Raw genomic sequence first — 57,671 nt, 5'->3', positions numbered from 1 at the left:
GAAAGCCGACTCTACGGATGGAGGAGTTAGGGTCTCGTCTGGAACAGAGACCGAGGCCTCGGCGATCATGTCGTGTGATCAAGCGTTCGACGCTCTGATTCGCTATCGCTCACGGCTTATCGATCATTCCATTATGGCTTCTTGACTTCGTCAAACCGCCATATCTGCATGATCTGCCTAACCAAGTCGGCGGGTCGAGCTGATCATCAGCTCTCCTATGATCTTTCCGGTCGCTTGCCTGTATGGATGCAGGTATGTCAGGTTAGCAGGACAGCAATTGCGCCAGGTAATTTTCTCTATTTATCCCGTCCAGGTGATCATGCAGAAGAGGCCACGGTTCCGCGAATACTACACCAAGGCTTGCTGATTGTGTTAAACCGCCTTGTCTCTATGAACGAGTGACGACACTCACAGAAGACTTTCTGGTCTGCGGCCAAACCGATGTCTGTGCACAACCTGTTTTGCCTGATCAAGTCGGCGGAACAGCCGATGATAAGCTGTCCGCAGAACAGGTTGCGATGGTCCGGCTGTGATCATTCAGGTGTGGGTCACCACCACCCGGTTGCGGCCGGCACTTTTGGCTTGATACATGGCATGGTCTGCTTGAATCAGGGCCTGTTCCAGGCTGTCATTGATCATCGCTACGCCAAAACTGCCAGTGATGTGCAAATCAGGGTTGGTGTTGCGGCTTTGTTCAGACAGTTGATGCCTCAGGTGTTCAGCGAAAAGTTCAGCTGCCCTGATGTCTTTGGCTTGTATCACCACCGCAAACTCTTCGCCTCCGGTTCGGCCCATGACAGCCGGCGGGGACAGTAACTGACGCATGCCCCGCGACACGTATTGTAAGACTTCGTCACCAATCTGATGGCCGTATTGGTCATTGATGTTTTTAAAGTGGTCGATGTCAGCCACGATGACCGCAAGTCGGTCACTTGATTTGTGTTGTTGCCTGATCAGTGCGTCGGCCTGTTGTTTGAAGCCACGTCTGTTAAGTAAACCAGTCAGGTAGTCAGTGATGGCCTGCCGCTTGAGTTTGCTGGCCAGGTCATCAACCAAAATCAGTAAGGTGAACAAGCCAAGTCCGGCAAAAAAAGCCGGCATGAACAGGAAGTTAACCTGAGAATATAGGTTGAGAAAATAAGCATCACGTTCGGCGCCTTGTAACAACGCCAGGGTACCACTGGTGGCCTGGACGAGGGCGTACAGCATGAACAACACGATGGCGCTGATTTCAGCGGTGCGCAGGGCTTGATCAGTGCGCCAGATTTCCCGGGCAATGGCCACCACCACCAGTGCACCCGAAGCCGGGATGAAAACCATACGCAGTCCCATGTGAGGATACAGGTAAGTGAACACCACCACCAAGCTAAGGACCAGTGCAAAATACCCCAGTATCAGGTGGGTCAGTGGCATTCTGCCGGCGCGCATCCTGAAGCCGGCCAATGCCAGTAGTTGAGTGAGCAGTGACACCGCATTGACCACCACCCAATAAAGGTTGCGGTCGGGAAAGACGTCGTTGATGGCATTGAGCACACCGTTGACGGCGGCAAACACATAGAACAATGCCCACATCAACACATAGGTCTTTTTTTCCATGATCTTCCAGGCCAGCAAAAAAACCACTGTCATCATCAAGCTGATGAGAAACTGGCTGATATTGATCAGGTCAATGTCAGATAAAGTCATGGCATGGATTGGTTGAGCGTCATTGATAATTTTTATACCATATTAATGCCCTGGATGCCATCAAAGCAGACAATGAAGGCTTGGCAATAAGTATGTGTAAATATGTATGATTTTGAGTTTTGACAGTCAGACCAGCAGTCATCTACAATTCAGGTTGGCAGTGGTACGGAGTTGGCTGCCAAATAACAAGAGACCTGACAGGAGCTATCAAAATGAGCAACAGAAAAGCCAAACCATTACCGTTAAGAATCATTTCAGCCATTTCAGCTTTTATGCTCATTGGTGCGCTGATTTATGTCAGTTTTGCCGGTTTTAATGTGGTCGCCGGTTCGATGATGGCCTCCAGTGTACTGGGTCTTGGGGTAACCAGTGTGATAGTGAGTGAAGGCCCATTGGACATGGTGTTGGGCTTTTTTGAGGCCTTATTTGATGGGGTGATGGAAGTGGTTGGCGGGATACTGGATTTTCTGTCGTCTTTGTTTGGCTGAGTGGCCGACTTGTTGGGTGTTATTTTTGATGATTAATGGCTTTACTCAATGAGCCGGACCGTTTGGTTTTTCCTGGCTTGTCTGCTTTCAACCATTGGTCAGGCCAGTGATCACCGGACTGGTGGGTGTGGCTTTGGCCAGAAAAGCTTCAGGTGAGGACAAAGCGTCCATCACTTTGGCTTTTAACTATTCAGTCGGGATGCCCGCATGTTTGGCCATTCTTTGCCAATCCTGATCGCTGACTTTCACATCTAAGGTTTTGCTATTACTCACGGTTTACTTCCTCTTCATTGCCCGGCAATGGAACAGTCGGCAGTGCTTTTGCCAGGCGAAAAAAAGGCTGCCGCCTCTGGTCTGTCTTGAACAGACAATCACAGCACAGCTTGATTGCTCATAAAAGTACTTATCAGGCCATTGAGCTTTCTTACCGATTTCATACTACCGGTAAAAGGTTTTGATATTCAATGAGTTAAATCAGCATATTTGTGGTGGATTGATTTTCTGAGAGGCTTCACATGGGATTGTTTGTCGAATCAGTAAAATATTCATCAGTCAAATTGTTGAGGAGACCCCATGCAACACCCAAATAACCCTGTGTATCCGCAAAACATCGGTGGCATTCAAAAAAAAGGCATTGGCCTGGGCGAAGACGCGATGATCCGCATCATTGCTGGCTTGTGTGCCAACCCGGAAAGCTGGCAGAAAAGCCCGGCTGAAGTGGTGCAAAAAGCCGTAGAAATACATGAGGAAATGTTCCGGCTGAAACCGTTCAGCCAGTGAAAGCTGTTCAATAACACCCGGCGGGAAAACACCAGTTGCTGTGTTATGTTGAATCCTCCGTAAATGATCAGTAAGGAAACGTGGCCATGAAGAATCGATCAGGAATTCTGTTGTTGTGTCTGTGGATGTGCACTTCAGATGTGTGTTTCCGAAGAAGCTAATTCTGAAGCCTCTTAAGAGGCCATACCCCAAGCCATTTGATATGTACCAACCTTTAATATTCAGTGAACAATCTACGGCTGGAATGGCTTTGTGAAGTTACATGATAAGTAGCTATATGGAGTGACCGCCCAGCACTTGCAGGGACCGGCCGTTGAACTCAGCCGGTATTATGTGGGTTCTGAACTGAAGTCATAATTAGAAAGCGTGACTTTTGAACCCATCTTCGCAGGTCATGAAAACATCCTCAGCAAGTAGAATGTGTCTATTAAAACCTCCAACACAGGTCCCCCGGAATCACTCCAGTCTGATTTGTTTATTTCTCCACTTAAATCGGTTGACTCGTTACCAATTATGTTGGCCCGCACCCACCTCAAATGAGGTGATAGAGTGTTAATTTATGCCGCAGTTATGAATTCAAATGAACGGTTAGGTCCAGCCTTTGAGATGTCTTTTGATGAAGACGTCCTGTCCTATGTTTTCTTGAGTAAAGACCTCAATCTGAGGCAACCAATGGGGACCCTGTATTGAATGAAGTGTTTGAGATAATTGGTGTTAACCTGGCCTGTGGAACATTTCCGGAAGGTCATGGTATAGGATATGCCAAGCCCTACACAACCATCAATAACAGCACGTCAGAAACACCGTGAACCAGCGGTCATGAATTGGTGTTATCAGGACTCTGGTGTTTGAGTAATTCCAGGGGCGTTTCAAACCGGTGATGGGCCAACCAATCATCCGGTTCGTCATCCGGGGCCAGATAGCCCCACAAGGCAATGCCGGATTGCATGCCGGCGGCGTGGGCAGCATCGATGTCTGAACGGGCATCACCCAGGTAGAGGGTGCTGCTGTGGTTCAGTGCCATGTGTCCGGCAGCCGTGAGCAATGGTTTGGGGTCGGGTTTGGCCACCCCCACTTCATCGGCACAAATCAGCACTTGTGAACGGGCAAGTTGGGTGGTGTTGGCGACGATGGGCCTGGCCAGCCAGGAGGGTTTATTGGTGACGATGCCCCAAGGGGTGTCGGTCTGATCCAGATGGCTCAACAGCTCAGCCACGCCATTGAATAAATGACTGTGGGTGTTCAGTTGTTGTTGATATATTTCCAGGTATTCCAGGCGCAGTTGTTCGAGTCGCTCAGCTGATGGATCATTAAACACTGATTTCACCAGTGCCACGGCACCTTTGGAAATGTATTGCCGGTACTCGGCAATGTTCAGCTGATGATCGATCCGGTGGTTATCGGCGAGCCTGGCCAGGGCGTGAATCATATCCACGGCGGTGTCCATCAGGGTACCATCCAAATCAAACAAAATGGCATCAAAGGCTTTTTCAGCCATGCTTCTGAGCCGCCAGCAGATAGTTGATGTCCAGATCCAGGCGGTCCAGGCTTGCACTTTGTGTCATGGGGTTGTAACGCATACCACAAAGGTCTTTAACGGTGACTGCATGTGCATCCAACATCCTCACCAACTCGGAGGGCTTAATGAATTGCTCGAAATGGTGGGTGCCTTTGGGGACCAGTTGCAACAGGTGTTCGGCGGCAAAAATCCCCAGCAACATGGCTTTTGGATGGCGGTTGAGGGTTGATAAAAATAACCAGCCGCCTGGTTTCAGTGCTTGCAGGCAGGCACGGATGACGCTGAGTGGATCAGGTACATGTTCCAGCATTTCAAGACAGCAGACCACGTCATATTGTTCACCATTGACCGCGGCGTGTTCTTCGATGGATTGTTGTTGATAATTGATTTCTAATTCTGATTCAAACAGGTGCATTTTGGCAGTCTGTAGTGACGTTTTGGACAAGTCCAGTCCCGTCACATGGCCACCAGCCCGGGCCAGCGCTTCGGACAAGATGCCGCCACCGCAACCGACATCCAGCACATGTTTTTCGGACAGAGCAGTGAACGCCTGAATGTAATTCAATCTGACCGGGTTGATGTGATGCAGGGTTTTGAATGGGCCATCGGTGTCCCACCAAAAGGCGCCCTGTGAATCAAACTGATCAATTTCGTTGGGATAATGGTTGGCATTCATCGGGATTTCACCGCAAAAACGGTATTGTATCACCACCTAAAGTCAGCGGTGTGAAGTCTGACACAAAAAGAATGGTTCACGGGTCTTGTGACTGCCCAGATTAAACCCATATCTGGTATCATCATCATTTTTGAGATTCCACAACCCCCTCGCATGAAATCTGTTGCTGATAAACTGGGTATGTTGCTGTCTGGCTTGTGTGCCATACAATGTGCCTTGCTGCCCATTCTGCTGAGTGTCTCAGCGGTGGTGCCTGGCTGGGCCCACCTGGGACATGGTTGGGTATGGCTGACCGTGATCGGTTGTATCGCATTGTGGTCGTTTACCCGTGGCTGGAAACAGCACCACGACAAAGGTGTGATCGCTTTGTTTGTGCTGGGTTTTTTGAGTTTGCTGGTGGCCACTTTGCTGGAAGACCGGGTCAGTATCCTGACCGAATCGGCCTTGTTCGTGCTGGGTGGATCACTGATGGTGATGGCGCACTGGCGCAATTATCAATTGATGCAGTGCGTGGTGGCAGAAGAAAAAACCGGCGCTTGAACGGATCAGAGTTCTTCGAAATCTTCCTTGGTGACGCCGCAATCAGGGCACATCCAGGTTTCAGGAACGTCTTCCCAGCGGGTACCGGGTTCGATGCCGTCATCAGGCCAGCCATCGGCTTCGTCATAAATGAGGCCACAGACAACACAGATGTATTTTTTGTATTCAGTTTCCATGTGGAACAGGTTTTGCTTGGTTAAGGATGCACACAATATACGGTCAGAGTAAGAAAAATCAACACACAAGTGAGTGAATGATGGAAAACGCATTAGAAATTAAAGATTTGGTGAAAACTTATAAAGATGGTACGCAGGCCCTCAAGGGAGTTGATCTGCAGGTCGAGGCAGGAGAAATCTTTGCCTTGCTCGGTCCCAATGGTGCCGGTAAGTCAACCATGATCGGTATCATTTCATCTTTGGTCAACGCCACTTCAGGTCAAGTGAGCGTGTTTGGCAAGGACCTGGTTAAAGACCGACAGGCGGTCAAAGCCATGATTGGCCTGGTGCCCCAGGAATTCAATTTCAACATGTTTGAAAAACCCATTGATATTGTTGCCAATCAGGCAGGCTACTATGGCATACCCAGATCCGTGGCCATGGAACGCACAGAAAAGTACCTCAAACAGTTACAGTTATGGGAAAAGCGTCATTCAGTTTCCCGTGGTCTTTCGGGCGGGATGAAACGCCGGTTGATGATCGCCAGAGCGATGGTTAATGAACCCAGAATCCTGATTCTCGATGAGCCCACTGCTGGGGTGGATATTGAAATCCGCCGTTCGATGTGGTCGTTCGTGGAAGAAATTGCTGCACAGGGTACCACCATCATCCTCACCACCCATTACCTGGAAGAGGCTGAACAACTGTGTAAAAACATTGCCATCATTGACCATGGTGAAATCGTTCGCAACACCACCATCAAAGAATTGCTGAAGACCCTGGACATTGAAACGTTTATTTTTGACCTGGACAGACATCCTGAGGACGGTTTGCTTAAGGAACTGGGTGCGCAGATTCGTGATGATTGTACGATTGAAATGGATGTGCCGAAATCAAAGAACCTCAACAGTGTCTTTCAGGTGTTTGATGCGGCTGGATACAAGGTCAGTTCAATGCGTAACAAAGCCAACCGTCTGGAAGAGTTGTTTGTCAAAATGATCGAAAACAAAGGAGCGCAATCATGAGTTCAACCACCTGGGTCGGCATCAAAACCCTGATGCGCAAGGAAATCACCCGTATCATCCGTATCTGGTCACAAACCCTGCTGCCACCTGCGATCACCATGACCCTGTATTTCGTGATTTTCGGCAACCTGATCGGTTCCAGAATCGGGCAAATGGGTGGCTTTGATTACATGTCATTCATCGTTCCCGGCCTGGTGATGATGGCGGTCATTACCAGCTCCTATGGCAACATGGTGTCATCGTTTTTTGGTGCTAAATTTGCCAAACATGTAGAGGAATTATTGATTTCACCGATGCCCAATTGGGCCATTCTTGCCGGTTATGTGTCGGGGAGTTTATTCCGTGGGTTGGCGGTGGGTTTGATTGTCACCCTGATCTCTTTGTTTTTTACCGACATTCAAATCCACAATGTGTGGATCATTCTGTCTACAGTGATATTGACCTCGGTGGTGTTTTCACTGGGTGGGTTCATCAACGCTGCATTTGCCAAAAAGTTTGATGACATTGCCATCATTCCGACCTTTGTGCTGACACCACTGACTTATCTGGGTGGGGTGTTTTACTCCATTTCACTGTTACCGGATTTTTGGCAAAAGGTGTCACTGATTAATCCAGTGCTGTACATGGTTAACACCTTCCGTTATGGTTTTCTTGGGGTGTCCGATATCAATGTTGGGGTGGCCTATGGGATCATCATCAGTTTTGTGTTGTTGCTGGGTTTCATCTCCTGGTACATCTTGCACAAAGGCATTGGTCTGCGCACCTGATTATGTGGATCAGTCCGGGGTAATTTGCAGCACATAGTCAGCAAAATGAATCTCCCCGGACTGTTGTCTGTCGGTGATGATTTCCGGCGCGGCGAGCACCGTCTGGTCATCGTTGTCCTGATAGATCAGAACCTTGATCCTGTATTGAGATGAAGGGGTTTTGACCGCTTTGAAAATCAACTTCAAATGATCATCAATTCTCAGTTCGCTGGCAGCACCCGGATCGTTGAGTAAATGCACATCAGCCAATGCCAGATCCCGCTGTTTCAACACCACATTAAGCATCACCTGTTCAGCAGCCACTGGTGTGGCCAGGATGAGACCAAAGACCACTAGAATCAAGAGCAGGCTAAGCACCAAGGGTAATCGCGATGCAGGGGAAGGAACGGTTAGTTGATTGGTGCTGAGCTCAAAAACAGCGGCCAGAGACCTGGCTGATTCCAGTGATGCGTGGCCATGTTTTTCTATGCGTTGAATGGTGCGTTTGCTTAATCCCGCGATTTCAGCCAACTGGTCCTGAGTCCATACTCGTTCCTGCCGCAGGCGTTTCATCAGTTTTTGGTTCAGTTTCATCTCCATCATTGTACTCTGCTTTTTAGTCGTGGTGATGGTATGACAAAACGGTCAGGAAGCGTGACGACAGATGGGTGACACCATCAGCAGCCTTGAAAGTCAGTTCTATGGAAATCAATCAATCCAGGGTCTGGCCTGCTTGATTTCCAGGTGTCCCCTGCTGCCGTCATCAGTGGCGGTTATCTTGAACTCAATGTCCATGGCAAAATCGTCACCTCCCCGGTATATGTTTTTGAAGTGACGTTGTATGCGCTGCATGGCGATCCGTAATTCAGTGACCTCATCATCATTCAACACATTCTGAGTAGGTACCGGCGCTCCGTATACGGTTTCCACGTTGGAACGGCGGATGAATTGTTGAACCCACTGGAATCCAGTTTCTGAAGACACCAGTCTGGCCAATAAAAATTCATCGGGAATGGCCGCGACTTCACCCTGGGAGGTGATGATGGGTTCGGGGTTGGTGACAGAAATCTCACCGTATTGGGCATTGACGTAATACCCTTCCCAATTGCGATCGTAAATGTTTTTGGTCACCGCCACGCCATTAACCTGTTCATCGCCGTAACTGAGGTGGGCAAGTACGCCCATATAGGTTTGGAAATGATCAATCCGGTAAAACCGGCGTTCTTCAAAAGCCCGGGCGGTCCACAGACTGGCCCAGACTTTTTTAACCGATTCAGCGATCAACCCTTCATCGGGGTGATGGGTGTTGGATTCATACAAACCAGCCCCGTTGAAACCGGCCAGGTCTTCATTGTTGGTGCTGGATCGCAGCCGGATGGAGTGGGTGAAATCACCGTCAGGATCCCAGAAATAACGAATGGTTTCAAGTAATTCAGCCATCTCAGCGGGAACTTCCGCTTTGCGGATGGTTTTGCGGAATGCCGATAACCTGGTTGCCCGTTCATTGGGATCATCAGCGAAACCCGGCTCATCCATGATTTGTTGAATCTGTTGGTACAGGCTAAGACCAGCGGGATCATCAGGGTCAGAGCAGAGATCACGGAACGTGCCATTGGGTGTGACACCATCGTCATCCAGGCCCTCACAGCGATTCAACTGCATGAATTCATGATACGTGGCAAAAGGAATGGCATAGCCCTCTGGGTAAGTGCCTGGCTCCAGCACCTTGGCCAGTTCTGCGACATTGGCCGCTTTGGCACCGAAGCGAACCCAGTCATGGTGTCCCAGCGTGTCCAGACGTGCTGGCAGGGTCACACTGAGATCACTCAATGGTGTTTGTATGTTGATTGGTCTGACCGCGTCCAGCCAGGCATCGGCATCAGCCTGACTGGCAGCGGTAATAGAAAAGCCATCCTGAGTGACCTGGTAATGTACCAGCTGGCCAATCAGCGGCGCAATGTTTGGATGACTGGTGGCATTGGCTATATAGGCATTCGGGGTGTTGTTTTGTTTGGCTTTGAGGTTGACATGAGACAACGGTGTTTGTGGGGTATCGGTGATGATGCCAGCCACATGCGAAAGGTCATTGGGAATAAAGGTGAAAATCACCACATCACTGACCGATGGTGCATCATCCCCTTCACCAACAATACGCAGTATGCCATAACCTTCCCCCCCATTCATGGCCGTGAAAGATTGGTTGGCAAACAGGCGTTCACTGTCAATCACCGGTACCAGTCGATCGGCAAACAGTTCAGCATTGTCCTGGTATATGTGTAGCTGGGTATCACTGGCCAGGTGATACACCAATGGTGGGTCAACTGCTGGCAGGTATGCGCTGAGGAGTTGGTGGGCCCGGGTGATCAGTTCGGCTGAAACCGGGTCAGTGGGCCACATGTTTAAGGTGTACAGTCGATCGGTTGTGGTTAATGGGTCTGCCAGGTGGTCATGCGCCATCACGGAACCCACCAGGTGCTGCCGGTCATCCAGAAAATAACTGCTGCTGCTGAACACCCTGAAAGCCTGGTCAAAGCTGAGGCCCGGATACCATTGCAGGACATCATAGGCAAAATCAATATGATAAGGCACGTTTTTGCCGTTGATGAAATACACACTGGGTTGGTTTGTGCTGATGTCTTTAATGAGGAATTTGACTTCGCGAAGATCAAGGGCCCCGGGGATGGAACTGCGCCCTGCCAATTCATCAAAAACCCGGTCATTGGCAATTCTGGTGGCGCCCAGGGTTGGGTCGAGTCCCCACTGGTAAGTGAATTCTATTTGTGCCGGTTCGCGTGCCATTATTTGAATGGTTAACGGACTGTCAGTGATCCCTGACAGGTGGATGAATTCGTTGCCGTGGCTGGTTTCGTCGCCGGCATATCCACTGTAGGTGATGGTCAATCCCTGGTATTGGGTGGATGACAGCGTGGCCTGGTTCAACAATCCATTTTGGCTGTCAACCAAAGCCCTGTCACCGTGGTACAGTTGCAGATCAATGTCATTGAATGAAGTCAGGGCCAGATGCACTTCCGCCTTACCTGCTGGAATTTGGCCCAGCACCTGAGCCACAGAAGCTTGCGCCTGAACAGTGCCTATCAATTGACCTTCACCGTGGTCGTAATCATCACACAAGGGTTGCTCCTGCAGTAAGGCGTTCCACCGGGGATCTTTGTTCGGTGGGTTTGTGACTGGTTCAGCAGCGAATGGTAGGTGGTTGTACTGGCTGATGTACTGTGGCAAACAAAGGGCCTGATCTGCCTGGTCTGCACAATTATCCAGCCATTGTCTGAGGTGGTTTTGACGGCATGAGTTGCCCCAATCTAAGGATTGTGCCTGGGCAGTCAGACAAAGCCAAAACAGCCAGAATCCTGAATTAATGGTGAACGTTTTAAGTCTCAAGGACAGTCTCCCTGTTCATGGTCTTCAATAGATACCGTGCCATTTTAGCACAAACCCGATGTGCTTCTGTTCTGCTTATCGAAGCCCTGTTCAGTGCTCCTTGATGGTGTGGTTGAGAAAAACTGCTAAAAAAAACAGATATTCTCCACGCAGACACTTGAATTAAACACTCACAACCCCACATGACACTTCAACCGGGAAATGGTGGATAAAAAGCCTGCCATAGCCCACAAACCATTATTAGTTCTAATACTTTAAAATTTGAGGAGTTCGATACATGAATATTCGTCCTTTACATGACCGCGTGATTGTTAAGCGCGTGGAAGAGGAAACCACCTCTCCAGGTGGCATTGTATTGCCGGGATCAGCCACAGAAAAACCACAACGTGGTGAAGTGGTTGCCGTGGGCAATGGTCGCATCATGGACAACGGTGACGTGCGTGCTTTGGATGTCAAAGCCGGCGATCAGGTGCTGTTTGGTAAATACTCAGGCAGCGAAGTTAAGGTTGATGGCGAAGAATACCTCGTCATGAAAGAAGAAGACATCATCGGAATCATAGGATAAGACAATGAGTGCAAAAGAAGTCAGATTTTCAGAAGACGCCCGCGCCAAAATGGCCCGCGGTGTGAATGTATTGGCCAATGCCGTTAAAGTCACTTTGGGCCCCAAAGGCCGTAACGTGGTATTGGAAAAAAGTTTTGGTGCACCAACCGTAACCAAAGACGGTGTGTCGGTGGCCAAAGAGATCGAGCTGGAAGACAAGTTTGAAAACATGGGCGCACAAATGGTTAAAGAGGTTGCCTCACAAACCAACGATGTGGCCGGTGACGGTACCACCACTGCAACCATTCTGGCGCAGGCATTTGTCCGCGAAGGGCTGAAAGCTGTGGCAGCTGGCCGCAACCCAATGGATCTCAAACGTGGTATTGATCAGGCAGTTACCGTGGCTGTTGAGGCCATCAAAGCTCAGGCTACGCCATGTTCAGACTCCAAAGCCATTGCTCAGGTGGGCACCATTTCTGCCAACTCAGATACTTCAGTTGGCGAGATCATTGCTGAAGCCATGGACAAAGTGGGTAAAGAAGGCGTGATCACTGTTGAGGAAGGCTCAGGCCTGCAAAATGAACTGGATGTGGTTGAAGGCATGCAGTTTGACCGTGGTTACCTGTCACCATATTTTGTGACCAACCAGGAAACCATGTCTGCTGATCTGGATGATGCATTCATTTTGTTGCACGACAAGAAAATCTCTAACATCCGCGACCTGCTCCCAGTACTGGAAGCCGTCGCTAAAACCGGTAAAAAACTGTTCATCATTGCTGAAGACATCGAAGGTGAAGCGCTGGCCACTCTGGTGGTTAACAACATGCGTGGTACGGTTAAAGTCTGCGCCGTCAAAGCCCCGGGTTTTGGGGACCGCAGAAAAGCCATGCTGGAAGACATCGCTGTGTTGACCGGTGGTACCGTGATTTCTGAAGAAGTGGGCTTGCAGTTGGACAAAGCCACTTTGGATGACCTGGGTTCAGCCAAACGCATTCAGGTGAACAAAGACAACACCACCATCATCGACGGTGCTGGTGAAGTGGCAGAAATCGAAGGTCGCGTGAATCAAATCCGTGCACAAATCGAAGATGCCACCAGTGACTATGACCGTGAAAAACTGCAGGAACGTGTGGCCAAACTGGCCGGCGGTGTGGCAGTGATCAAAGTGGGTGCAGCCACTGAAGTTGAAATGAAAGAGAAAAAAGCCCGGGTTGAAGATGCTTTGCACTCAACCAGAGCCGCCGTTGAAGAAGGTGTGGTTCCAGGTGGTGGTGTGGCATTGATCCGTGCCCAGGCTGAAGTCAAAGGCCTGAAAGGTGCCAATGAAGATCAGAACGTGGGTATTGCCATTGCCGTGACTTCCATGGAAGAGCCATTGCGTCAAATCGTTAAGAACTGCGGTGAAGAAGATTCAGTGGTGGTTAACGAAGTGAAGAAAGGCAAAGGCAATTACGGTTACAACGCTGGTACCGGTGAGTACGTAGACATGATTGAGTCTGGTGTACTGGACCCTGCCAAAGTAACCCGCAGTGCCCTGCAACATGCCGCTTCTGTGGCTGGTCTGATGATCACCACCGAATGTATGGTTGCTGAACTTCCTAAAGATGACGCTCCTGCCATGCCTGATATGGGTGGTATGGGTGGCATGGGTGGTATGGGCGGCATGATGTAAATCATCCCCATTCTTCCTTTTATGCAGACAAAGGCCCTGTTTTTTTCAGGGCCTTTGTCGTTTTGTGATGGTGCTCACAAAAATGCTTCTGATTATCATTAAACTTAAAGTCAAGTTAGAGATCAGGCTCACACACACCCTTTTCCCCCTTTCTTGATCTCTAAGCCTAAAAAGACCGTCCCCCCCGACGGTCTTTTGCTTTCCGGATCAAAAAACATCGGCCTGGACTTGCAACCTTCCTGACCTGCCCCCACAATCTACGCCATGAATCATCAAGCTCATATTCACATTGATGCCAGTGGACTGTTGTGTCCCATGCCTTTGCTCAGGTTGAAGCAGGCAGTGGCAGGTGCCAAGCCGGGTGACGTGATATCCATCACGGTCACTGATGAACATGCGGAACTGGATTTTGCCACCTGGTGCGAGCGTTTCGGACATGCTTTAACCAAAACGGAGGATGATGGTGCAGTGATGGTCTTCTGCGTCACGGTTGTGACGCGGTCAGAAACACCCGACCCCAACAAAGGAGTCAGGTGATGCGGTTGGTGTTCAGAACCTGAGTACGGCTTTGATTCTGTGATGTACGTCTTCGATGCTGCCTTTGCCAAGGATTTCGGTGACGATGTTTTGGGCTTTGTAAAAATCAGCCACAGGTGCGGTTTGCTGGCGATAAACCTCCAGGCGATTGCGAACCACCTCTTCGGTGTCATCGGTACGACCCTCAATTTCTGCTCGTTTGGCTATGCGGGCCACCACTTCGTCAGGATCCACTTCAATCAGCAAAGCATGATCCAGTGACATGTTCAGTTCACTGAGCAGGACTTCCAGCATTTCTGCCTGCGCCACATTGCGGGGAAAGCCATCAAGGATGAAACCATTGTCGGCATCAGCCTGAGTTACCCGGTCTTTCAGCATACCCAATACGATGTCATCGGAAACCAGATCGCCTTTGTCCATGACTTCTTTGGCGGCCAGTCCCAGCGGGGTTTTGGCAGCGATGGCACCGCGCAGCAGGTCACCGGTTGAGATGTGAGGAATGTTCAGTTGTTCTACAATCAGTTTGGCCTGGGTTCCTTTGCCACTGCCAGGAGCGCCTAATAATACTATTCTCATAAATGTCTCTAATCAAACAAAGGTTGATGATCCCGGATTGAGGTGTTTTCATTTCTGCATATTGCCATCACCAGGTCATGCAATGGACACCATTTTCAGTTAAAATTTCCGGCTGAATTGATGTGAAACCCTCATTTGGGGTCGTTGTGCTAAAAAACGTGCTACAGTACACGCACAGAACGTTTTAGTCAATACGTACCCGCTAATAACCAGCCAGGATTGAACTTATGTCTAAGAAAAACGCACTCTACTGCCAGTCAGGCGGGGTCACAGCTGTGATCAATGCCACCGCTTGCGGGGTGATCGAAGCGGCCAGGAAAAACCCGGAAGTGGGCACTGTTTTTGGTGCCAAAAATGGCATCATTGGGGTGCTCAGAGAACACCTTGTTGATACCGCACAGCACAGTGATGCTGAAATTGCGGCATTGCGGCATACACCGGGAGGTGCTTTCGGTTCCTGCCGTTACAAATTGAAAGACATGGAAACCCAGCGCGCTGAATACGAGCGCCTGATCGAAGTTTTCAAGGCCCACAACATAGGCTATTTTCTCTACAATGGCGGTGGAGACTCATCAGACACGGCATTCAAAGTGTCCCAGATGGCCAAAGCAAAGGGTCTGGATGTGACTTGTATAGGCGTTCCTAAAACCATTGACAATGACTTACCGGTGACTGACACCTGCCCAGGTTTTGGCACCACTGCCAAATACATTGCCACCTCGGTTATGGAAGCCAGTCTGGACGTTGAATCCATGGCAGAAAGCTCCACCAAAGTATTCATTATGGAAGTGATGGGCCGGCATGCCGGCTGGATCGCTGCTGCAGGAGGTTTGGCTGGCCAAACCCATGATGAGCCGCCACAAATTATATTGTTTCCTGAAATCCCCTTTGACCAGCAGGCATTTTTGCAACGGGTGAAGTGGTCGGTGGAAAACCATGGCTATTGTTCTGTGGTGGTCTCTGAAGGTGTGCGTAATCAGGATGGTAGATTTCTGGCAGATGCCGGAACCACAGATGCCTTTGGCCATGCCCAACTGGGTGGTGTGGCCTCGGTGATTGCCAGCATGGTGAGAGATGAGCTGGGTTATAAATATCACTATGCGATCAGTGATTACCTGCAACGCTCGGCCAGGCATCTGGCTTCCGCAACAGACCTTGAACAAGCCTATGCCGTTGGTGTCAAAGCTCTGGAGCTGGCTGTTGAAGGTCGCAATTCAGTGATGCCGGTGATCAAACGTTTGCAGGATGACCCATACCAATGGGAAATTGCCGTTGCCGAATTGAAAGACTTGGCCAATGTCGAAAAAATGCTGCCCAGGGATTACATCACCGAGGACGGTTTCGGTATCACCGAGGCCTGCCGGCGTTATTTGCAACCCTTGATTCAGGGTGAAGCCTACCCGCCATACAAGGCCAATGGCTTACCTGATTATGTGCGGTTGTCACAACAGCTGACTCCGCAAAAACTGCCTGCTTTCAACATCTGAATCATGACAGAGCAGGATTCAGACATCACCATCGCGGTCATTGGCCTGGGCTACGTGGGACTGCCCCTGGCAGTGGCTTTTGCCCGACACCATGCCGTGATCGGCTTTGATATTGATGAAACCCGGGTGGTTGAATTAAGTCAGGGGCAGGACCGCACACGCGAAGTCAGTTCTGAGTCACTGCTATCAGCAGAGCGCTTGCGGTTTGTCAGCCAGGCTGATGAACTGAGTGGTGCCAATCATTACATCATCACTGTACCCACACCGGTGGATGACAACAACACCCCGGATCTGACGCCATTGATTGCGGCCTCCAAAACAGTGGGTGCACTGATGAAAGCCGGTGACACCGTGATTTATGAGTCCACGGTTTATCCTGGTGCCACAGAAGGGGTTTGTGCGGCTGAATTATCAGCCATCAGTGGTCTGCAACTGGGTAAAGATTTTTATCTGGCTTACTCACCGGAACGCATCAATCCCGGCGACCCGATCAATACGTTATCAAGCATCACCAAAGTGGTGGCTGGATCCGATCAAACAACCGCTGATCGGGTGAATCGACTGTATCAGAAAATCATCTCTGCGGGCACTTACCTGGCGCCTTCCATCAGAGTGGCAGAAGCGGCCAAAGCGATTGAAAACACTCAGCGTGACATCAATATTGCTTTCATGAATGAATTGTCCATGATGTTTCATGAAATGGACATCGATGTGCTTGAGGTGATTGAGACCGCCGCCACTAAATGGAACTTCCTTAAATTCACCCCAGGGTTGGTCGGTGGGCACTGCATTGGTGTGGATCCGTATTACCTGATTCATAAATCGCAGGAAAAAGGTTACTTCCCCCAGTTGATCACCACCGCACGAAGGATCAATGAAAACATGAGCGCTTATGTGTGTGAACGGATCCTGAAGCTTATGGCACTCAAACAGAAGCATGTGGTCAATGCCCGGATTTTGGTGATGGGCCTGACATTCAAGGAAAACTGTCCGGATCTGCGCAATACCCGGGTTATTGAAATCATTCAGCAAATGAATCGTTACCATGCACGGACCGAAGTATATGATCCCTGGGTCAGCAAGGAAGATGTTGCTGGACTTGACCTGAACTTCACCACTGAACCAGTTGATGGAACATATGATCTGGTGGTGGTGGCGGTGCCACATCGTCAGTTTTCAACGGACAATCCGCGCCGTTACCTCAAGCCCGGTGGTATCCTGTTTGACCTGAAGGGTTTGTTGCCCGACGAATGGGTTGACGAACGCCTCTGAATCAATCGGTCATGACTCCTGCGGTTCGAAAAATCATCCATTTGGACATGGATTGTTTTTATGCTGCCATTGAAGCCCGTGATTTCCCCCATTTAAAAGGTCAGCCCATTGCGGTGGGTGGACAGCCCGATAAACGTGGTGTTGTGGCCACTTGTTCATATGAAGCCCGGGCTTTTGGAGTTCATTCAGCCATGCCCATGGCACAAGCGGTGAAGAAATGCCCTGGATTGATCATACAACCAGTACGCATGGCGGTTTATCAGCAGGAATCCAAAGGCATACAAAACATTTTTCGTGAGTTTACTTCAGTGATTCAACCACTGAGCCTGGATGAGGCCTTTCTTGATGTCACCGGCTCAGAATTGTTTCAGGGCAGCGCCACATTGATAGCCCGGGAAATCAGAAAACGGATTTATGCCGCTCATGAACTCACTGCTTCGGCTGGAGTGGCACCGAATAAGTTTCTGGCCAAAATTGCCAGTGACTGGAACAAGCCCAATGGACAATTTGTGATCACGCCCTCACAGGTGGCCGCCTTCATGGTGGATTTACCGGTGAAAAAAATTTATGGGGTAGGCAAAGTAACCGCCGCCAAAATGCATGACATGGGCATTCACTCTTGTGGTGATTTACAGGCGTTCAGTCAGGCAGAGCTGATGCAGCGATTCGGGGTTTTTGGTAGAAGCTTATTTGACTTGTGTCGCGGCATGGATGAGCGTCCAGTGCGGACCCATTCGCAACGAAAGTCAATCAGTGTGGAAGACACGTTCCTGCATGATCTGCCAAACCTGACTGTTTGTCAGGCTGAAGTCAGCAGATTGTTTGCAGTGTTGGTCAAGCGACATGAACGTGCACAACGCAAACAGCAAAACGACATCAAGGCTTTGTATGTCAAAGTCAGGTTTCAGAATTTTGAAACCACCACGGCACAAAAAATCCATCCGGAAATCAGTCTCAGGGTATTCCATCAACTGATCAAAACAGCATGGCAGCGTCAGGGCAGACCTGTGCGCTTGCTGGGTCTGGGCATTCAATACCAAAAACCCAGTGCTCAACAACAGATTGATTTACAGTTTTCATAAAAAAAGGCCGCATCCAGCGACCTTTTTTATTTGACAGTCAGTGGTTTCAGGCAACCATCTGGGTTTTCAGTTTTTTCAAAGCCACTGCTTCCAACTGTCGGATGCGCTCAGCGGACACGCCGTATTTACCAGCCAATTCCTGTAAGGTGGCTTTCTTGTCAACCAGCCAGCGACTTTGGATGATGTCCAGTGATCGCTCGTCCAGCTTATCCAGCCCTTTGAACAAGGCATTGTGGTTTTTGCTGGCTTCGGTTTCTTTGATCATGTTCGCCTCAGGAGTTGGCCCTGAGTGCGTGAGCCAGGCCTGTGGAGAATAATTGCTGTCTTCGTCGTCATCCACCGGAAGATCAAAAGACACATCCTGGCCGTGTAGACGGGATTCCATTTCAACCACCACTTCAGGGCTGACATCGAGGTCTTTGGCGACCCGATTGACTTCATCCTGGGTGAACCAGCCAAGGCGTTTTTTGTTCTTTCTGAGGTTGAAAAACAACTTGCGATGGGCTTTGGTGGTAGCGACTTTAAGGATGCGCCAGTTTTTCAGGATGTATTCATGAATTTCTGCGCGGATCCAGTGCACAGCAAAAGACACCAGACGCACTTTGTGGTCTGAGTCGAATCGTTTGATGGCTTTCATCAGGCCAATGTTGCCTTCTTGTATGAGGTCACCCACAGGCAGTCCGTAACCTGAGTAGCCTTTGGCCACATAGACCACAAATCTGAGGTGTGACATGACCAGCGCATGGGCTGCGTCCAGGTCGTTGTGATCGCGTACCCGATCGGCCAAAGAACGTTCTTCTTCAACAGACAGGACGGGGATTTGGTTAACGGTGTTGATGTAAGACTCCAGAGAGCCAGTCAACGAAGGTACTGGTAAGTTTTTTATGGTTTGTTCAGTCATTAATTAGCTCCAATCTGACACGGCTCAAAAGCCCGTGTGATTCAGGATATAAAGATGCTCCATTTGACCATGAAAGCATCCAAAAGTTCCGTCCTCAAATGAGCAACGGGAGCGTGATTATAGCATGCAGGCCAGCAGTGTCAAATGGGCCATTGGTTGGGTTTAAGCCATAAAATGTCCATTACTCGCATGATAATATACCTGCCTGCCTGTCAGAATTATGTGAATGAGCCACTGTTGACCAGGCAGCCGCTTTCAGGGCAGTCGTTTCAGGTCACAAAAGCAATGTGCCATGGTCAGTACCTGGCCGGGTTGCTGAGCGAGTAACATATTCAATTCAGCCTGGTAAGGCTGTAAAAGCTGATGGACATTGATCAGGCCCGGTGAGGTACTGAAATCGATGTAATCAGCGGCTTTTGCCATGAAGTCAACCAGCAATTGTTCGGTCAGCGTCAGTTGTTCTTCTACCCATACCACGCTGTGATTGTCGTTCAGCCCGGCACGCTCAACGGCATCGTTGATGGCATCCTGTATGCCGCCCAGGTGATCCACCAGTCCCAGGTCATGAGCTTGTTTGGCGGTCCACACACGGCCCCGGGCAATGCGGTCAACCATTTCCACAGATAGCCCCCTGGCGGCAGCCACTGAAGAGATGAATTGTTCATAACCATATTCGATGTTGCTTTGAATCAACTCAGCAAACTCAGGGTCGAGTTCTTTATCCGGACTGAATGCCCCCACCCACTTAGTAGTCCCAATGCCGTCGGTGTGTATTCCAAGTTTTTTGAACAGTTCGGGATAGGTCATCAGTAAACCATAAATACCAATGGATCCGGTGATGGTGGCCTGGTCGGCATAAATGGCATCAGCCGTCATTGAAATCCAGTAGCCACCTGAAGCAGCCACATTGCCCATTGAGACAACCACGGGCTTGCCGGCCACTTTCAGGGCATCGACTTCCCGCCTGATCTGTTCTGATGGGTATACCCCACCACCGGGGCTGTTGACCCGCAATACCACGGCTTTGACCGAACGGTCCAGGCGGGCTTGTTGTAACAATGCGCTGGTTGATGCACCGCCGATGGTTCCCGGGTGTTGTTCACCACCCATGATGGTACCCTCTGCCACCACCACAGCGATTCGGTTTTGTGCATCCAGCATCGAATCATCGGCGGTCTGCAGATAGTCTTCAAAGGCAATACCCCTGAAAAGGTTGTTGTCATCGTCAAATGAGCTGACTTCGGCAATGCGTTTGTGCATGAATGATTTCTTCATGATGCGGTCAACCAGTCCGTTGTCCAGCGCCATGTCAGCCACTGAGCCGTTTTTTTCAATCAGCTTTTGCGCCTGTTGATCAACAATCTCCTGCAGTGTTTCAACTGACAGTTCACGCCGGTTGGCAATGCCATTTAAATAAGTTTCCCACAGGTCATTCATGAAATGTAAGCCCGCCTCTTTGGCTTCCTGAGACATGTCATTGCGGACATAAGGCTCGGCGGCTGATTTATATTCACCCACCTTGAACAGGTGGACATCTACACCCAGTTTATCCAAGCCCTCTTTGAAGTAGTTACGATACGAGCCAAAGCCCTGGAGAAAAATAAAACCCTGGGGATCCATCAACACTTCATCTGCAAGGCTGGCCAGGTAATATTGACCCTGTGATAAGTTGGTGGCCATGGCAATCACCGGCTTGTTGCTGGATGCACGAAAGTCATCGACGGCGCGTTCAATTTCCCGGAGGTTGGCCATGCCGGCTCCCCACATGTAATCGGGATTGATCACCAGTGCAGAAATTTGTTCATCGGTGGCAGCCATTTTGATGGCTTTCAGTATATCCCGCAGACGGGTTTCCGGTATGTCACGTCCCTGGATATTGTCTATCGCCTGAGAGCGGGGGTCACCTGAATACTGGTCTACGATAAACCCCTTGGGTGCAATCACCAGGGCGGTGTTATCTTTCAGGGTGACTCGTGTTCCACCAATAAAAAACCACAGAATGAGCATGAAGACCAACAACAACAAAAAGTGACGCGTGAAATTGGCGATCAGCACAAAAGGCCGGGTGAAGAGTTGAAAAAAACTTTTGATGGGTGAGTTGTGTTGTTCAGTCATGATGATGTCATTGTAGGGTCAGTCAGTCAGGCGGGCATGTTGCTAAAGTCATGAATTCCCCGCGGCCCGGCAGATTCACTTGCGCCGGCAAATCCAAAGGCTCATAATTATAGGCCGATTTAACCGGAAGCACATCATGAAACTGCCTAAATTCTTACTGACCCTGTCGTTATTATTAAGTTCAATATGGGGGGGCGCGGTCACCCCTTCAAGCCATAAAAACCAACAGGCTTCCTGGGAGGACCACACCACCCTCCGGCAAAACACCCCGTTTTCTGGTATCAGTTGGCGCAATGTGGGGCCGGTGGTTCAGGGTGGCCGGGCAGTGGATGTCATCAGGCCGGCTGATCAGCCTCATGTGATTTATGTCGGCTATGCTTCAGGTGGGGTATGGAAAAGTGAAAACAATGGCAATACATTCCGGCCGGTCACTGACCAGCTGCCCAGCCAGATTGTGGGTTCTCTGGCAATTGACCCCAATCACTCAAACGTGTTGTGGCTGGGTACCGGTGAAAACAACTCATCACGTTCATCATATGGTGGAATGGGGGTGTTCAAATCAACCGATGGCGGTGAGACCTGGCAACACATGGGGTTGGGTGACACCGACCGCATTGGACGGATTGTGGTTGATCCGAATAATTCAGACCGTGTATATGTGGCGGCATTGGGTAAGCTTTATTCCACAGGTGGAGCGCGGGGCCTGTATCGCAGTAATGATGGTGGTCAAAATTGGGAAACCCTGATTGAGGGCGAAGATTGGACTGGTTTCATAGATGTGGTGCCTGCGGCCAACGGTCATTGGTATGCCGCTTCCTGGGAGCGTTCACGTTCAGCATGGAATTTTGTTGAAGGTGGCCGGGGCAGCGCCGTGTACCGCAGCACGGATGACGGAGACAGTTGGCACCGGCTGACCAATGGTTTGCCTCAAGACCAATACACCGGCCGCATTGGCCTGACAGTTTCAGCCAGTGCACCTGACGTATTGTATGTGTCGATTGACAACCAAACCCCTTTGCCAGAAGCAGAGTGGGACCTGGGCGATCAGGCGGTCACAGCCAAACGATTGAAAAACATGGACAAAGACACTTTCCTAAAACAAAACATCAAGGCCGTTGAGGCGTTTTTGCGGGGCAACAACTTTCCGCCGGAGATGAAAGCAGAACAGGTGATTGAACAGGTGCAAAATGATGAGATGACCCCGCAGTCATTGATTGATGAACTGGCAGATGGCAATGACAACCTCTTCAATGTAGACATCAGGTCGCTGGAAATTTACCGTTCAGATGATGGCGGCGAGCGTTTTTACCGGACCCATGAAGAAGACATCCAACAGGTGGTTTTTTCTTACGGCTATTATTTTGGTCAAGTGAAAGCAGACCCGCAGGATGCCAACATTGTTTATGCCACGGGTGTCCCATTCATCAAATCCACCGATGGCGGCAAAACATGGGCTTCTGCCTGGGATTCAACCGTTCATGCTGATATTCAGGCGGTATGGATCAACCCTCAACACAGTAATCACATCATGGTTGGGAATGACGGTGGAGTTGATGAAAGTTTTGATGGTGGACAAACCTGGCGCAAAATTGACGCACAGCCGGTTGGACAGTTTTATACCATAGCCGTCGATATGGAACAGCCTTACAACATTTATGGTGGTTTGCAGGATAACGGTACCCTCAAAGGGTCCAGCCGTAACCTGTGGCATAACAACCGATACCAGGGTGAAGACTGGGAACAGATTTTTGGTGGTGATGGCATGCATGTCAACATTGATGACGATGACAAACTGACTTACGTTGGGTTTCAGTTTGGCAACTCCTTCCGTCTGAGTTCAGCAGCGCCCAAACGCATCACACCGCCCAATTATGTGGGTGATGAATCATTGCGCAAAAACTGGAACACCCCCGTAATGATGTCAACGCATAACAAAGACATCCTGTATTATGCCGGCCATAGGGTCTATCGAAGCATGAACAAGGGCGATGACTGGACTGTCATCAGTGGTGACCTGACGGAGTCGGAGAAACGCGGAGATGTGCCCTTTGCCACTGCCACCAGTTTGTCCGAATCACCGCTTAAATTTGGATTATTGTGGGTGGGTACCGATGATGGCCTGGTCTGGGTAACCACCAATGGTGGAGATGACTGGAAAAAAGTCAGCAAACGCCTGCCCAAAGGTAAATGGGTGAGCCGTGTATTGGCATCACCCCATCAAGCGGATCGCGCCTGGCTGGCTTTGAACAATTACCGCAATGATGATATTCAGCCATATTTGTACAAAACTGAAAACCTGGGTAACAGCTGGCAGGACATGAGTGAGGGCTTGCCGAACGAAACCATCAATGTTGTGAAAGAGGACCCTCAAAACAAAGACATTGTATATGTGGGAACTGACAAAGGAATTTATGTTTCGCTGAACCAGGGTCAGGACTGGCAGATGCTGGGCAATCATTTGCCGACGGTGCCGGTACATGATCTGATTGTTCACCCCCGTGAACAGGAACTGGTGCTGGGAACCCATGGCCGCAGTGTTTTTGTTGCTGATGTGAAGCCCCTGCAGGCCTTAACAGATGATGTTCGGGGCTCTGATTTGCATGTGTTTGCCATTGATAAAATCAAAGCCAGTCGATCCTGGAACAGCAAACCATTCCGCTGGTCTTATACAGATGACAGGCAAGACAGTCTGCCGATCTATTTTTGGTCAGCTCAGGCAGGTCCGGTTAAACTGAGCATCAAAGATGAGCATGGCTCGGATTACCTGACCGTAGCCATCGATGCCAGACGTGGATTGAATCAGTGGCTTTGGAATCACCAGGTGGATGAAGCCCTGGCAATAGCTGCTGAACAAAACGCATTGGCAGCCATGCAGGATGAGTCTGCAGATTCAATCAGCCCGGTGAATCTGGCTGAGGTGCCTTATGCTGAGTCAAAACGCCTGGGTCATCCACCGTTCATCGAACCCGGAACATATCAACTGGTGGTCACTGCCGGGGAGCATGAGCAAAGCACCGGTCTGGTCATCGAATAATGTCCCGCCCACCGTCCAGACCTGGCTGGCTGAGCCAGCCATTTTCCTGGCTGATCTATGGTTTTTTGTGGCTGCTGGCACATTTGCCATACCGGTTGTTGATGTCGTTGGGTGCAGGTCTGGGCTGGTTAATCAGGGTGGTCTTTCGTTTGCGCAGAAAAGTCATCAGCAAAAACCTGCTGGCTTGTTTCCCGGAATTAAGCCAGGCAGAACATAAACAGTTGATCAAACGGAATTACCGGGAAACCGGCATGATGGTCAGCCAGACATTGCGAACATTTTTTAACCGCTCTCCTCAGCCTTTTGATCAACTGCACATTGAAGGTCGGGAACACCTGCAAAAATGCCTTGATCAGGGGCAGGGTGTTTTATTGGTCTCAGGACATTTCACGGCTTTGGACGTGGGTGGTCGGGTGATCAGCGAACAGTTTCCGGTGGCTGGGGTATACCGCCCGCACAAAAATCGAGTGCAGGAGTACGTGGTTCGCAAGTCCCGCCTGAAATACGCCACCCAAATGTTCACCAGGGATGAATTAAAAGGCATTGTGAAACGCCTGAAAGCCGGTGGCATCGTTTGGTATGCGCCTGATCAGGATTACCGGCGCGGTCAGTCAGTGTTTGCCGATTTCTTTGGGGTGCCGGCATCGACCATCACAGCCACCCATCAATTGGCCCGTATCAGTGGTTGTCAGGTGATGTTTTATGGAGTCAGACGCATCCCGGAAAAACCTTATTACCAGCTGTCCCTATCAGCACCATTGGCTGATTTTCCCGGCAAGGATGCGGTATTGGATACCCAAAGAATCAATCAGGGCATAGAAGACATGGTCAGGCAGTCACCAGATCAGTACTTGTGGCTGCACAAACGTTTTAAAAACCGCCCGGATGGGGAAGAAAAGTTTTATTGAGTCCTTTGAAACCCCGGCTGATGCCCCAACCTAACAGTTTTAACTACACCATTGTGCCATGAAGATTCCTCATCTCGACCCGGATTACGCGAAAAAGAGAAGAAGACAATGGCCCAAAGCGTTTCGCCTCGGGTTGATCTTTTTGGCGGCCATCTGGCTGTTGTTCTTGTTGGCTCAGGTTCTTCCCTTGGTGCAGTTTGGTAACAAACCCAGAACCCTGGAGGGCCTGCTCGGTTTAATCTCCATGCCCTTTATTCACAGTGGTTGGCCGCATCTGATTGACAACAGTTTACCGGTGTTTGTGGCCACAGTGGCTTTATTTGGCAATTATCCAAAAGTGGCCAGCCGGGTGATGATCTGGAGCATTTTACTCACCGGCTTACTGGTTTGGGTATTTGGCCGGAATGTGAATCACATAGGCTCAAGTGGCTTGTTTTACGCCCTGCTATCGTATTTGTTTGTCAGTGGCTTCCTGAAGAAAGACATCCAGTCAGTTGGCATATCCATAGCCATTGCTTTTATGTATGGTTATATCATATGGGGAATTTTTCCTGGTCAACCGGGTATTTCCTGGGAGTCACATATGTTTGGATTCCTGACCGGCGTATTTTTGGCTTACAACACCCGCCACATTGATCGCCCGGTACTCAAAGACTGGCGTTTGGATGAGGGCATTGAAGAACTGGAGGACCCACCAGACAAGCGTTGATCGGTCTTTTACTGAACCTGATCAGGTCACAGAGAGGACCTGATCAGGCTTATTTGGCACTGGCACAGGCGTAACAGAATGGCGTGTGAGGAATGGCCTCCAGTCGTTGGCTGCCTATGGGGTTGCCACAGACCACACAGTCTCCATATTGACCTTCTTCCATCCTCAGTAACGCTTTGTTGATTTGTGACAGTTCAATCTGAGCTTCCTGATCAAGGGCTTCTACCACTTGATCATTTTCTGTTTCAATGGCCTGTTCAGCAAAATCGGCGCTCAATGGTTCAGTCCGTCTGAGGTGGCGCTGCGTTTTGGTTAACAAATCACTCAGTCTCTGTTTTTCATCCAGCAAGTGTTGTTTCAATTCGTCCAGTAACTGGACATCATGCAAGGTGTTCATCAGTACTGGTCCTTCAAATAACGGATCAGGTCGGTACTGGTCACCATACCAGCCAACTGCTGATCTTCATCGACCACTGGCAGTGAATGAAAGCCACCATCGGCCAGCAATTCAACGGCATCACGGATCGATTGACCGGTGTTCAGGGTAGTCAACTGGGTAGACATGATGTCGGCAATGGAAAACTGCTGGTCGATCATCTGTGCCAAACCTTGTTCGCCCCAGCCTGTTTGATTGAAATTCAGGGTCATCAGGTCGGTGAAACTAACCAGGCCAACCAGTTGTTGCTTATCAAGTACGGGAACGTGATGAACGCCCTGTTCGCTCATGATCTGATATACATCACTGAGATTCTGGCCTTGTTGAACACTTTGTACCTGGTCGCTCATGATGTGTTTGATGGTTTCATTTTTTCGCATAATTTTTTTGCCGTAAGGATTAAGGAAAGAATAGCAAACCACTTGCTGTGATTAATTGACCAAAGTCAAACAGACCAAAAAAAAGCCGGTGACTGAGGCCACCGGCTGGTTTCAGGTTTTCATTGAATTAAGGTTGAGCGGCTTTTTTCCTGGCAACCTGTTGTAACAGGTAATTTTCCAGTAATTCGCGGTTTGACGTTGAGTTTTCGCTTTTGCTCGACTTGTTGCCAGACTGACCGTGCACGTGTGGTAAGCCAACACTTCTGGGTGCCGATTGATTGGTTGCGGGTGTTTTTTTATTGGGTCCGACACCACTGTCAATGAATGATTTACTGGCACTGCGAAAGCCACGTGTCAGGTAACCATTTTCAATATCTACCAAAGGATCGGTGCCTTTTTCATAGTAATAAGCAGCACCATCAAACTGTCTGGTACCGGTGTAAACCACATACAGTAACCAATGATCATCATCGTCATCGACAACGATTTCCAGGCGTTCATTGACTGGATCATAAATTGCCGCCATGCTGTTATAAAATCTGGCATCATCGGTACAGGTCACATAGTAGACAGTTGACTCAGCGCGACAGCCGGTGACCATATCCACACCCTGTATCCTTTCAGATTGTTCAAACACCAGGACATCCCCATAAAACGGATTGCCATCGGTGTATTCAGATGCATCCATGACCACTTGCCATTCGCCACGCATCTTGTCCAGTTCATTGCCCAGGAAAAAATTAAATCGTTCAATGAATATTTGTTGCCCCAGCAATTCCATGGTGGCAGTGGTTTCGGTCAGGAAGTCAATCCTTACCTTACCCAGGCCGCTGTCGAACGTGGTTGCAGGCTGCCAGTCACAAGCCAGACACGGGCCGTCTTCACTGATGTACAAATCACCTTCAAAAAAGGCGTTGCCATCAATGAATCCTGAGGTGGTGTACCAGTATGGCAGGCCAAGGTCATCATAAACATAGAAGACACCGAAGAAAAAATTATCCTGAATTTCAAAGTTATAGCCAGAACCAGGTTCATCGCTGTTCCAGTAAAGCCCTGATTCGGGAGTGAATGACCAGCTGGGCATACTGCACAGCATCAGCATCAGTAATAAGGTCGTTTTTTTCATAAAAATCTCCGCGTGGTGAGTATAGCTTGATATATTACTGACCCTGACTGAATTGGAAATGAATGATGATAGACATTGGTGCAAATCTGACACATGACAGCTTTGATAAAGACCGTGATGAAGTAATCAATGAGGCCCGAAAGGCCGGGGTTGAGGCTTTTATCATCACTGGATCTGATGCGGCATGTTCAGAAAAAGCCAGGAACCTGGCGCATGAGTATGCTGATTGTTGTTATGCGACCGCCGGCATTCACCCCCACCATGCGGCTGACTGTAATGGAGAAACGCTGGATCAGATTCAGACCTTGCTGGCTGATGAAAAAGTGGTTGCAGTGGGAGAAACAGGTCTGGATTATTTTCGGGATTTTTCACCCCGCGAAGCCCAGCTGTTCTCTTTTGAGCAGCACATCAGACTGGCCATTGAAAGTGGCTTGCCGATGTTTTTACATCAGCGAGATGCGCACCGGGACTTTGGTCCTGTGCTCAAAGCGCACCGGGATGAACTGGCCAATGTGGTGGTGCATTGTTTCACCGATAATCAGCAGGCTTTGTATGATTATCTTGACCTGGATTGTTACATCGGCATTACCGGCTGGATTTGTGATGAGCGTCGCGGACAGCATCTGCTGGAACTGGTCAGCCAGATACCAGAAAACCGCTTGTTGATCGAAACAGATTCCCCGTACCTGATGCCCAGAACATTGCGGCCCAAGCCCAAGACCCGCCGTAACGAGCCCAGGTTTTTACCCCACATTGCGGCTTTCATTGCTGAACACCTGGACCGTGACCTGGCCACCTTACAGGCGACTACCACGGCAAACAGCAAAAACTTCTTTCACATCTGAAAGCCATTGCATACAATCTTTTCATACCTCGAAAACAGAGACCACCCATGAGCTTATTTAAACAACACATTGACCACCTCATCGATCAGACCACCCGGGCCCTGGAAGCCACTGGTTATGATGGACTGTGGATCTACTCGGGACATCCGGAAAACAACTTTCTGGACGACATGGCGCCGCCACACAGCATCAATCCACATTTCAAGTGGTGGGTACCGGTGCCCCATGTGACCAGCAGTGTGTTGCACTTTAAGCCTGGACAGCAACCCATCGTTTATTTGCATCAGCCGGCTGACTTCTGGCACAAAGTGGTCGACAACAGCCAGGACAAATGGGCCCGCTATTTTGATGTCCGCGTGGTGGGTCATTACCGCGAGTTACCAGATTTTACGGCCGAAGACAATCATGCCTGGATTGGTGCTGATGAATTGCAGCCGTTGGCGGAAAAAGACACCAACCCTGAAATCCTGTTGCATCATTTACACTTTGCCCGGATTCAAAAAACCGATTATGAAATTCACTGCATCGGTCAGGCCAATGAACTGGCACTGAAAGGTCATGCGGCAGCCAAACAGGCGTTTTATGATGGCTTGTCAGAATTTGAAATCAACATGGCCTACCTGCAGGCCTGTCAGCAGGGGCAAAATCAAATGCCCTATGGAAACATCGTTGCTTTGAATGAAAACCCGGCGGTACTGCATTACCAGTACCAGAGTCATCAACGGATCGCCAAAGACCAGTTGAAGTCGTTTCTGATTGACGCGGGTGCCGATTACAACGGTTATGCTGCTGACATCACCAGAACCTATGCGTTCCAGCCAGGACGGTTTGCTGAGATGATTTTGCTGATGGATGAAAAGCAGCAACTGTTATGTCAGCAGGCAGTGGCTGGTGCCGACTATGTCGCTTTACATGATCAGGCTCATTTGTATATCAGTGAAGTGTTGAAAGAATTTGGTGTCTTGACCTGTGACCCTGAAACCGCCCTGGAGTCGGGTTTGAGTCAAACCTTCTTCCCGCACGGTTTGGGTCATTACCTCGGCTTACAGGTACATGATGTGGCCGGCCATGTCAGTGACGAGAAAGGCACCCCCAACCCGCCCCCTGCCAGACATCCATTTTTGCGGCTCACAGACCAATTGCGCGAACGAGCGGTGATTACGGTTGAGCCCGGGGTGTACTTCATCCCCATGTTACTGGAACAAATCAAAGGCCATGATGCAGTGAACTGGGAGGTGGTGGATGAATTCCTTCCCTATGGTGGCATCCGCATTGAAGATAACCTGGTGATTCAACAAGGGCAATCGGAAAACCTGAGTCGCTGAAGCATAAAAAAACCCGGATAACCTGCTGGTCATCCGGGCTTCATCAATCGAAAAACCTGGTTACTTCTTATCTGCCGCCTGAGCGATCAGGGTGTTCATTTTTAAGCCAATCAGATCGGCCAGAATTCTGGCGGTTTCATGAAGCCTGAAGTCAACGTATTCTTCATCCTCGTCTTCTTCTTCAGCGGCTTCCTGTTCGGCTTCCAGGGTGTCTTCGGACTTGAGGGTCTCTTTGGAATCAAACAATAAGCTCACTTCGCTGAGCAAGGGGTGGCTTTGTTCTGAGGCCATCAGCGCTTCTCGTTTTTCTTTGCGGGCCTGTTTGCGGGCTTTGCGTTCCTGTACTTTTCGCTCCCTTGTTTCAGCAGACAAGGACACTGTGTTGTCATCTTTTTCCTGTTCGTAGAGTTTGATTTCATTGCGCAAAAAATCAAATTCAAAATTCACATCAGAGCGATTTCGATGGTTCTTTCTGAGCACTGAAATTTCATCTGACAAGTCATCAAACATGGTGTAATCACTGCTGGAAATACTGTTCCATGGTAAAGCGTTTTCATAAGATGATTCACCATAGTTTTCCAGACCTGGGGAGCCGGGAAATTCAATGTCAGGAATCACACCGCGGTTTTGCGTGCTGCCACCGTTGATGCGGAAAAACTGACCCATGGTCATTTTCAGCTGGCCCAGATTCAATTCAGGGTTGTTAACGTATTCATTCAGTGGCATGACATTTTGTACTGTGCCCTTGCCATAGGTTTGACTGCCTACGATGATGGCTCGTCCGTAGTCTTGCATGGCGGCCGCAAAAATTTCAGATGCTGAAGCTGATAACTTGTTGACCATCACCACCATCGGTCCATCCCAGGCTATGGTTGGATTAACGTCTTTCTTGATGTCTACTTTTCCGTGTGAAAATTTGGTTTGTACCACAGGGCCTTTATCGATGAACAAGCCTGACAGCTGAATCGCTTCATACAATGAACCACCACCGTTGTTGCGGAGATCAACAATGATGCCTTGTACGCCTTCTTCACGGAATTTATTGAGGATTTTTTTCACATCACGGGTGGAACTGCGGTAATCGGCATCACCTGATTGCAAGGCTGCGAAATCGAGATAAAAAGTAGGCAGGTCAATAACACCAATTTTTCGGGTGTGCTTACCTTCTTTGACTTCGTAAATCTGGTGTTGAGCAGCCTGTTGTTCGAGTTTCACTTTATCCCGCACGATGCTCACCGTTTTGGGCAAGGTGTCCGGGCTGTCATCTTCGCCAATCACCCGCAGGCGAACTGTGGATCCTTTTTCGCCCCTGATCAGTTGCACCACGTCTTCAATGGACCAGCCCACAACGTCTTCAAAACTGCCCTCAGTATCCTGGCCCACAGCGAGTACTTTGTCTCCGCTTTTCAGTGAACCTTCCATATCAGCCGGTCCGCCTTTGACGATGGTCTGAATGGAGGTGTATTCACCATCATTACCCAGTACTGCGCCGATGCCCTCCAAAGAGAGTTTCATGTTGATCTCGAAGTTTTCGGAAGTGATGGGCTCCATGTAACCAGTGTGTGGCTCAACCAGTGAGAGGTATGAGTTGATGAAATACTGAAAAACGTCATCACTTTTCATGTCAGCGATTCTTTTGGCCAGTACACGATAACGCTTAGCCAGGGTTTCTTTGATTTTCTCCGGTTCTTTGTCCAGAAGTTTCAGGTTGAGGTAATCATTTTTTACCTTCTTGCGCCACAGTTCATTCAACGCTTGCTGATCAATGGCCCAGGCAGCTTTTTCACGGTCCCACTGATAAGTTTCATCTTCCTCAAAAGACAGGTCTGATTCGAGTACTTGCAGGGCGTATTCTTTTTGGACAGCAACCCGCTGTTTGAACTGGTTAAAGATGTGATAAGCTGGTTTGAGGTTGCCTTTTTTGAGGCCATCATCCAGGTCTTTTTCCCAACGGTCAAAGTCAACGATGTCTTTACCCATGAAATACATTTTGTTGGGGTCCAGGGTAGAGATGAACTTATCCAGAATCTGCTCGGAAAAAGAATCATCCAGGGTGGATTTCTTGTAGTGTAATTTTTCAACAAGCTGAACTACCAGTTGGCTCTCTTCAGCGTGTTTGGGTTCTGGTTTTACTGGGTTGAAATCTGTTTTCGCCCAGCTCATGGAGCTGAGCAGCACGCCGGAAATCAACCAAGTTAAGGAAATTTTATTCATAGGGATGTACCTGTTTTCAGTCATTATTGTGGGACCTTACTGTTTCTTTTTGAACTTTTCTAAACTCATATTGCCTGATGCTCTGAATTAATGATATAGGTCAATCGTCACCAATACAAGCGTTTGGTTTTATTCTGAGACCCAGTTAATAAATATTGGTTTCATATTTTTGTTATAATGACGCGCTTTGACTGAACCGTCGCGATTGACCGGATGTCTGACTATCTAATTATCGGAGAAATTGAATGAAAAAATTAGCCTTGGCTTTTGGCTTAGCCGGCACATTAATGGGTTCAGCTGCATGGGCAGAGATGGACACTGAAAACGGCCAGATCAACTACAAAATTGGTTCTGATGTGGGTAAATACCTGAAAGACTCTGAGCTGCCATTTGATCAGGACGCTTTCATCAAAGGCCTTGAAGATGGGCTGGCAGGTCGTGATTTGCGTCTGACGGCTGAAGAACTGACCAACATTCGTGGCATCATCCAGAAAAAACAGCAACAGGTTCAGCAAGCCAAGCGTGAACAAATGATGGCTGAAATGGAAGCCCAAAAAGTTGAAAACGCACAGAAAGGCAGCGCTTTCCTGGCTGACAAAGCCACGGAAGATGGTGTGATGAAAACCGAATCTGGTTTGCTTTATGAAGTGGTTGAACAAGGTGATGGAGCCAAACCAGGCTCAGAAACTGCCACAGTTGTGGTTCACTACACCGGCACACTGATCAACGGCGACAAGTTTGACAGTTCTGTGGATCGTGGCCAACCAGCCACTTTCGCTTTAAACCAGGTCATCAAAGGCTGGACAGAAGGTTTGCAGTTGATGAATGTGGGTTCCAAATATCGCTTCTACATTCCACCCGAGCTGGCTTACGGTTCAGACGCCCGCCCCGGAAGCCCGATTGGTCCGAACAGCACACTGATTTTTGATGTGGAGCTGATCGAAGTTAAATAAGCGATCAACACAATGAAAGACAGAAAACCCCGGATAGCCGGGGTTTTTTTTGCTCAGTCAAAACTCACCGGATCAATGTCTACAAACCACAAAACTTTTGATTTTCTGGGACTGAAATGCTGTTTGAGTTGCTGTATCAGGTGATGCAAGAATTTCCTTTCAGCGGCGCTGAAAATGATTTGCATGCGGTGTTGTTTTTGTTTTTTCGCCAGGGTGGCTGGTAACGGCCCCATGACACTGACCTGCTCGTTACCGGAACAGAATTCAACCATGGCAGTCAGCCATTGATCAAGGGTGCGCTCATCGTGATGTTGTGCCTTTATGATGGCCAGGTGAGCAAATGGGGGAAACATCATTTCAGCCCTCTCCTTGAGTTGTTCACTGGCGAAAGCTTCGTAGCCTCGGTCGAATAATTGATTGAAAAAAGGGTGCTCTGGAAACTGGGTTTGTAAGATGACTTCTCCACGGGTTTGTGCTCTGCCAGCGCGGCCGGAAACCTGAATCATCAGTTGAGCCAGGTGTTCCATGGCCCGGAAGTCCACCGAAAAAAAACTGTTGTCCACATTGACCACCACGACCAGTGACAGCAAAGGAAAATCATGGCCTTTGGCGAGCATCTGGGTACCCACGATCACGCAGGGCCGGGCCTGTCGGATCTGGTTCAGGCTTTGTTGCCATTGTTTGGGGGTGCGCACCGCATCGCGGTCAAAGCGGATCACCTGATCCTCACCCAATTGTTCAATCAGACCGCTGGCAAGGCGCTCTGTTCCAACGCCCATGGTTTCAACTTCCTGAGAGCCGCATTCCGGGCAAAACTCAGGCAGGCTGTAACGCCGTTCACAATGGTGACAACGCAGTAAACCGAGGTGTTTGTGGTAAGTCAGTGCTGCATCACAGTCATCACACATGGCCACCCATCCACAATCATGGCACAGTAGCCTGGGAGACCAGCCGCGGCGATTCAGAAACACCAGAACCTGATGGCCTGCTTCCAGTTGCTGGACAATGGCAGAGAAGGATTCATGGCTTAATCCATGGTTTTGTTTTTTATTCAGGGTGTTTTGTAAACGCACCACTGGCAGTGGACTCTGGTTGGTTCGACTGCGCAGTTTCAACCAATCATAGCGGCCTTCTCGGGCATGATTGAAGGATTCAAAACCGGGGGTTGCAGAACCCAGCACCACCGGTATGTTGATGTGCTGGCCGCGCAGCACGGCCATGTCTCTGGCCGAATAACGCACGCCTTCCTGTTGTTTGTAACTGAGGTCGTGTTCCTCATCAACGATGATCGCTCCCAGTTCCTTGAATGGGGTAAAAATACCGGAACGAGTGGCCACAACCACATCTACCAATCCCTGATGAGCATGCTGCCAGACCCGGGCCCGGGCACCAGCTGACAAGCCCGAATGCAGCACCGCTAACTGACCATCAATGCGATGGCTGATTTCCTGAAACAGCTGTGGGGTAAGGCCTATTTCCGGTACCAACACCAACACCTGCTGTGCTTTGCTTAATACGTGTTGAATAAAGCGGATATAGACTTCAGTCTTACCTGAGCCGGTGATGCCATCAAGCAACATCACCCGAAATGCAGCATCATGACTGAGCAAATGTTTCAATGTGCTTTGCTGGTCATCGGTCAGGGTAAATCCCGGATTTTGAGCGTGCTGGTTACTGATTTGACAAACCGGTGAGGCGCTGAGCAGGTTTTTGTCTTGTAACTGGCGGCAGATTTGTGCGGCCGATGCGCTCAGGTGGCTGAGTGATTTGCTGGTCAGTGGGCCGTGTTGATACAGATAATGGAACACATCCCATTGCCTGGGAGCCTTGCTCAGTGCCTGTTTGGCCGCTGCTGGAGTTGCACTGGTTTGCCACCAGAGCTCTTCAGGCACCGGATTGTTGTCTGTTTTTTTGAACCATACAGGCAGAGCGGTGAGGATCATTTCACCCCAGGATACCTGATAATACCGGGCGGCTTTTTTCAGCAACATCAGGTCCTTTTGATTGAATAATGGCTCGGTTTCCAATACCCTGGTCACTGGTTTGAGTTGTTGGTGTTCACTGTGCCCGGGCAACCCAACCACCACCCCGACCAATTGCTTATTCCGGCCCAATGGAACCACCACCCGACAACCCACCTGCGGCATCGTGGTGGCTTGGTCAATGGCGTAATCCAGGTGGTCAGCAAAGGGGACTTTGAGGGCCACCTGGACCACCTGATGGGTCGTGGCTGGGTTCATGTTTGGCATGATAGCATGGATTGAAATGAGTCAGCTACGACGATGAAATAAAGTCCTTACAGGCTTTGGTAAGGATTGCAATTAAGCTGTGGATAAGTGTGTGGATAACCCCAGTGCTGGCCAATAATGATTGGGCGCAGGAATGATCATTGTGCTTCAGGAAAATCAAAATTATTCCAAAAAATGGATAAATATCAGTAAGTTATGTTTTTCAACATACGGAAACCCTGGAGCAGGCACATAACGACTGGTGTGGTTGCACAATTGTGAACAAGTTGTTGCTTATTCGCTGTAAGCCTCGGCGGTGGCATCATGGGGGTGCAGTGATTCATGGTGCGTGACCCGTAAGTGAAACTGCTGTACCAGATCGGCTTTTGTCAGTGCCTGTTTGATGCGTCTGGCAGCATCTTCACAGAACATCAGGTTCTGGCCATTTCGCAAAGCAAACGCCTGTTCGTCAGCCCGTTTGACGGCAGATTGTACGGCCGTTTGTAAGGTGTTTTCTACCAGGTTAATCATTTTTTCCAGAGGTACGGTAGATTGATGGTCCTGCAACTTGATTTTGATCACGGCAGAGCTGCGTTGACTGTGTGGTGTGGCATTGATGCCTTGTTCGGTACCCAACCAGGTGAACACATCTTCCAGCCGCACCGTATCGCCCTCGAAATGATTGGCAAAATTCTGTTGAATCAACTGTCTGGCCAAAGCAGCTGAACAAGGACAGGTGCTTGAATAGGTTACCTGAAAGCTCAGGTATTTACTGATTCCGGTTTTCCGGCACTGTACCACTGACAGCTTGATGGGATATGAGCGCCAGCCGGAATGGTCGCTGACCAATGCCGGGCGACGTAATAAGGCTTCTGACTCGACTTCAATCAGCGCATTCTGACTGAGCTGCCGGTGTGATTGTAAAAATTGTGAGGTCAGGTCAACCAGTGCATCGTAGTCAATGCGCTGACTGCTGAATAATTCATCGCAGGCCAGATAAAGACGAGACATATGAATACCCTTGGTGGCTTCATCATCCAATGAAACTTCTGCCCTCACTTGTGCCACACTGGCTGGGGTTTTGACATCGGCAGCCAACTGCAGCGGCATTTCGATGTCACTCATGCCCACCCATTGCAACTGTCCGCCAATTTTGGCTTTTTCTTCAGAGGCAATGTCTGGCAGGGTACAGGATTGATTCGTGGAGTCTAACACGGTGGGTCAAAATATTAATATGCGCACTAAATGAGGGGTATCATAACAAATTACAAGTCGCAGCAGGCTTTTTGAGCGGTAAATTTAACAATCAGGACTGCTCACAAATCCTGCCAGCGATTGTGTAACAGGCCACTGACTGGCGTATCGGTATTTTTACTGGCCACCATGACTTTGAATTTTTCGCCCATTTCTTCAGGCAAGACCAACTGCTTCATTTCAGCCACCAATTGATAGTATTCCCGGTAGTCGGCATTGGGGTCGAGAAAATCCTGGATACCGGCATTCACCAGGAAATCCCCCTGAGTGCTGAAGCCATCGATACTGAATCCTGCATGTTGCAGGCCTTCTGCCACAGCGGTGAAGTCAACAAAGGCAGTGATGTCCTGCAAGCCGATGTCCTGATAAGGGTTGAAATTGGCCTGATGCCTGCGTTGACAAACCAGCGTGCCGGTATTTCTCTGCGGGTGATAATGGTGTGGCCGGCCATATCCATAATCAATGAAAAAAGCCCAGCCCCTGGTCAGGGAATTGGTGACTGAGTCAAGCCAGGCAGACAGGTTGGGCAGAAATTCAGACCGGTATCCATCACTCAAGCCAAGATTCATTTGCATCAACTGCTCTTCCATGGCCGTTGGGAACGCTTCCCAGCACTCCTCTAACTGACCTTGTTTCGAGGTCAGCATCAATCGCTGAAAACATGAATCTTCATATTTAAATACCTCTACTGGCAGGGCATCAATCACTTCATTGGCAAACACCAGGCCTTCAAATGGTTCAGCCGGTGGTGCATCCTGCCACACCACCAATGCCTGTAGTTCCGGCCCAAGCTGACTCACCTGTTGTTTTTGTACCTGCTTGAGATCGGCACTGACTTCAACAATCACGTATTGAGCAGGTAATTGGCCCAACGAATTCAACTCTTGTAAAACATCACAACAAAAGGCTCCTGTGCCGGCGCCCAGTTCCATTATCCGGGGTTGTTTCAGTGCGGCCAATAAGGGGGCAAAAACCCTGGCGTTGGTTTGAGCAAACAATGTTCCCAGCCCGGAGGCAGTGATGAAATCTCCTTCTTTGCCCAGTTTGTGCAGACCTGCGCTGTAATAGCCCAGGCCAGGCTCATACAAAGCCATGTTCATAAAGCGGGCAAAACTAATTCTGCCAGAATGTTTGATTTCTGCAGTGATTTTGTGTTGCAATGCTTGATTGATTTGTTGAAGCGTATCAGACATATATCGATGGACCCTGAAATCAACATTTGGTTGAATAAAAATCCCTTTACTGACAAAAAAAAGGCCAAAGCCCACTCGGATGCCATTTTACAACAGTTGTTGAAAAACACACTGAATAGTTCAACTGATCTGCAGTTGCATAAAAATCAACATGGCAAGCCTTATGTGGATGAGCCGGTGTACTTTTCCCACAGCAACAGCCAGCAACTGTACGCTTATGTGATCACCACGCGATGTGAAGTGGCCATTGATGTTGAGTGGCAGCAACCTGACCGACCATTGCTGGATCTGGCCCGGCGTTATTTTTCTGCGGCTGAATACCGGGATATTGAAGCCACTGAAAAGTCCGAGCAGGCCTTTTGTTTTTACCGCCACTGGACGCAAAAGGAAGCCTGGTGCAAACTTGAGGGTGGCAACCTGTGGACATACCTCAGCAAACAGCCGCCTTCAGATCAGTCGATTTACCTGCAAGAGGTCAATAACATCGATGGTTTTTCAGCCTGTGTGGCCAGTTCCTTGCCGTTCAGCCAGGTTCGCATCAACGCTTTGGGACATTTATGAAAAGCCCCTTGATTGTGGTTTTGTTATGTGTGTTGACGGCGGGGTGCCGGGTGAATCAGGAGACCATTCGCCAGGTCCAGCAGGTCATCGATGTTGAAAAAGGCACCACCCTTACCTGTGATCAGACAGACCCCACCCGCTGTGCATTGACTTCACCATTTGCGGCTTACTATCAATTGGCAGAACAGCGCCAGACCAATCATATGTTGTTGCTTGACCATGGCGAACAGTCACTGCTGGCGAGAATCCATCTGATCCGTTCAGCCAGAGAAAGTATTCAAATCCAGACATTCATTTGGGTGAATGATGAAGCCGGCCATTTGGTGCTGCGCGAGTTGTTGGCTGCAGCCCAAAGGGGGGTGAAGGTGGAAGTGATCATTGATCAGTTATTTTCTCTGGGTAACTCCTGGCTGATGACTGACCTGGCGACCCTGCATCAGAATTTGTCCATCAAGCTGTACAACCCGGTGTTCAGTGATGCCCATACCTCGCCTTTTGAGTTTTTCAGCGCCATGGCCTGTTGTATGGCCAGGCTGAATAAACGCATGCACAACAAAACCTTTGTGGTGGATAACAAATACGGCATCGTGGGTGGCAGAAATTATCAAAGCCGCTATTACGACTGGGACGAGGGGTTTAATTACAAAGACCGTGACGTGATGGCCATCGGCCCGGTGGTCAATGACATCACAAACTCTTTTGCCAGTTACTGGCAAAGCCCGCATGTGGTGCCAGCAGAACACCTGCGGGATGTCAGTGCCAAGATCCTTAATGGCATCAGGTCGGAATTTGACTGGAATCAGGCCATCCCTGAAAAAGGGATCAAACTGATTGAACAGGCAAAGGATCAGCAACACATCATAGAGACTTTTTTTGATGATGTGGTGACGGTAGAACGGGTTGAATACTTCAGTGACACCCATGACAAACCATTCAACCGCAAGACCCGCCAGGAAAACAAACAGCTGACGCAAAAAATACACCAGTATTTTGCTGACGCCCAACACCAGATATTGATTCAGACACCCTATCTGGTCTTCAGTCGCAAGGCCCGCAAGACCTTGAAAAAGTTGCGTCGCCAACATCCGGACCTTATGATCAGGGTTTCCACCAATTCGCTGGCTTCCACAGATGCTTATTATGTGTATGCCATATCCATGAAGTACAAGCGGTTTTATCTGAAAAAGCTTGATATGCAGATCTATGAGTTCAAGGACAAGCCAGGAATGAGTGATCAGTTGTTCAGCCAGACGCACATCAGCCCCTCGACACGCTTTGGGATGCATGGCAAATCATTTGTCATAGATGGTCACATTTCAATGATTGGCTCACATAATTTCGATCCCAGATCAGATGTGCTGAACACGGAATCAGGTTTCATAGTCTTCAGTGAGGAATTTGCCGATCGCTTAACCGAGAACATTGAAACAGACATGAAAGACGCCAACAGCTGGGTGGTGGCTGCCAAGGAGCAGATCCCATTTTTCAGTCACATCAGTGGTTTTATGGCCACCATTTCAAGAAAATTACCGATTTTTGACATCTGGCCATTTCGTTACTCAACCAGTTACCGATTGCGTCAGGGTCATGCGGAAGTACCGCCGGATCACCCTGATTTCTATAAAAATTATGAAGTAATTGGCAGTTTTCCAAATGTAAATTTGTCTTCAAAGCAAATTCAAACGATAATAATATCTGCTTTTGCTGGTTTTGCTGAACCAGTCATGTAACAGAGGACATTCATGAGACACCAAACCAAGATTATTCTGATCATCATCATCCTGGCCATGGTGGCCATTCCCTATTGGCGAATAAACAAGAACAGTACTTTTTTTGTTGAAGGTTTGATGGGACACCTCAGCCATCTTGGCGAGTGGAACAATCAGGGCGTGAGCACATCACTGAATGGTAAAATCACCACCCGCAACCTGTCGTTCACTCCCAAAGGGGCTCAACAGTCCATCAATATACAATCCATGCAGGTACACACGGACATCAAAAAGCTGTTGCTGAGTGGTTCCAGAGAATTGGTTAACAATGTGCCTGGTAGCAGCACCATGAGTCTGAAAAACATCACTTTTTCTGGTAATGCATCGGATTTTTCTGAAACCGTCAGAGGATCCGGATACTGGCCTATGGTGATGGGTTTTCTGGGTGCATTTGGTTGTGCCGATGGCAGCAACTTCACTTTCTCTGAACAACAATGGAAACAGCTGTTTCCCCAACAGCCCACGTTCAACATTGAAGTCACTTATTCTCTGATTGATGATTACCACATTGATTTTAACCTTAACATTGACAGCCTGAATAACTGGTACATAGTCTGGTCCGGAACGCTGACCAGGCGCAGTGATGTGCCCAGAATCACTTTTGATGATGCCATCATTGAAACCCTGTATTACTACCATGTTGATCAGGGCTTCAACAAAAGACGCAATGACATGTGTGCCAGCGCCAACAACAATTCTTTTGCTGCTTACCGGCTGAACAGTGCAGAACAGGTCCAAAAATACCTCAGGGTTTATGCAGAACAGGAAATGTCTCAGGTATTGAGTAATCAGTACCAGCGATCGCTGGCTGAGGACATTGAGTTGAATGCCATTTTTAAACTCAGGGAGCCCAAATTCCTCTATGAATTTGCTCACATTGATCAACAACAAATGTTGGCCATGTCTGACATTGAGGTGGCACTGGGTGAAAATGAATATCAGTCCATTGAATTGGATGACATCGATTTTCTGGAGTTGGACATGGAAACCCTGCGTGAAGAAATGGAAGCCAAGGACCGAGAAGCGGCGCGCAAGGAAGCTGAGGCCAACAAGCCCAGAGAGTTGCTGAAAACCATCAGAAGAACAATAGGGGGCACCAGTCAGAATGAACAATTTGTGGATAACTGGGAACAGGCCATTGGTCTTAACATCCGGGTGAAAACCAAACGCGGGCGCCCCATTTTTGGCAAACTGATCTCTATCAGCCCCACGCACCTGACCATTTCTACACGGTACATGCGGGGTAATGCCACCATCACGGTGGCCAACAAAGACGTCATATCAATGACCACCTCAAGTCGTTAGCGGGTTGTTTTGTGGATTTGACTGATCACTGGGCCAGTTCCATATGGTTCTGGCTGGTGTTGTTATTGGTGCTGATGACCGGATCATTGCTGGTGGGCTCAGTAACCACAAACATCAGTCAACTCTGGCAGCCTGACGCTCCTCAATTCGCTGTGGTTTGGGAGCTGCGCTTTCCCAGAGTCATCAATGCTGTGGTGGTTGGTGCCTGTTTATCGGTGGCTGGTTTATTGATACAGAACCTGGTAAAAAACCCCCTTGCTGACCCTTATTTGCTGGGCGTTTCCGGCGGCGCTGCGACGGTGCAGTTGCTGGTCATCATGATGGGGTTGAGTCTGTCACAGTCCTGGTTGTTTCTGTCTGGTTTTTTGGGCAGCCTGCTGGCCACAGTTTTGTTACTGAAGCTCAGTTACCTCGGAGAGCTCAGGCCCAATAAACTCACTTTAAACGGTGTGGTATTGGCTTTTGGATTTGCAGCTGTGATCAGTTTTGTGTTATCCACAGCTCAGGGCCAGCAAATCAAATCGATGATGTTTTGGTTGATGGGTGATTTATCTTTTGCCCGCCCCAGCTTGTTGATGGTGGTTCTTGGCTTCCTGGCATGTGTCTGGTTGTACCGTCATGCCCGTTCACTGGACGTTCTGGCCAGGGGGGATTTGTTCGCAGCGAAATCCGGTGTGGCGGTTAAAAAAATGAATTTGTGGGTTTTTGTGCTCACTGCCCTGCTCACTTCGATGGCTGTTGCTCAGGCGGGTACCATTGGTTTTGTGGGGTTGATCATACCTCACCTGGTGCGTATGCTGGTAGGCCATCGGCATCGCGATCTGATTCCCATGTGTCTGTTGGTGGGTGGTTGCTTTCTGTTGTTGGCTGACACCCTGGCACGAACCGTGCTGAGTCCGGTGCAATTGCCAGTGGGTGTGTTCACAGCGATCATTGGTGTTCCGGTGTTTTTATGGTTGAACAGGAAGGTCTGATGCTATGTACTGAACAATTGGTGCTCAGACAAGATGATCAGACGGTGATTAACCAGCTGAACTGCGCCTTTGGTCCGGGTGAATTCTGGGCCATCATCGGCCGCAATGGAGCGGGCAAAACAACCCTGCTACATGCCTTGGCAGGGGTACAAACAATCCAATCCGGAACAGTCGCGGTTGACGGTCAGCCATTGAATCAACTGGACCCGCTGTCGCGAGCCCGTAAGATCAGTTTGTTGTTGCAGGAACAGGAGGCTTCACTGACTGTATCGGTGACTGAAGCGGTTGCCATGGGGCGATACCCATGGCCCAGTACCCGCCAACAAGACCAGCAGTTGACTGATGAAATGATTCACCGGTGTGGTCTGGAAACGGTCCGGGATAAATCAATCCTGAAATTATCCGGTGGTGAACGACGAAAAGTTGAAATAGCCACCTGTCTGGCACAGCAATCCGACTATTTACTGTTGGATGAGCCACTGAACCACCTTGATCTGGTGCACCGCAGAAACATCATGCAGCTGTTCACAGAATACAGTCAGGATCATGCCGTGATCATGGTTTGCCATGACATTGAGGTGGTCAAAACCCATTGTTCTCACGTATTGATGATCCTCGAGAATGATTGTTATCTCAGTGGCAGTTCAGCTACAATGTTAACTGAACACAACCTGCAAAAGCTATTCAATGACAGCAACCAGCACGATTAAAAACAACCTCATGGCAACCATTGCCAAACAATGGTTGACAGCCAAAATAATTACGCAAAAAGAGTTTGCCAGGTTGTTGGAAAAATCGACCGTGACATCGGCTTCAGTTCATCCTTACATTGCCATCATTGACAACAAGTTAACCAATGTCAAAACCGGCAAACCCATCACCATGGAGTTTCTGACCCAGTGGGTGGCAAAAATGCATGACATGGATTACCTGAAAATTGACCCCACCAAAATCAATGTCAACCAGGTAACTCAGGTCATTTCACAGGCCTATGCCAGGCAGCATCAGATTTTGCCTGTCGAAGTGAATAAAAAAGAAATCATCATTGCTGTGGCCGATCCAAACAACAGTGTTTGGGTCAGCGACATCCAGAAAATTCACAAACAAAGCATCAGGCGGGTACATGCCAACCCTGTTGATATTCAACGGTTATTGTTCGAGTTTTACGGCGTTAATAAACAAGTACAAAGTGCCAAAAGAAGGCACAAGGGCAAAATTGCTGATCCCATACTTAACCTGGAACAACTGGTCAAGTTGGGTTCCAACAAGGACATCAATGCCGATGATCAGCATGTCATTGGCCTGGTTGACTGGTTGTTGCAATATGCTTTTGATCAGCGGGCCAGTGACATCCATCTGGAACCCAAGCGTGAAAATGGTCTGGTGAGATTCCGGATTGACGGCAAATTACTCAAGGTATACGACCTGCCACCTATGGTCATGGCCGCAGTGACCAGCCGGATAAAAATACTGTCACGCATCGATGTGGCTGAAAAACGCCGGCCACAGGATGGGCGGATTAAAACCCTTTCCCAGGGCAACCGGGAAATTGAACTCAGGGTATCTACCATGCCCACCACGTTTGGTGAAAAATGTGTCATGCGGATTTTTGATCCGGATGCCGTGGTGGTTAATTATCAGGACCTGGGTTTTTCGGCCACTGAAGCAGAGAGCTGGAAACAGTTAATCAACCGGCCGCACGGTATCGTATTGGTGACCGGACCCACAGGTTCAGGTAAAACCACAACACTGTATTCCACCCTGAAAAAACTGGCCACACCGGATGTCAACGTGTCCACAGTTGAAGATCCGATTGAGATGGTTGATCCGGTGTTGAACCAAATGCAGGTTAATCCCAAAATCGGACTGCAGTTTGCATCTGGTGTCAGAACCCTGATGAGACAAGATCCGGACATCATCATGATTGGTGAGATCCGTGATCTGGAAACAGCCCAAATGGCTGTCCAGGCATCACTGACCGGACACCTGGTTCTCTCCACCCTGCATACCAACGACGCACCATCGAGCATCAATCGATTGCTTGACCTGGGTGTGCCTGATTACCTGTTACGCAGCACCCTGGCCGGGGTTTTGGCACAGCGGTTGATTCGCTTGTTGTGTCCGCACTGTAAAAGTCCGGCAAAAGTCGATGCAGAAAAATGGGTTTCCATGGTTCATCCATTTGATATCCAGCCACCTGTGGAATTGTTTGAACCGGTGGGTTGTGATGAATGTCGCAACACTGGATACCATGGTCGGCAGGGTGTTTTCGAGATGATGCCCATCAGCAACGACATTCGTAAATTAATTAAAAATGATGTGCCCTCTGAAAAAGTCAGCGCCATGGCCTATCAGCAAGGTATGTTACCTTTACGCATTGCCATCGCCCAGTTACTCAAAGCCGGAACCACTTCGCTTGAGGAAGCCATGAGGCTGGCACCACCTGATTTTCACTGATCATGTTCGTCATCGTGCAGACCGGAGACCCCTTGCCTCTGGCCCAAAAATTTGGTTCTTTCGCGGATTGGTTCATCAGTGGCCTGCACATTGACCAACATGATGTGCTGGTGGTTGATGTGCATAAAAACCAGTCATTGCCACAAGCGCCGTTATCTGCGTTGAGCGGAGTTGTGATCACCGGATCAGCTTCAATGGTTACTGAACAGTCACAATGGATGAAGCAAACGCAGAATTGGCTGGAACAAGCCATCACAGCTGGTACAGCTGTTTTGGGCGTCTGTTTTGGTCATCAGTTACTGGCTGATCTGCTGGGTGGCCAGGTGGCTTTCAATCAGGCCGGCCGACACATGGGACTGGCCCGCTGTGAACTCACAGCGGCAGGTGTTGAAGACGATTTACTCGGCCCTCTGCAGCCACACATCAACACCCTGGTTTCACATCAACAGGTGGTCACCCAATTACCAGAGTCTGCAGTCAGGCTCGGGACGACGGCCGCAGACCTGAATCATGCGTTTCGATGGGGCGATCGCGTTTGGGGATTGCAGTTTCACCCGGAATGGAGGCCTGAAATCATGTCAGCGTACATCAATGAGCGTGCCACAGATCTGCGCCACGAGGGTTTCGACCCTGATGCCATGCAGCGGGATTTGCTGCCCTGCCATGAAGCCAGTTCTATACTCGCCAGGTTTGCTGAGCTGGCCAAAACCTTTCAGCGGGATTGATCAGGGTAGTTCTGCGTTGTGATAAACGTTTTGAACGTCGTCCAGTTCATCCAGCATACCGATGAATTTTTCAAAGTCAGGTACACTGTCTGCGCTTAACTGGGTGGTGGATTGGGGCACAAACTGAATCTCATCCACTTCAAACTCAATTTCACCAAGGCCGTCCAGCAAAGCTTGTTTGGCTTTGAAATACTCGGTATGTGGGGTAAACACCGTGACTTTACCGGCGTCAAATTCAATGTCGGTGACATCCACATCAGCTTCCATCAGAATTTCCAATGCAGTGTCTTCGTCCTCCCCCTCAAAAACCAGAATGGCGGCATGATCGAACATGTGCATCACTGTGCCCTGGGTGCCAATTTTACTGTCTGTTTTGGTGAAACACAGGCGCACATCTCCGAAAGTACGGTTGGGGTTGTCAGTCAGACAGTCCACAATCACCATGCAGCCACCAGGGCCGTAACCTTCGTATCTGGCGACCGCAAAGTCTTCACCACCCACGCCTTCAGATTTATCCAGAGCGTTTTTGATGACATGGGCAGGCACCTGGGCTTTTTTGGCACGGTCCAGTAAACTCCTCAGCGCCAGGTTGCCATCAGGATCGGAGCCTCCTGATTTGGCACACACATAAATCTCACGGCTGAATTTACTGTAAATCCTGGCATTGGCGTCCGATGTTTTGGCCATCGATTCTTTGCGGTTCTGATAAGCTCTTCCCATGGTGGTCTTTGCAATTGATGAAAGTCGCTATTTTACAACCAGTGGGCCGGAAAGCCAAACCACATGGTGGTTATTCATAAAGTCCCGGCAGCCCTTCGGATTTACTGGTTTGTGGTTGGGCTGGGACATAGCGCCCCTTGTTGATTGCTTGTGCCCAATTGAAAGGCTTCAGCTCGCCTTGCTGACGGTACAGGCTGAGCTGTAAATCAGTGAGGGCCTGACGCAAATCTTCATCTGCCAATTGGTGATCGATCTGACTGAGGTTGGTCACTGATTGATTGTTGCGGTGATTCCAGGTATCGACCAATGCCTGCTGGAGTTCCGTTGGATCCAGGCTTTTCAGGCGTTTCAGGTGTGCGGAACTGATTTGCGGCTCAGTCGTTGGTGTGTTGACCTGAGGAGCCGATTTCTTCTTGAACAGCAACACCAGGGTGATGGCCCATAACAGGGCCAGTGCATACGTGGTGTATTGCCAGATTGAATGGGCTGGGTTGCCTTCAGAGAGGGGTTCATTGACTGGTTCAGCCAGAGTAACAGGTGGTTTGTTAGGTTGAAAATTGAAAGCCTGGGGTGCCTCGTTCAATCCACCCGTTGCGGCTTCAATGTCCAGTTGACTCGCTGGAATGGTGGTCGTGCGTGGTTGTTGGTTGATGGTGTCATACCAAGCCAGTTCAAGGGCTGGTATGTCCAGTGGCCCCTCTGAGGTTGGAATGACTGCATATTTGATGACCTTGGTGGCAATCAACTGTTTGCCGTCAGTGCGGGTCATGGTGTCGGTTTTATCCTGGTACACTTTGGCGCCGTTCAGTGTAGGTATTTGCAGCTCAGGTAGTTGGGTTTCTGACAGGCCATGAGCTGCCAGGGTGATCGTTCTGGTAATGGGTTCGCCTACTTGATATGGCTTGTCCTGAGACCAGCTTTGGGTGAGGTTGAGCTGTTTGGCAGGAATCCAGTCCTGGCCAATAAAGGACTGCGGGATTTGTTTGATGTCAAGTTCCCGTATTTCTGAAACCTGGCGAATGGGGCGTCCCCGTTGAAACATCCCAAAAGAGCGGCGTGAATTATCGGTTACCTCGCCTTCAAAAACCAATGGGTTGAGCGTTAAGCGGCCACTGTTTTCGGCAAATATGGCGTATTTTCTTTCCAGTACCTGATAGGTTTTACCATCCCTTTGGGTGGTGTAATTGGCACCTTTGTTGATCTGCTGAACAATTACACCATCACCACCAGGTTCTGACAAGGCGCCATTTTTCAGAGCGATGGCGTACAAAAGGCGTACGGTCAGGATGATTTCTTCCTGCACAAAAGCACTTTCTTTATTGGTTTCGATTTCAATGAATATATCGCCTTTGGCCTGGGCGTTGGGGTCTGGTTTGTTGACCGTGATTTTAATCGGATCTGTGCGTTCACCATCGACCTCAATCGGTGGAATGATGTGACTTCCCATGGATTTGGGTACCAGCAGAACCTGCCACTGGGTCTGGGTGGACATTTCGCCATTGATGATCTGGGTGGATGATGATTTGCCAGTCTGACCCACATGAAACACCGCATCCAGTAGCGTAAAGTCGGGTTGAGTATTGGTGTTTTGGTCTGACGTGATGGTTAATGTCAATGATTCTCCAAAATACAGGGTTGGCCGATCAACAGCAGCTTTGATTTCTGCCTGTGCCTGACTGGAGAGTAGCCACATGAACAGCAGCAGCAAGCCGGTAAAAAACCGTTCTGCTGTCATGGAATCACCAGTCTTCAGTGGTTTGATTGTCATAGCTTTCACCGTCTTGATTTCGTTTGTGGTATTGGTATAAAAATTTTCTGCGTAATAAGCCGCCCGGATCATCTTTGATTCTTCTCAGCCATTGTTCCATGGCCTGTTTTTCTTCGGCATCGAGGGCCATTTCTTCAGGGGTTAACTCAATTTCTTCAGCAGGTTGTTCATTGCTTTGTTCAGCAGTCTGCTGTTGTTGATCAGCACTTTCTTCAGGAGATTCGCTGTCTCCTTCACTGGCTTCTGATTGCTGATCTTTTTGTGCCTGCTGTTGTTGTTCCTGTTGTTCCTGTTCGCTGCTTTGTTGCTGTTCCTGCGATTGTTGTTCTTCAGACTCACTGGACTCGCTGTCCTGGTTTTGCTGATCCTGATTTTGCTGTTGTTGCTGTTGCTGTTGCTGTTGCTCAAGTGCCTGCTCAACGATCTGTTTGTTGTATAGGGTGTCGGCATCTTCAGGGTCGAAAGTCAGGGCCTGGTTATAACTGTCGATGGCATCTTCCAGCTCACCGGCTTGAGCCAGGGCATTGCCCCGGTTGTAATGATCGGCCAGTGTTTGTCCCTGTTCTGGGTACAATTGTGTGGCAGTCTTGTAATCGCCTTTTTTATAGGCGGCAGCGGCTTTCAGATCGGTGCTTTGGGCTTGCGCATAGGCCTGTTCAGGCGATTTTTCCAATTGTCGGAATGCCTGTTGATCTTCATTCAGCCACAAGTCATCCCACGACCAGGCATGGACTTCAGGGGTGTTGAGCATAAAGCCCAGGCACAACACCATCAGCAGTCCACGCCGGTAGAGCAATGCCAGCATAGGAATGATCAACACAGCCAGCCAGGGACCGTCATCGATGAAGTTGGTGCCAGCGGTTTCTTCCTCATTGGTTTCATCACCCTGTTCGGCATCGGTGTCATAGAGGGTGTCCTCATTGATGCTGTTGGTTAATACACTGAATTGGCCCTGACCCACTTTGGCGGCTTGTTGCAGTTCATTGTAATTAACCTGCGGAATCACGATTTTACCCCTGAGGTCTTTGAGGAATCCCTGGGCAGTGGGTATTGGAGCGCCTTCAGCGGTCCCCACGGCCAATACATGGGTGGTAATTCCGGCAGTTTGCAGTTCAGCGATCCGGCCTTCGGTTTTAAACATTTCAATCTGGTCAGTCACCAGCAGAACCTGCCCTTTGGTGATACCTGACTGTTTGAGCAATTCTTCGGCTTTGTCCAGCGCGGCCACGGTGTTGGTTCCACTGGCAGGCATGATGCCCGGATCAATCACATCAAGTAAGGCGGTGATGGTCGCCGTATCATCAGTCAGTGGGGTGACCACAAAAGCATCACCTGAATACACCACCAAAGCCGTTTGCCCGTCCTGGCGGCCTTCCAGTAAATCCTGAATTTTAAATTTGGCTCTTTGTAATCTGGATGGCTTCAAGTCATCAGAGAGCATACTTTTTGACACATCCAGTGCAATGATCAGTGCTGACTGGTTTTTCAGCATGGGCAGTGGAACCTGTCGGATGGCTGGTCCGGCCAAGGCCAGAACCATCAGGGTAACCACCGGCCAGTACAGGCGGGTCCAGCGGGTGCTTTTTGTGGCACTTTGTATTTGCATGGCTTGCAACAACTCAGGATCACAGCTTTGTTGCCAGCCATCTTCACGGGTGGTGTTATGTAACCACATTTTCAGTAAGATCCAGGAGGGCAGCAACAAGGCCAGCCACCAGGGTCTGAGAAAATGAAATTCGGCCCATGCCCATTCTGCCATCATTGCCAGCGCCTCCAATAAAGGGTTAACAGCATGGTAACCAAGGCTGCCAGCAGTGGCCAGTAATACAATTCATCTGTTGGCCGGTAGAACTGTTCTTCTTCGGCCAGTGGTTCCAGTTCGTCAAGAATGGCATAGATCTGTTCCAGTTCACTGGTGTCTCTGGCCCGGAAATATTTCCCTTCGGTGATGGCAGCAATGCGTCGCAGGGAGGCCTCATCAAGGTCTGATGAAGGGTTGATCCTGCGTTGTCCGAAAAAGTTGTTGACCAGCAATTCGTCGGCTCCCACACCTATGGTATAAATTTTTAAGTCTTCTGCCCGTGCGAGCTCTGCAGCTTTGAGTGGTTCGATGGCCCCAGCGGTGTTTTGACCGTCCGTCAGGACAATGAGGATGCGGTTGTTGTTTTCTGTTTCCCGGGCCTTTTTGACCGCCAAACCAATGGAATCTCCGATGGCGGTTGATTTACCTGCCAGGCCAATGGCGGCTTCATAAAGCAGTGCTTTGACGGTTTTCCGGTCAAAAGTAAGGGGTGCCTGTAAATAGGCATTTTCACCAAACAGGATCAGGCCAATGCGGTCACCGGTGCGACGTTCAATGAAGTCACCGGCAACTTTTTTAACGGCGGTCAATCGGTCCACTGCCTGACCATTGATTTGCATGTCTTTTTGTTCCATGCTGCCTGATATGTCAATCGCCAGCATCAGATCCCTGCCCTCAATGGGCAAGGCAACGGGTTCGCCAATCCATTGAGGCCGGCTCACAGCCAACAGCAACAGTAACCAGGGCAACCAATTCATCCAGGAAGCATTTTGCCGCCGCTGCCGGTGGTTACCGGTGAACAAATCATCGAGAAAAGGCGCTTTGATTGTGGTGATACTGGCTTGCCTGACACGGGGGAGTAGGCGAATCAGTAAAGGCAAAGGCAGCAACCCAAAAATCCAGGGCCAGTAAAGATTAAACATGGCTGACCTCCGGAGCTTTTGCGCGTCCCGGGCGCATCACCTGGGTTTTGATCAATTGACGGGTCAAGGCCAGTAATTGTTGTTCGTCATATTCACAAGCGGACTGAAAAACTCCGCTGGTCAACGGCTGTGAATAGGCCTTGAATGGCTCACCCGGCAGATATTGATTGAGGGCATTGATCCAGCGATCGCCACTGGAGCTGACGGCTTGGTGATCATGCAGTTGGTGTTTCACAAAACGCCTCAGAAATACCGACAGTTGTTGTAACAGTTGTTGCTTGTCGTGGTGTTGGCGGTAGTTAAACTCAATGGTGGACAGCTGTTGGTTGATGGCTTGCCAGCGTCGTTTGCGGCGGCTGTAGCGGACCCACAGGATGCCCAGCCAGATCATCAGCAAGGCGAGCAATGCAAGCAATATCCACCAACCTGGAGCCAGTGGCCAAAAGCCGGGTTCGGCCGGTAATCGGATGTCGCGTAAAGGCAAGGTGGTTTGTTGTGGATCAGGCATTTGCATCAATTGTCTGCTCCCAGCCAGTGACTGAAGGCCAAATTGGGATTGCCCAGGCCATTCTTCAGGGTGTTAACCCAGGGGTCATTGGTTTGAACTGGAATGATGGGTACACCAGCCCTGATCACCTGTTCCTTGAGTTGGTCGAAATGTTGCTGCCTGTGTTGGCGCATTTTTTCCTGGGTGCGCTGCTGATGGGTGTCCAGCACCCTTGGCTGGCTGTTGGTCTGCACCCCGTATAGTGCCGGCAATGGCAGTTGGTTTTCGAATGGATCGCTGATTTTGATGCTCAGCAAGTCATTGTGTTTGCGCAGTTGTAACAAGTGCCTTTTGCAATCAGCTCCCAGGTCATACAAGTCGCTGATCAACACCACCAAAGAGCCAGGCCGAATGACCGTCCTGAGTTGCTGTAAAGCCTGATCAAGACTGTGTTGTTCGGTCCCCGGGTCATTGAATGCCTTGATCAGGTGAGCCATCATGGCCATCATGCCCCGCTTGCCGGCGGTGGCTTTGACGATGTGTACGCCGTTGTTGCCATAAGTCAACACGCCGATGCGATCACCCTGTTGTACCGATGACCAACCCAGCAGTGCAGCGACTTTGCTGGCAAGTACCGATTTGAACTGTGTGCGGGTGCCAAAATGCAGGCTGCTGTTGGTGTCAACCACCAGGTAAGTGGGCCTTTCCCGTTCTTCCTGAAAAAGTTTGGTGTGGGCATTACCGGTTCTGGCGGTGACCCGCCAATCCATATTCCGGATGTCGTCACCTGCCTGATAAATCCTTGATTCCTGGTAATCCATGCCTCGCCCGCGAAATCGTGAATCATGTAAGCCAGATATGGCTGAAGACGCTTTTTTAATGCTGGTGAGGTTGAATTGCCGGGCATGGTGGCGGGTTTCCACCATGGATTTGGCAGTGACCTGGGTGTTGGGGTTGTCTGTTTCTTTTACGACCATCGGGATTGATTTGGATCAGGGCAGCGGTACGATCTGTAACAATCTGTCAATAACCTGATCGACCGTCAACCCTTCAGCTTCAGCCTCAAAAGATAAGATAATACGGTGGCGCAATACATCATGTATCACGGCATGGATGTCTTCTGGCAATAAATGATCACGACCCTGTAAAAAGGCGTGCGCTCTGGCACAACGGTCCAAAGCAATGGTGGCCCTGGGAGAGCCGCCAAACTCAATCTGGCTGCCCAGTTGTTCATCGTACTTTTCGGCGTTGCGAGTAGCCAGCACGAGTTCTACCAGGTACTGCTCCAGATTTTCCGCGACGAACAGTTCGAGGATGTGCCTTTGGGCGGCAAAGATTTGTTCCTGTGACAACAGTTCAACCGGTTGATTGTGTGTTCCGAATTCAGCCAGGTCTTTCTGTTGGGCCAGTTTGAGGATGTCCAATTCAGTGTCAGCCTCAGGGTAGCCTATGGTGACATGCATCAAAAACCGATCCAGTTGCGCCTCGGGCAATGGGTAGGTGCCTTCCTGCTCAATGGGGTTTTGGGTGGCCATAACCAGAAATAACTGCGGCAAATCATAAGTGGTTTTACCCACAGTGATTTGCTGTTCTCCCATGGCTTCAAGCAAAGCAGATTGTACTTTGGCAGGTGCCCGATTCACCTCGTCAGCCAACACCAGGTTATGAAACAAAGGACCTTTCTGGAATTCAAAAGTGGCTGATTCAGCATGATAGACATCGGTTCCAGTCAAGTCGGCTGGTAGCAGATCTGGGGTAAACTGAATGCGGTGAAAATTACCTTCAATACATTCAGAAAGCACCTTGATGGCGGTGGTTTTAGCCAGCCCGGGTGCGCCTTCAACCAGTAAGTGGCCGTGTGACAACAGCGCCATCAATAAGCGGTCAACCAGTTTTTGCTGACCTAAAATCTGAGTACCTATCACTTCCCGGATGTTGCTGAATGCGCGGGTCAATTCTGCCGTGTTTTGTTCCATAGTAATTCTGGTTTTGTTGGTGGTTTTCAATGCCCGGTGAACCTTGTGGTTTATGCATTGTTCAATATCGGGCCATGGGTGCCGAATGTTAATTTAGTTCCTGAACCATTCTTTTCAAGGGTCCAGGCTGAACCGGTGATTATACAAGATCGCCGGACCTATGAATGTGTCAAAAGTAAGCTTCATCTGAAGACAGCCACTTTCAGACCAGTCCAAACCCAATAGGTTCCTGAAAAAATCCGGTACTGTTGGGTGTGATTCCTTGTCTTATGTTGATCACAGCTCACACGTATCATGATAAAATGAGCGGCTTTAAAACAAAGACGGTTGAGGCAGCTCAATGGTCGCCAAATCAGATGTACAGTTTAACCAGTGAACCGTTTAAATTAGACCGGGATGTAGAAGCCATCGCCGTACCAACCGGAGAGACCATCGAGTTGCCGGCAGGTGTGGTGGGTTACATCACCCAGGCATTGGGAGGCAGTTTCACCATTTTTGTGGACGGCAGTATGTTCATGATTCTGGGACACAATGCCGATGCCCTTGGCCGCGAGCCTTTGCCCGCACCGGTGTTACCGGAGAATGCCACTCAGGATGATGTTGAGCAAGCCGTATGGGATCAGTTGCGAACCGTTTATGATCCGGAAATTCCGGTGAGTATTGTTGAATTAGGCCTGGTGTATGAGTGTGACGTCAAAGCGCTCGATGAAGGTGGATATGAAGTGGACATAGACATGACGCTCACCGCCCCGGGTTGTGGCATGGGCGATGTACTGGTTTCTGATGCCGCCGCCAAAATTAAACTCATTCCGGAAATCAAACAGGTGCATTGCGACATTGTTTTCGATCCGCCCTGGGATCAGTCCATGATGTCAGAAGCCGCCAAACTCGAAACCGGCATGCTCTGAGGAATCAGCATGGCAACCACACGGGTACCGATCCTCACCTACCATGGCAACAACATCAATGGTCTGGAGTACACCAACAATGATTTGGTGGCTTTTCAGGCAGATTTGCAGCTGATTGATGCCATTGGCTGGCGGATTATCACCATGGATCAATTGTTGGCCTGGTATGCCGGCCAGTTGCCCGATGAGGCGGTTAAGCAGGCTGTGGTGTTGACCTGTGATGATGGAACCTGGTTTGATTATCATGACCTTGACCACCCCAGTTATGGACCACAAAAGAGCCTGTTTACCCTCCTTAAAAACCATCAGCTAACAACTGGCAAGCAGGTTCACATGACCAACTTTGTGATCGTTTCACCAGAAGCCAGGAAGCGATTGGATCAGTTGTGTCTGGTGGGCCGGGGTTGGTGGGGAGATGACTGGTGGCAGTCAGCGCAACAATCCGGATTGATGTCAATCGCCAACCACAGCTGGGACCACAACCACGGGGTGTTGGATAATAACAACCACAGCGATGACTCTTTTGCTGACATTGCGGATGAAGCCAGTTGTGATCAGCAGATTAAACAGGCCCAGCTTTATCTTCAGGAAAAAATGGGTATCGGATTCAATTGCCCTTATTTTGCCTATCCTTATGGAAATTACAGCGATTACTTACACCAGAAATACCTGCCACAAAAAGCCAGAGAATTGGGTTTGATGGCCGCTTTCACCACTCGGAAGGACCTGGTCAGCCGTGACACAGACCGGTGGGCCATGCCTCGCCTGGTGTGCAATTACCATTGGAACTCAACGACACAACTGGCAGATTTGCTGCAGGGCAAATGAACTCAATCACATGCCACGGTTTTTTTCAGCCGGGATTGTGCTTAAAATCATTCACAGGTAAGATCATTGGGTAACATGTCAGAAATAAAAAACATCACCAAAATCCTCAACTCACATGCCTTGCAGAAGGGTGCAGCGGTGGATTGCCTGTTCACAGCGCTCTATCCTGAAGTGAAGAAAATTGCCAACGCTCAATTGCGTAAAATGGGTCAGCAACAAGACATGTCACCGACCATGCTGGTCAATGAGTGTTTCATTAAACTGAAAAAAAATGACGAATTGAACCTACAGAACCGCAAACACTTTTACAGCCTGATCGCCCGTTGTATGCGTTTTTATCTGGTTGATCTGATTCGTCAGCAGAACACCCTGAAAAACAGTGGGGTGCATACCGTACTGACCGCCGATGGGGTGGCTGACACCGATCAGTTGCAGGTTGATGTGTTGACTTTGCATCAGGCTTTGGCGCACCTTGAATCAATCGACACTGATCTGGCATCGGTGGTTGAGCTGAAGTTTTTTGGTGGATTTTCTTTTGAAGAGATGGCTGACATCCGATCAGTCAGCAAAAGCCAGGTGTATCAACAGTGGCAGATGGCCCGGTCCGTGTTGCTCAACCTCATTGAAGATGCGAAGGATCAGTAAGTCGTCGGTTTGATTCACGGCCACTGATGATCACTCTGAATGACCAGAGGTGAGTCACTGTCAGGTAAATTGCAAATCCGATAGATCCGCCGTTCTTTTATCTTAATTCTTGTAAAGTGATGAATCATCACGGCAAAAGATCTGTGAAGAAATTCACCATACAAATCATCGGATTGATGGTTTTGGTTGTTGGGTTGTATGCATTGACCCGGTACTGGTGACCGGGCCATTGGTTCTACATGGTTACCAACTCTTCGGCAGAAGTGGGGTGAATCCCGATGGTTTTGTTCAACTGGGTTTTGCTTAATCCTTGTTTTAAGGCCACTGCAAAACCCTGAATCATTTCTCCGGCATCAGCGCCCACCACATGAATACCCAATACCTGATCGGTCTGCTGATTGACCACCAGTTTCATGAAGGTTTTCTCATGAACATCACTCATGGCATATTTCATGGCTCTGAAAGTGCTGGTGAAACATTCTATGTGGGCATGGTTTGATCGGGCTTCGGCTTCAGTTAGTCCACAGGTACCAATCTCAGGTTGGGAGAATACCGTGGTGGGAATGAAATCATACTCAGGATATTCTTTACCATCATTGAACAACCGATTAACCAGCAAGTGCCCTTCTTTGATGGCCACGGGTGTCAGGTTGTCATTGTTGCACACGTCACCAACGGCATAAATATGTGGCGTTGATGATGCTTGATCATGATTAACCAAAACCTGACCATTGGCCTGACAATCAACGCCAGCAGCTTGAAGGTTCAGGCCGGCGGTATTGGCTTGTCTGCCTGTGGCAAACAGCACAACGTCTGATTCAATGCCAGTCTCACCGGCATGACAGATCAGGCCTCTTGCGGTTTTTTCTACAGCATCAATTTCTGTGTTGGTGATCACCCGGATACCTGCTTCTGTAAAGGCTTGCTGTGCGAAAGCGGCCACTTCATCGTCAAACCCCCGCAGTAATTGCTGACCTCTGTAGACCAGATTGACCTCCACACCCAAGGCATTGAATATGCCAGCAAACTCGACTGCAATATAGCCACCTCCGTTGATGGTGATTGTTTCAGGCAGTTTTGCCAGGTTGAGTGCTTCGTTAGAGGTGATGACTTGATCACGGCCAGGAATGTTGGGAACCGCCGGAATGCCACCCGTGGCGATCAGGATGTGACGTGCGGTGTGGTGATCACCATCAACAGCCACGGTGTGTGGATCCACGAAAGCCCCAAATCCCTGCAACAGTTCAACCCCAGCGTTATCCAATAAGTTCAGATAAATGCCATTGAGACGGTCAATTTCCTGGTCTTTGTTGCTGATCAAGGAGGACCAATCAAACTGGCTTTGGATGTTCCAGCCATATGCCTTGGCTGTGGAGAACATTTTTTTGTATTGAGCGGCATAAACCAGCAGTTTTTTGGGTACACAACCCCTGATTACACACGTTCCGCCCACCTGGTCAGCTTCACAGATGGCCACTTTCTGGCCATACCCCGCAGCTATTCTGGCCGCCCTGACACCGCCGGAACCGGCTCCAATGACCAATAAATCATAATCGTATTTCATGCTGTCTCCTGTTTGATGACCTGTGTACAGACCAGTTTGTGCTCAAAGGCTTTCAAAAAGGTCCGAATTGGTGTGCCTGTTGAATGATGTTGTGTTGTTGTTGCTGATCCAGCGGTTTTTTCCAGTACACAATCAGGTGTTGATATTGGGTCTGCTCGAAGCCCACAGCCAGGTCTATTTTATAAGCCCCTTTATGCCCCACATAGCCAAACACCGCATCACAATCATTGAGTTGTTTGACGGCTTCGGACAACATGGTGAAAGCCACCCCACCCTGAATATTCAGCTGATCACGCCAGGGTTTGGGTAGTTGTTTGAGGCCACGTAGATTGACGCACATACCGCCACCAAGGTACATGTTCTGCTCTTTGGTGAAATGAACATAGCCCAGCGTCAGTAAACGGCCAGTCGGGTCAGCAGCCAACAGCACAAAATGCTTGGGAAAATCAGGAATC

52 protein-coding genes (1 of these 52 only partly in view) are annotated in these 57,671 nt (G+C 49.3%); 27 read left to right on the top strand and 25 right to left on the bottom strand.

What is annotated here, in order from left to right; genetic code table 11:
• Positions 1–537: 537 nt before the first annotated feature.
• On the bottom strand, positions 538–1,686 hold the full coding sequence (locus B0475_RS10130; protein WP_077411710.1) for a GGDEF domain-containing protein: 1,149 nt from the start codon (positions 1,684–1,686) through the stop codon (positions 538–540).
• A 212-nt stretch (positions 1,687–1,898) separates the two neighbouring features.
• On the opposite strand from B0475_RS10130, the gene B0475_RS10125 reads away from it, so the two are divergent.
• Positions 1,899–2,174 carry a hypothetical protein gene (locus B0475_RS10125; protein ID WP_077411708.1) on the top strand — a complete coding sequence of 92 codons (276 nt, stop codon included), beginning with the start codon at positions 1,899–1,901 and terminating at the stop codon, positions 2,172–2,174.
• A gap of 573 nt (positions 2,175–2,747) precedes the next feature.
• Positions 2,748–2,954 carry a hypothetical protein gene (locus B0475_RS10120; RefSeq protein WP_077411706.1) on the top strand — a complete coding sequence of 69 codons (207 nt, stop codon included), beginning with the start codon at positions 2,748–2,750 and terminating at the stop codon, positions 2,952–2,954.
• Between the two features lie 817 nt (positions 2,955–3,771).
• Here the strand turns inward: B0475_RS10120 and B0475_RS10115 are convergent.
• Together B0475_RS10115 and ubiG are read right to left on the bottom strand one after the other, a co-directional pair.
• On the bottom strand, positions 3,772–4,452 hold the full coding sequence (locus B0475_RS10115; RefSeq protein WP_077411705.1) for an HAD family hydrolase: 681 nt from the start codon (positions 4,450–4,452) through the stop codon (positions 3,772–3,774).
• Positions 4,445–5,149 carry a bifunctional 2-polyprenyl-6-hydroxyphenol methylase/3-demethylubiquinol 3-O-methyltransferase UbiG gene (ubiG, locus tag B0475_RS10110; RefSeq protein ID WP_077411824.1) on the bottom strand — a complete coding sequence of 235 codons (705 nt, stop codon included), beginning with the start codon at positions 5,147–5,149 and terminating at the stop codon, positions 4,445–4,447. The genes B0475_RS10115 and ubiG overlap by 8 nt, the downstream gene beginning before the upstream one ends.
• A 153-nt stretch (positions 5,150–5,302) precedes the next feature.
• On the opposite strand from ubiG, the gene B0475_RS10105 reads away from it, so the two are divergent.
• Complete coding sequence (locus B0475_RS10105; RefSeq protein ID WP_157892850.1) at positions 5,303–5,689, top strand: MerC domain-containing protein; 387 nt, start codon at positions 5,303–5,305, stop codon at positions 5,687–5,689.
• A gap of 5 nt (positions 5,690–5,694) precedes the next feature.
• Here B0475_RS10105 and B0475_RS10100 read toward each other — a convergent pair whose 3' ends face one another.
• On the bottom strand, positions 5,695–5,865 hold the full coding sequence (locus B0475_RS10100) for a rubredoxin (RefSeq protein ID WP_077411823.1): 171 nt from the start codon (positions 5,863–5,865) through the stop codon (positions 5,695–5,697).
• 80 nt (positions 5,866–5,945) lie between these two features.
• Here B0475_RS10100 and B0475_RS10095 point away from each other — a divergent pair, with 80 nt between their 5' ends.
• Positions 5,946–6,869 carry an ABC transporter ATP-binding protein gene (locus tag B0475_RS10095; protein ID WP_077411702.1) on the top strand — a complete coding sequence of 308 codons (924 nt, stop codon included), beginning with the start codon at positions 5,946–5,948 and terminating at the stop codon, positions 6,867–6,869.
• Positions 6,866–7,636 (top strand): ABC transporter permease, encoded by a 771-nt coding sequence (locus B0475_RS10090; RefSeq protein WP_077411700.1) that lies wholly within the window; start codon positions 6,866–6,868, stop codon positions 7,634–7,636. The genes B0475_RS10095 and B0475_RS10090 overlap by 4 nt, the downstream gene beginning before the upstream one ends.
• 9 nt (positions 7,637–7,645) lie before the next feature.
• Here B0475_RS10090 and B0475_RS10085 read toward each other — a convergent pair whose 3' ends face one another.
• Together B0475_RS10085 and B0475_RS10080 are read right to left on the bottom strand one after the other, a co-directional pair.
• Positions 7,646–8,209, bottom strand: a complete 564-nt coding sequence (locus tag B0475_RS10085; RefSeq protein WP_077411699.1) for a helix-turn-helix transcriptional regulator — start codon at positions 8,207–8,209, stop codon at positions 7,646–7,648.
• Between the two features lie 114 nt (positions 8,210–8,323).
• Positions 8,324–11,014, bottom strand: coding sequence for a PEP/pyruvate-binding domain-containing protein (locus B0475_RS10080; RefSeq protein ID WP_077411698.1), 2,691 nt, complete (start codon positions 11,012–11,014; stop codon positions 8,324–8,326).
• Between the two features lie 277 nt (positions 11,015–11,291).
• Here B0475_RS10080 and groES point away from each other — a divergent pair, with 277 nt between their 5' ends.
• The 3 genes from groES (at position 11,292) to B0475_RS10065 (ending at position 13,767) form a co-directional block, all read left to right on the top strand.
• Positions 11,292–11,579: a co-chaperone GroES gene (gene groES, locus B0475_RS10075; RefSeq protein ID WP_077411696.1), complete on the top strand. Its 288-nt coding sequence runs from the start codon at positions 11,292–11,294 to the stop codon at positions 11,577–11,579.
• Positions 11,580–11,583: 4 nt separating this feature from the next.
• A complete protein-coding gene (gene groL / locus B0475_RS10070; protein ID WP_077411694.1) occupies positions 11,584–13,230 on the top strand; it encodes a chaperonin GroEL in 1,647 nt (548 codons plus the stop codon).
• A gap of 264 nt (positions 13,231–13,494) precedes the next feature.
• The gene (locus B0475_RS10065; RefSeq protein WP_077411692.1) at positions 13,495–13,767 is read left to right on the top strand and encodes a sulfurtransferase TusA family protein; all 273 of its coding nucleotides are present in this window, start codon (positions 13,495–13,497) and stop codon (positions 13,765–13,767) included.
• Positions 13,768–13,779: 12 nt separating this feature from the next.
• Here B0475_RS10065 and B0475_RS10060 read toward each other — a convergent pair whose 3' ends face one another.
• A complete protein-coding gene (locus B0475_RS10060) occupies positions 13,780–14,343 on the bottom strand; it encodes an adenylate kinase (protein WP_077411691.1) in 564 nt (187 codons plus the stop codon).
• A gap of 227 nt (positions 14,344–14,570) precedes the next feature.
• On the opposite strand from B0475_RS10060, the gene B0475_RS10055 reads away from it, so the two are divergent.
• From B0475_RS10055 to dinB, 3 genes are read left to right on the top strand one after another with little or no spacing between them, the layout of a single operon-like run.
• The gene (locus tag B0475_RS10055; RefSeq protein WP_077411690.1) at positions 14,571–15,830 is read left to right on the top strand and encodes a 6-phosphofructokinase; all 1,260 of its coding nucleotides are present in this window, start codon (positions 14,571–14,573) and stop codon (positions 15,828–15,830) included.
• A gap of 3 nt (positions 15,831–15,833) precedes the next feature.
• Positions 15,834–17,102, top strand: a complete 1,269-nt coding sequence (locus B0475_RS10050) for a nucleotide sugar dehydrogenase (protein WP_077411689.1) — start codon at positions 15,834–15,836, stop codon at positions 17,100–17,102.
• A gap of 11 nt (positions 17,103–17,113) precedes the next feature.
• Positions 17,114–18,184, top strand: coding sequence for a DNA polymerase IV (dinB, locus tag B0475_RS10045; RefSeq protein WP_077411688.1), 1,071 nt, complete (start codon positions 17,114–17,116; stop codon positions 18,182–18,184).
• Positions 18,185–18,230: 46 nt separating this feature from the next.
• Here dinB and rpoH read toward each other — a convergent pair whose 3' ends face one another.
• Both rpoH and sppA read right to left on the bottom strand, forming a co-directional pair.
• On the bottom strand, positions 18,231–19,085 hold the full coding sequence (gene rpoH, locus B0475_RS10040) for an RNA polymerase sigma factor RpoH (protein WP_077411686.1): 855 nt from the start codon (positions 19,083–19,085) through the stop codon (positions 18,231–18,233).
• A 255-nt stretch (positions 19,086–19,340) separates the two neighbouring features.
• The gene (sppA, locus tag B0475_RS10035; protein WP_077411685.1) at positions 19,341–21,200 is read right to left on the bottom strand and encodes a signal peptide peptidase SppA; all 1,860 of its coding nucleotides are present in this window, start codon (positions 21,198–21,200) and stop codon (positions 19,341–19,343) included.
• A gap of 136 nt (positions 21,201–21,336) precedes the next feature.
• Here sppA and B0475_RS10030 point away from each other — a divergent pair, with 136 nt between their 5' ends.
• From B0475_RS10030 to B0475_RS10020, 3 genes are read left to right on the top strand one after another with little or no spacing between them, the layout of a single operon-like run.
• The gene (locus B0475_RS10030) at positions 21,337–24,234 is read left to right on the top strand and encodes a WD40/YVTN/BNR-like repeat-containing protein (protein ID WP_077411684.1); all 2,898 of its coding nucleotides are present in this window, start codon (positions 21,337–21,339) and stop codon (positions 24,232–24,234) included.
• Positions 24,234–25,142 carry an LpxL/LpxP family Kdo(2)-lipid IV(A) lauroyl/palmitoleoyl acyltransferase gene (gene lpxL / locus B0475_RS10025; RefSeq protein ID WP_077411683.1) on the top strand — a complete coding sequence of 303 codons (909 nt, stop codon included), beginning with the start codon at positions 24,234–24,236 and terminating at the stop codon, positions 25,140–25,142. Before B0475_RS10030 ends, lpxL begins: the two co-directional genes overlap by 1 nt.
• Positions 25,143–25,200: 58 nt before the next feature.
• Positions 25,201–25,851: a rhomboid family intramembrane serine protease gene (locus tag B0475_RS10020; protein WP_077411682.1), complete on the top strand. Its 651-nt coding sequence runs from the start codon at positions 25,201–25,203 to the stop codon at positions 25,849–25,851.
• A 49-nt stretch (positions 25,852–25,900) separates the two neighbouring features.
• On the opposite strand, the gene B0475_RS10015 is transcribed toward B0475_RS10020, so the two are convergent.
• The 3 genes from B0475_RS10015 to B0475_RS10005 all read right to left on the bottom strand — a co-directional run bounded on the left by B0475_RS10015 (position 25,901) and on the right by B0475_RS10005 (position 27,793).
• Positions 25,901–26,248 carry a TraR/DksA family transcriptional regulator gene (locus B0475_RS10015; RefSeq protein WP_077411681.1) on the bottom strand — a complete coding sequence of 116 codons (348 nt, stop codon included), beginning with the start codon at positions 26,246–26,248 and terminating at the stop codon, positions 25,901–25,903.
• Complete coding sequence (locus tag B0475_RS10010) at positions 26,248–26,667, bottom strand: CBS domain-containing protein (RefSeq protein WP_077411680.1); 420 nt, start codon at positions 26,665–26,667, stop codon at positions 26,248–26,250. Before B0475_RS10010 ends, B0475_RS10015 begins: the two co-directional genes overlap by 1 nt.
• Positions 26,668–26,794: 127 nt before the next feature.
• The gene (locus B0475_RS10005; RefSeq protein WP_077411679.1) at positions 26,795–27,793 is read right to left on the bottom strand and encodes a hypothetical protein; all 999 of its coding nucleotides are present in this window, start codon (positions 27,791–27,793) and stop codon (positions 26,795–26,797) included.
• 65 nt (positions 27,794–27,858) lie between these two features.
• On the opposite strand from B0475_RS10005, the gene B0475_RS10000 reads away from it, so the two are divergent.
• Together B0475_RS10000 and pepQ are read left to right on the top strand one after the other, a co-directional pair.
• On the top strand, positions 27,859–28,638 hold the full coding sequence (locus tag B0475_RS10000) for a TatD family hydrolase (RefSeq protein ID WP_077411822.1): 780 nt from the start codon (positions 27,859–27,861) through the stop codon (positions 28,636–28,638).
• Positions 28,639–28,685: 47 nt separating this feature from the next.
• Positions 28,686–29,963: a Xaa-Pro dipeptidase gene (gene pepQ / locus B0475_RS09995; RefSeq protein WP_077411678.1), complete on the top strand. Its 1,278-nt coding sequence runs from the start codon at positions 28,686–28,688 to the stop codon at positions 29,961–29,963.
• Positions 29,964–30,023: 60 nt separating this feature from the next.
• Here pepQ and B0475_RS09990 read toward each other — a convergent pair whose 3' ends face one another.
• The gene (locus B0475_RS09990) at positions 30,024–32,177 is read right to left on the bottom strand and encodes a carboxy terminal-processing peptidase (protein ID WP_157892849.1); all 2,154 of its coding nucleotides are present in this window, start codon (positions 32,175–32,177) and stop codon (positions 30,024–30,026) included.
• A gap of 245 nt (positions 32,178–32,422) precedes the next feature.
• On the opposite strand from B0475_RS09990, the gene B0475_RS09985 reads away from it, so the two are divergent.
• Positions 32,423–33,130 (top strand): FKBP-type peptidyl-prolyl cis-trans isomerase, encoded by a 708-nt coding sequence (locus tag B0475_RS09985; RefSeq protein WP_077411676.1) that lies wholly within the window; start codon positions 32,423–32,425, stop codon positions 33,128–33,130.
• 53 nt (positions 33,131–33,183) lie between these two features.
• On the opposite strand, the gene B0475_RS09980 is transcribed toward B0475_RS09985, so the two are convergent.
• From B0475_RS09980 to B0475_RS09970, 3 genes are all read right to left on the bottom strand, one after another.
• The gene (locus tag B0475_RS09980; RefSeq protein WP_157892848.1) at positions 33,184–35,370 is read right to left on the bottom strand and encodes a primosomal protein N'; all 2,187 of its coding nucleotides are present in this window, start codon (positions 35,368–35,370) and stop codon (positions 33,184–33,186) included.
• A 282-nt stretch (positions 35,371–35,652) separates the two neighbouring features.
• A complete protein-coding gene (folE2, locus tag B0475_RS09975; protein WP_077411674.1) occupies positions 35,653–36,573 on the bottom strand; it encodes a GTP cyclohydrolase FolE2 in 921 nt (306 codons plus the stop codon).
• Positions 36,574–36,674: 101 nt separating this feature from the next.
• On the bottom strand, positions 36,675–37,805 hold the full coding sequence (locus tag B0475_RS09970) for a class I SAM-dependent methyltransferase (protein WP_157892847.1): 1,131 nt from the start codon (positions 37,803–37,805) through the stop codon (positions 36,675–36,677).
• A gap of 30 nt (positions 37,806–37,835) precedes the next feature.
• On the opposite strand from B0475_RS09970, the gene B0475_RS09965 reads away from it, so the two are divergent.
• The 7 genes from B0475_RS09965 to B0475_RS09935 are packed head-to-tail and all read left to right on the top strand — an operon-like array spanning position 37,836 to position 45,596.
• A complete protein-coding gene (locus B0475_RS09965) occupies positions 37,836–38,366 on the top strand; it encodes a 4'-phosphopantetheinyl transferase family protein (protein ID WP_198538198.1) in 531 nt (176 codons plus the stop codon).
• Complete coding sequence (locus B0475_RS09960; RefSeq protein WP_077411671.1) at positions 38,363–40,096, top strand: phospholipase D-like domain-containing protein; 1,734 nt, start codon at positions 38,363–38,365, stop codon at positions 40,094–40,096. The genes B0475_RS09965 and B0475_RS09960 overlap by 4 nt, the downstream gene beginning before the upstream one ends.
• A 12-nt stretch (positions 40,097–40,108) precedes the next feature.
• Positions 40,109–41,440 (top strand): hypothetical protein, encoded by a 1,332-nt coding sequence (locus B0475_RS09955; RefSeq protein ID WP_077411670.1) that lies wholly within the window; start codon positions 40,109–40,111, stop codon positions 41,438–41,440.
• Positions 41,441–41,457: 17 nt separating this feature from the next.
• Positions 41,458–42,414 (top strand): FecCD family ABC transporter permease, encoded by a 957-nt coding sequence (locus B0475_RS09950; RefSeq protein WP_232781869.1) that lies wholly within the window; start codon positions 41,458–41,460, stop codon positions 42,412–42,414.
• Positions 42,393–43,124 carry an ABC transporter ATP-binding protein gene (locus B0475_RS09945; RefSeq protein ID WP_077411669.1) on the top strand — a complete coding sequence of 244 codons (732 nt, stop codon included), beginning with the start codon at positions 42,393–42,395 and terminating at the stop codon, positions 43,122–43,124. Before B0475_RS09950 ends, B0475_RS09945 begins: the two co-directional genes overlap by 22 nt.
• Positions 43,102–44,871 (top strand): GspE/PulE family protein, encoded by a 1,770-nt coding sequence (locus B0475_RS09940; protein ID WP_077411668.1) that lies wholly within the window; start codon positions 43,102–43,104, stop codon positions 44,869–44,871. Before B0475_RS09945 ends, B0475_RS09940 begins: the two co-directional genes overlap by 23 nt.
• 2 nt (positions 44,872–44,873) lie before the next feature.
• Positions 44,874–45,596 carry a glutamine amidotransferase gene (locus B0475_RS09935; RefSeq protein ID WP_077411667.1) on the top strand — a complete coding sequence of 241 codons (723 nt, stop codon included), beginning with the start codon at positions 44,874–44,876 and terminating at the stop codon, positions 45,594–45,596.
• Here the strand turns inward: B0475_RS09935 and B0475_RS09930 are convergent, their stop codons facing one another.
• The 7 genes from B0475_RS09930 to B0475_RS09900 all read right to left on the bottom strand — a co-directional run bounded on the left by B0475_RS09930 (position 45,597) and on the right by B0475_RS09900 (position 53,271).
• Complete coding sequence (locus B0475_RS09930; RefSeq protein ID WP_077411666.1) at positions 45,597–46,316, bottom strand: YebC/PmpR family DNA-binding transcriptional regulator; 720 nt, start codon at positions 46,314–46,316, stop codon at positions 45,597–45,599. It abuts the gene before it with no gap.
• A gap of 70 nt (positions 46,317–46,386) precedes the next feature.
• The gene (locus B0475_RS09925) at positions 46,387–48,084 is read right to left on the bottom strand and encodes a BatD family protein (RefSeq protein ID WP_157892845.1); all 1,698 of its coding nucleotides are present in this window, start codon (positions 48,082–48,084) and stop codon (positions 46,387–46,389) included.
• Positions 48,056–49,846, bottom strand: a complete 1,791-nt coding sequence (locus B0475_RS09920) for a VWA domain-containing protein (RefSeq protein WP_077411664.1) — start codon at positions 49,844–49,846, stop codon at positions 48,056–48,058. Before B0475_RS09920 ends, B0475_RS09925 begins: the two co-directional genes overlap by 29 nt.
• On the bottom strand, positions 49,843–50,808 hold the full coding sequence (locus B0475_RS09915) for a vWA domain-containing protein (RefSeq protein WP_077411663.1): 966 nt from the start codon (positions 50,806–50,808) through the stop codon (positions 49,843–49,845). The genes B0475_RS09920 and B0475_RS09915 overlap by 4 nt, the downstream gene beginning before the upstream one ends.
• Positions 50,801–51,322 carry a DUF4381 domain-containing protein gene (locus B0475_RS09910; protein WP_077411662.1) on the bottom strand — a complete coding sequence of 174 codons (522 nt, stop codon included), beginning with the start codon at positions 51,320–51,322 and terminating at the stop codon, positions 50,801–50,803. The genes B0475_RS09915 and B0475_RS09910 overlap by 8 nt, the downstream gene beginning before the upstream one ends.
• A complete protein-coding gene (locus B0475_RS09905) occupies positions 51,322–52,272 on the bottom strand; it encodes a DUF58 domain-containing protein (protein ID WP_077411661.1) in 951 nt (316 codons plus the stop codon). Before B0475_RS09905 ends, B0475_RS09910 begins: the two co-directional genes overlap by 1 nt.
• Positions 52,273–52,287: 15 nt before the next feature.
• Complete coding sequence (locus B0475_RS09900; protein ID WP_077411660.1) at positions 52,288–53,271, bottom strand: AAA family ATPase; 984 nt, start codon at positions 53,269–53,271, stop codon at positions 52,288–52,290.
• A 356-nt stretch (positions 53,272–53,627) separates the two neighbouring features.
• On the opposite strand from B0475_RS09900, the gene sufT reads away from it, so the two are divergent.
• From sufT to B0475_RS09885, 3 genes are all read left to right on the top strand, one after another.
• Entirely contained in the window at positions 53,628–54,179 is a 552-nt protein-coding gene (sufT, locus tag B0475_RS09895) for a putative Fe-S cluster assembly protein SufT (protein ID WP_077411820.1), read from the top strand.
• 9 nt (positions 54,180–54,188) lie between these two features.
• Positions 54,189–55,007, top strand: coding sequence for a polysaccharide deacetylase family protein (locus tag B0475_RS09890; protein ID WP_077411659.1), 819 nt, complete (start codon positions 54,189–54,191; stop codon positions 55,005–55,007).
• Positions 55,008–55,082: 75 nt separating this feature from the next.
• Positions 55,083–55,652 (top strand): ECF-type sigma factor, encoded by a 570-nt coding sequence (locus B0475_RS09885; RefSeq protein WP_077411658.1) that lies wholly within the window; start codon positions 55,083–55,085, stop codon positions 55,650–55,652.
• A 235-nt stretch (positions 55,653–55,887) separates the two neighbouring features.
• Here B0475_RS09885 and gorA read toward each other — a convergent pair whose 3' ends face one another.
• The gene (gene gorA, locus B0475_RS09880; RefSeq protein ID WP_077411657.1) at positions 55,888–57,216 is read right to left on the bottom strand and encodes a glutathione-disulfide reductase; all 1,329 of its coding nucleotides are present in this window, start codon (positions 57,214–57,216) and stop codon (positions 55,888–55,890) included.
• Positions 57,217–57,268: 52 nt separating this feature from the next.
• Positions 57,269–57,671 carry the 3' portion of a hypothetical protein gene (locus B0475_RS09875; protein ID WP_077411656.1) on the bottom strand. Its footprint extends 98 nt past the window's final position, so the window shows 403 of its 501 coding nt (coding positions 99–501); the start codon falls outside the window, past its right edge — the gene reads right to left on this strand; its stop codon occupies positions 57,269–57,271.

The organism is Marinicella sediminis, assembly GCF_002000055.1.
Classification (GTDB): domain Bacteria; phylum Pseudomonadota; class Gammaproteobacteria; order Xanthomonadales; family Marinicellaceae; genus Marinicella; species Marinicella sediminis.
This window is presented reverse-complemented; position numbering and strand designations above follow the sequence as displayed.

What these genes read in the sequence shown, in the direction of transcription:
- sufT (WP_077411820.1), top strand. Translation starts at nt 53,628, where the DNA reads ATGTACAGTTTAACCAGTGAACCGTTTAAATTAGACCGGGATGTAGAA.
- groL (WP_077411694.1), top strand. Translation starts at nt 11,584, where the DNA reads ATGAGTGCAAAAGAAGTCAGATTTTCAGAAGACGCCCGCGCCAAAATG.
- B0475_RS10015 (WP_077411681.1), bottom strand. Translation starts at nt 26,248, where the DNA reads ATGAACACCTTGCATGATGTCCAGTTACTGGACGAATTGAAACAACAC.
- B0475_RS10085 (WP_077411699.1), bottom strand. Translation starts at nt 8,209, where the DNA reads ATGAAACTGAACCAAAAACTGATGAAACGCCTGCGGCAGGAACGAGTA.
- B0475_RS09960 (WP_077411671.1), top strand. Translation starts at nt 38,363, where the DNA reads ATGAAAAGCCCCTTGATTGTGGTTTTGTTATGTGTGTTGACGGCGGGG.
- B0475_RS09885 (WP_077411658.1), top strand. Translation starts at nt 55,083, where the DNA reads ATGTCAGAAATAAAAAACATCACCAAAATCCTCAACTCACATGCCTTG.
- rpoH (WP_077411686.1), bottom strand. Translation starts at nt 19,085, where the DNA reads ATGACTGAACAAACCATAAAAAACTTACCAGTACCTTCGTTGACTGGC.
- B0475_RS10105 (WP_157892850.1), top strand. Translation starts at nt 5,303, where the DNA reads ATGAAATCTGTTGCTGATAAACTGGGTATGTTGCTGTCTGGCTTGTGT.
- B0475_RS09925 (WP_157892845.1), bottom strand. Translation starts at nt 48,084, where the DNA reads ATGACAATCAAACCACTGAAGACTGGTGATTCCATGACAGCAGAACGG.
- B0475_RS09900 (WP_077411660.1), bottom strand. Translation starts at nt 53,271, where the DNA reads ATGGAACAAAACACGGCAGAATTGACCCGCGCATTCAGCAACATCCGG.
- B0475_RS09935 (WP_077411667.1), top strand. Translation starts at nt 44,874, where the DNA reads ATGTTCGTCATCGTGCAGACCGGAGACCCCTTGCCTCTGGCCCAAAAA.
- B0475_RS10125 (WP_077411708.1), top strand. Translation starts at nt 1,899, where the DNA reads ATGAGCAACAGAAAAGCCAAACCATTACCGTTAAGAATCATTTCAGCC.
- B0475_RS09890 (WP_077411659.1), top strand. Translation starts at nt 54,189, where the DNA reads ATGGCAACCACACGGGTACCGATCCTCACCTACCATGGCAACAACATC.
- sppA (WP_077411685.1), bottom strand. Translation starts at nt 21,200, where the DNA reads ATGACTGAACAACACAACTCACCCATCAAAAGTTTTTTTCAACTCTTC.
- pepQ (WP_077411678.1), top strand. Translation starts at nt 28,686, where the DNA reads ATGAGCTTATTTAAACAACACATTGACCACCTCATCGATCAGACCACC.
- B0475_RS09970 (WP_157892847.1), bottom strand. Translation starts at nt 37,805, where the DNA reads ATGTCTGATACGCTTCAACAAATCAATCAAGCATTGCAACACAAAATC.
- lpxL (WP_077411683.1), top strand. Translation starts at nt 24,234, where the DNA reads ATGTCCCGCCCACCGTCCAGACCTGGCTGGCTGAGCCAGCCATTTTCC.
- B0475_RS09985 (WP_077411676.1), top strand. Translation starts at nt 32,423, where the DNA reads ATGAAAAAATTAGCCTTGGCTTTTGGCTTAGCCGGCACATTAATGGGT.
- B0475_RS10130 (WP_077411710.1), bottom strand. Translation starts at nt 1,686, where the DNA reads ATGACTTTATCTGACATTGACCTGATCAATATCAGCCAGTTTCTCATC.
- B0475_RS10000 (WP_077411822.1), top strand. Translation starts at nt 27,859, where the DNA reads ATGATAGACATTGGTGCAAATCTGACACATGACAGCTTTGATAAAGAC.
- B0475_RS10010 (WP_077411680.1), bottom strand. Translation starts at nt 26,667, where the DNA reads ATGCGAAAAAATGAAACCATCAAACACATCATGAGCGACCAGGTACAA.
- B0475_RS10090 (WP_077411700.1), top strand. Translation starts at nt 6,866, where the DNA reads ATGAGTTCAACCACCTGGGTCGGCATCAAAACCCTGATGCGCAAGGAA.
- B0475_RS10005 (WP_077411679.1), bottom strand. Translation starts at nt 27,793, where the DNA reads ATGAAAAAAACGACCTTATTACTGATGCTGATGCTGTGCAGTATGCCC.
- B0475_RS09920 (WP_077411664.1), bottom strand. Translation starts at nt 49,846, where the DNA reads ATGATGGCAGAATGGGCATGGGCCGAATTTCATTTTCTCAGACCCTGG.
- B0475_RS10095 (WP_077411702.1), top strand. Translation starts at nt 5,946, where the DNA reads ATGGAAAACGCATTAGAAATTAAAGATTTGGTGAAAACTTATAAAGAT.
- B0475_RS10065 (WP_077411692.1), top strand. Translation starts at nt 13,495, where the DNA reads ATGAATCATCAAGCTCATATTCACATTGATGCCAGTGGACTGTTGTGT.
- dinB (WP_077411688.1), top strand. Translation starts at nt 17,114, where the DNA reads ATGACTCCTGCGGTTCGAAAAATCATCCATTTGGACATGGATTGTTTT.
- B0475_RS10115 (WP_077411705.1), bottom strand. Translation starts at nt 4,452, where the DNA reads ATGGCTGAAAAAGCCTTTGATGCCATTTTGTTTGATTTGGATGGTACC.
- groES (WP_077411696.1), top strand. Translation starts at nt 11,292, where the DNA reads ATGAATATTCGTCCTTTACATGACCGCGTGATTGTTAAGCGCGTGGAA.
- B0475_RS10050 (WP_077411689.1), top strand. Translation starts at nt 15,834, where the DNA reads ATGACAGAGCAGGATTCAGACATCACCATCGCGGTCATTGGCCTGGGC.
- B0475_RS09955 (WP_077411670.1), top strand. Translation starts at nt 40,109, where the DNA reads ATGAGACACCAAACCAAGATTATTCTGATCATCATCATCCTGGCCATG.
- B0475_RS09980 (WP_157892848.1), bottom strand. Translation starts at nt 35,370, where the DNA reads ATGAACCCAGCCACGACCCATCAGGTGGTCCAGGTGGCCCTCAAAGTC.
- gorA (WP_077411657.1), bottom strand. Translation starts at nt 57,216, where the DNA reads ATGAAATACGATTATGATTTATTGGTCATTGGAGCCGGTTCCGGCGGT.
- B0475_RS09930 (WP_077411666.1), bottom strand. Translation starts at nt 46,316, where the DNA reads ATGGGAAGAGCTTATCAGAACCGCAAAGAATCGATGGCCAAAACATCG.
- B0475_RS10120 (WP_077411706.1), top strand. Translation starts at nt 2,748, where the DNA reads ATGCAACACCCAAATAACCCTGTGTATCCGCAAAACATCGGTGGCATT.
- B0475_RS09945 (WP_077411669.1), top strand. Translation starts at nt 42,393, where the DNA reads ATGGTTGAACAGGAAGGTCTGATGCTATGTACTGAACAATTGGTGCTC.
- B0475_RS10030 (WP_077411684.1), top strand. Translation starts at nt 21,337, where the DNA reads ATGAAACTGCCTAAATTCTTACTGACCCTGTCGTTATTATTAAGTTCA.
- B0475_RS09940 (WP_077411668.1), top strand. Translation starts at nt 43,102, where the DNA reads ATGACAGCAACCAGCACGATTAAAAACAACCTCATGGCAACCATTGCC.
- B0475_RS10060 (WP_077411691.1), bottom strand. Translation starts at nt 14,343, where the DNA reads ATGAGAATAGTATTATTAGGCGCTCCTGGCAGTGGCAAAGGAACCCAG.
- B0475_RS10020 (WP_077411682.1), top strand. Translation starts at nt 25,201, where the DNA reads ATGAAGATTCCTCATCTCGACCCGGATTACGCGAAAAAGAGAAGAAGA.
- B0475_RS10100 (WP_077411823.1), bottom strand. Translation starts at nt 5,865, where the DNA reads ATGGAAACTGAATACAAAAAATACATCTGTGTTGTCTGTGGCCTCATT.
- B0475_RS10055 (WP_077411690.1), top strand. Translation starts at nt 14,571, where the DNA reads ATGTCTAAGAAAAACGCACTCTACTGCCAGTCAGGCGGGGTCACAGCT.
- B0475_RS09910 (WP_077411662.1), bottom strand. Translation starts at nt 51,322, where the DNA reads ATGCAAATGCCTGATCCACAACAAACCACCTTGCCTTTACGCGACATC.
- B0475_RS09915 (WP_077411663.1), bottom strand. Translation starts at nt 50,808, where the DNA reads ATGTTTAATCTTTACTGGCCCTGGATTTTTGGGTTGCTGCCTTTGCCT.
- ubiG (WP_077411824.1), bottom strand. Translation starts at nt 5,149, where the DNA reads ATGAATGCCAACCATTATCCCAACGAAATTGATCAGTTTGATTCACAG.
- B0475_RS09905 (WP_077411661.1), bottom strand. Translation starts at nt 52,272, where the DNA reads ATGGTCGTAAAAGAAACAGACAACCCCAACACCCAGGTCACTGCCAAA.
- B0475_RS09990 (WP_157892849.1), bottom strand. Translation starts at nt 32,177, where the DNA reads ATGAATAAAATTTCCTTAACTTGGTTGATTTCCGGCGTGCTGCTCAGC.